A 55622-nucleotide genomic window follows, 5' to 3' on the forward strand; every position below is an offset into this window, starting at 1 on the left:
CGCCCACCACGCGGGCGCTCTTCACATGGCCCTTCTCGGGGCGCAGGCCCATGTCGCTCATCATGTAGAGGATGCGCCGCTGCACGGGCTTCAGGCCGTCCCGGGCGTCCGGGAGGGCGCGGGAGTAGATCACCGAATAGGCGTACTCCAGGAACGATGTCTCCATCTCCGTGGTGACGTCGATCTCGACGATGTTCTCGGTGAATGGTTCAAGGGTCTCAGAACCCCGGGTGGTGGTGCGTCGCGCCATGGATGTACGGAAAACCTCGTGGAAGTGTGCGGCGCGCCCTTTTGGCGCGACGACTACTCTAAGCCTATGGCGCGCGGGGCTGACAATGCTGGATATCCGGACTACTGGGAGGCCGATGTCGTCCTGAGGGACGGAGGCACCGGTCACATCCGGCCGATCGCCCCGTCCGACGCCGAAGCCGTGCAGGCGTTCCACCAGGCCCAGTCCCAGGCCTCCGTCTACCTGCGGTTCTTCAGCTACAAGGCCAAGCTCACGGGCCGGGAACTCAAACGCTTCACCGAAGTGGACCACCGGGACCGGGTGGCGCTGGTCATCACGATCGCCGGCGAGATCGTGGGAATCGCCCGTTACGACCGCCTCGAGGACCCGTCCGAGGCGGAGGTCGCGTTCAACATCTCCGACCGTCACCAGGGCCGGGGCCTCGGCTCCATCCTGCTGGAACACCTGGCCGCGGCCGCGCTGGAGAACGGGATCCGCCGTTTCAGCGCCGAGGTCCTGCCGGAGAACCGCAAGATGCTGGGTGTCTTCGCCGATGCGGGATACGAGGTGAAGCGGCAGTTCGAGAGCGGCGTGGTGCTGGTCGGCTTCGGCATCGACCCCACCGTGAAGTCGAGGGCCGTGATGGAGTCCCGGGAGCACCGGGCCGAGGCGCGCAGCGTGCAGGAGCTCCTGGCCCCCCGTTCTGTCGCCGTCATCGGGGCCAGCCGTCACTGGGGCAAACTCGGCTACGAACTCATGCACCACCTCCGGGAAGGCGGGTTCACGGGTGTGATCCACGCCGTCAATCCTTCCGCTCTCGAAGTGGGCGGCGGACTCAGCCATGGGACCATCGCGGAGGTCCCGGGGCCCGTGGACCTGGCGGTCATCGCCGTCCCGTACGAGGATGTCCTGCGCGTCGTGGACGAGTGTGGCGCCGCCGGCGTGCGCGGCGTCCTGGTGGTCACGGCCGGGTTCGCCGACGACGGCGAGCAAGGTCTCGCGCGGCAGATCGCCCTGGTGCGTCAGGCGAGGGCGTCCGGGATGCGGGTCATCGGCCCGGCCTCGCTGGGCGTGGTGAACACGGACCCGGCCGTCAGCCTGAACGCTTCCATGGCGCCGTCGCTTCCCGCCCCGGGCGGCCTGGGCCTCTTCAGCCAGTCGGCCGCCGTCGGGATCTCCCTCTACGCGACGGCGCAGCGGCGCGGCCTGGGGCTGTCCAGCTTCCTTTCCGCGGGAAACCGGGCTGACGTGTCCGGTAACGATGTCATGCAGTACTGGGAGGACGACCCCCGCACCCGGGCCGTGGGCCTCTTCCTGGAGTCCTTCGGCAACCCGCGCAAGTTCTCCCGGATCGCCAGGCGTCTGGCCCGCAGCAAACCCGTGATCGTGGCGAAGCCCGCCACGATCGGGCTGCGGCTGCCTCCCGGGCACGCGGTCCGGACTACGCAGGCGCCGCCCGCCGCCCTGGACGCCATGCTGCGGCAGGCGGGCGTGATCCGGGTGGAGACCATGGAGGAGCTCCTGGACGTGGCCCAGATCATCGAGGCCCAGCCGCTGCCGGCCGGAAGGCGGCTGGGCGTGGTGGCGAATTCCCTCAGCCTGTCCCGGATCGCCGCGGACACGGCTGAGGGGCATGGGCTGGTGGCCACCGGTGCCGTGGGGGACCTGGCCCTCGACGGCGGCCAGTCAGCCGCACTGGCGGTCGTCCGGAAGGAGGTCCGGGCCATGCTCGGCCGTCCTGATGTGGACAGCGTCCTGGTCTCGCTGCTCCCGGCCCTCGGGCTGGCGCAGGAGGCGCTGATCGCCGAACTGGCCGCCCTGTCGGCGACCTCGGCCAAGCCGCTGCTGACGGTCCTGCCGGGTAACGCGGACCCCGCACAGCGGGTGACCGGCATCCTCGGCGTGGACGGTGACCGGACGGGAGGCCTGCCGTGTTTCGAAAACCACGCCGCGGCGCTGAGCGCGCTCGCCGCCCTGGCCGAGTACGTCCTGTGGCGGTCCGAGGAGAACGGCGTCGTGGAGGAGCCGCCGTCCCTGACGTCTGCGGCGGAGCGTCGCCGCGCCGAGGAGCTGCTGGCGGCGTGGCTCCGCCCCGTGCACGATGAAGGACTGCTGGCGCTGGACCATGAGCAGATGGTGGAGCTGCTGAGCTGTTACGGCATCACGGTGCTCCCGTCACGGCCGTTCGGCACGGTGGCCGAAGCGCAAGCGGCGGCGGAAGAGCTCGGCTGGCCCGTGGCCCTGAAGACCCAGGACCCGATCCTGCGACACCGCCTGGACCTCGGCGGGGTGCGCCTGAACATCCAGGACGCCGAATCCCTGGAGCGCAACATCCACCAGATGCGGTACGTCCTGGCCGATTACGGCGCCGGGGAACTGGAGGTGCAGTCCATGGCCGGGGTCGGGCAGGCCTGCACGGTGCGTGCCATTGAGGACCCTCTCCTGGGACCCGTGGTTGCCTACGGCCTGGCCGGGGACGCCGTGAAGATCCTGGACGACTGGGCGTACCGGGTCCCGCCGCTCAGCCCGGTACAGGCACTGGACTTCGTTCACGCGCCGCGTGCCGCGGTGAAACTGGGCGGTTACGAGGGCCTGCCCGGCGTGGACACGCAGGCGCTCGCGGACCTGCTGCTGAGGGTTGCCGAATTGAAGGACCGGCACCCTGAGGTGGCACTGCTCGAATTCACCCCGGTCCTTGTGGGACGGCGGGGGCTGAACGTGCTCTCCGCCACCGTGCACATCGCTGACGCGCAGCAGCGCACCGACAGTGCCCGCCGGGCGCTGCGGAACTAGCGTCCGGCCTTGGGCGGGCGGGTCGCCACGATGCCCCGAGCCACCAGCAACGCGGCCCCGGAGGCTGCCACGATCGCAGTGGCGTAAGACCACCAGCCCACCGCCGTCAACCCGAGGGTGACGGCGAGGACTGCGACAGGAATGCTGAGCAGGAGCATGGCCAGGCCGTATCCGCGGCGTGACGAGATCTCCCCAGGATCAAGGTCAGGACTCATGCCCGTGAGTCTACCCACGGTTCGCTCCGCGCACGTCCCACCATAGAGATGTTGTGGACATCGATCTTCACCGGACCGGAACCGCCGTTCGCATGTGCCTTCCGGATCTGGGAAAATGGAGTCCATGAGCCAGCCCAGCACCGTGCCGAATGCCCGTGCCCTCACCGCGCTGAAGTCGGCGGTGGACAAGGCCGGGTTCTATCCGCGCCTGGTGTTCGACGTCGTCGAGGACGCCCTGGACGGCCGGGAGCCGCTCGAGCAGCTGGTGCACCTTGAGACCCATTTCGACCGTGCGGAGGTCCGCCGTCATGTGACCGCGCTGGTCCTGACCTCGGACGTCCTGGTGGTCGCCCACGTGGATGACCACCAGCTGGACGAGCAGGGCGAAACCGTGATGGCCCAGGTGTCCACCGAGACGGTTCCCCTGCATCAGATTCGCAGTGTCATCCTCGGCTTCGTGTACGCGCAGCCGCAGGAGTACAGCGGAAAGGAGCAGCCGCGTGAACTCACGCTCTCCATCGCGTGGTCCGGTGGCCGGCGTCTGGACCTCCTCCCCGCCTCGTGCGGCGACCCGCAGTGCGAAGCGGACCACGGACTCAACGGCACCAGCAGCGCGGAGGACATCGTGCTGCGGGTGAGCGCCGAGGCGGACGGTCCCAAGTCACTGAAGCAGGCCCGGCACTTCGCCCATGCCCTGCGCACCGGAAGTACCGGTTCGCGGGTCGGGGAGGCTCCCGAACCCCGTCCCGTCCTCGCCGAGCGCCATCCGGAACCGGCCAGAATGGCGGCGCCGCGCGCACGCGGCCGGCGTTTCGCCGCGCTCTCCGGCCGGTTCGGCGCGCGTTCGCACCGCCAATGACGGGTACGACGACGGCGCTGCCGCCTGTCCCGGGCTACGGCACCAGGAGCATCGCCGAACTTTTGCTCAGCGCGGCCTCGGCGGCCGGCGCGCAGGGCCTGGCCAATCCGCTGAACCTTCCCGCCGCTCCGCGCGTCTGCGTGGTCCTGGTGGACGGCATGGGCGCCCAGCTGCTCAAGCGCCACGCCGCACACGTGCCTTTCCTGCGCTCACTGCTGCAGGACCAGACGCAGAAGGGGCCCCGCCGCCTGGACGCGTCGTTCCCCAGCACCACGGCCAGTTCGCTGGCGAGCCTGGGCACCGGACTGCCGCCCGGCGCTCATGGCATGGTCGGCTATGACGTCCTGGACCCGGCTCAGGGCAAGGTGGTCAACCAGCTGGGCAATTGGGACGGCAGGGTCGACCCCTTGGCCTGGCAGCCGCACCCCACCGTGTTCGAGCGGGCGGCGGCCTCCGTCGCCGTGCACACGGTGAGCCTGCCGCGCTTCGAGACGTCCTCCATGACCATGGCGGCCCTGAGGGGCAGCCGCTTCCACGGCTCCGGCGGACTTGCCGGACGGATCGGCGCCGCCGTGGACGCTCTTCAGCAGCCCGGACTGGTGTACTTCTACATCAATGAGCTGGACAAGGCCGGACACCGGTACGGCGTCGACGCTCCGGAGTTCCTCAGCGCCCTCGAAGAGGTGGACTTCACGCTGCGGCAGCTCGCCGCCCGCCTTCCGCTGGGCACACTCATCCTGACCTCGGCCGACCACGGCATGATGGATGTGCCGCGCAGTGGACGGATCGACTATTCCTCGGACCCGGCCCTGGTGGAGGGCGTCCGGCACACGGCGGGGGAGCCGCGGATGCTCCACTTGCATGTGGAGGACGGAACAGATCCGGCAGGCGTCCTGGACGCCTGGCGGGACCGCTTCGGGGACAAGATCTGGCTGCTGGAGAAGGCACAGGCCGTCGAAGCGGGATACTTCGGACCCGTCTCAGAGTCCGTCCTGCCCCGGATCGGGGACGTCCTGGTGCTCGCTCGTGAGGAGGTCGCCTTCTTCGACCTGCGCCGGGTCCGGCCGGAAGCCATGGAGATGGTGGGGCAGCACGGCTCGCTCACCCGCGCCGAACGTGAGGTCCCGCTCCTGATCTGCGAAGCGACAGGGCCTCGGGCCGGAACCCCCAAGGGGAACAAGACACGACGCCGCTGAAGCCGGTCCCACGGCCCGGTCAGAAGGGAGTGCTGATGATCGTGTGGGTCAGAGCCCCGCTGGGGAGCAGGAACCACTCCAGCGTGCCGTGCGTCAGTCCGGTGTCGAGCTCGACGTAGTATCCGGTGACGTGTTGGCCGGGGCGCAGGACAAACGGGAAATGCAGCAGATAACTTTGATCGATGCAGTTAACGCGGACGGGATAGTAGGGCAGCTGGACATAGCTTCCGTCGGGCTTGCGTACCGCGAAGCTTGCGGAAACGAGGGTGGAACCGTGACCCTGGCTGTCGGCGGTGATGTCCACCATGACACCGAGGTAGCCACCGTTCCGCGAAGGGAACGGATTGCCGGTGGTGCATTTGATCCCAGGCTGGACGCTCGTGATGGTGACCGTGAGCGATGACTCCTGGACTTCGCCAGCGGGAGGGAGCACCCGGAACGGTTCGCCGATCTGCCGGATCACAGGCTGTGAATCCGTTGGACCGATCGATTCCGGGGAGGTGGGCATCGCCGAATCGGGCGCCGGTGAACCCGTCAGATTCGGAGCTGAAGAGGCGGGCTCCGAGGCGCTGGCAAGGCTTGGTGTCTGCGACGGGCCGGAGGCCGCCGTCCCCGGCGTCGCGGGCGGTCCGGAACAACCGCTCAAGGTCATCGCGAAACATGCGGAGACGATGGCGGCGATGGATCTGCCGCGAGACAGGCGGCCACGGACTGCCGGACGAGCAGCATTGAGAACCTCCACGGCAACCGAATTGACCGCCTTCATGATTCCTCCCACGGCTCTCGCCGTACGCAATCCTGGCGGTACAGTACACCTGGCCTCACCGTTGCACAAGAGACTGCGGCATCATCGTCACGGCGCCGGCAAGGCCGGGCCGCGGCGGGAAGTAGTGCCTAGCCGTCGCCCTTGGTACCGAAGACGATCTCGTCCCAGCTGGGAATGCTGCGGCGCTTGGCGGCGGGCTTCTCCACTGGCTTGTGCTCATGCTCAGAAGCCTGAGCCTCCCGGGCTTCCCTGGCCTCCCGCTCGGCGGTAGCCCGTTCGAAGTCGCGAGGGTCCTTGTGGAAGCTTGCTCCGCGCATCGCGGAACGCTGCCGGGGAATGGGCTTCTCCTGGGTATCCGAGTTGGCGAAGATCTCATCCGCCAGGCTCGGGCCCTCGGCGGGCGTGGGCGTGGGCGCGGGTGCCGGCGGGACGATCCGGATCTCCCGGGTGTGGGTGCTGATGCCGTCCTCGAGGGACAGGCCGTCCTCAGGCTCCTCACGCTCCGGAAGAGCCAGCTTCAGCCGGCGTGATTCCTCGGCCTCGGCCGTCTCCTCCCCGCCCGGGCGCGGGTGTGCGGCCGGGATGCCCTGGGTGAGCAGCAGGGCCAGGGCGTCGTCGCCCTCTTCGTCCACGCCCAGCCGCTGACCACGGCGGGAGTTCAGCAGATCCAGGAGTCCCTCGGCGTCGCGGACCGAGCGGTCCGCGTCCTCGGGGGCATCGGCTTCCACATCGAACGGGCTGTCCCGCACCGCGGACAGGCGACGGCTGCTCCAGGGATTGTCGGCATGAAGCTCCAAGGGCTCCAGTTCGCTCAGGTGCTGTGCCCAGCGGTTGGCGTTCTGAAGTGACCGGGTGATCGGGGAGTACGTCCAGCGGGCCGGGGGCTCTTCGCCGAGCCGTCCGGTGAACCCCTCCGGGAGATCGAAGTACGCCACCACCTCCCACTGGCCGTGCCCGGTCTTGTGCGAGTCCCAGTTCAGGCTCGCGATGGCGACCCCGAGCTGACGCAGGCGGTGCTCCACCATCTCGCCCAGGAAGGCGCGATCCTGGCCGAAGGCGCTGCGGTACCCCTCGCCGTCGTCCAGATGCCCGGGGACTTCGACGCCGCGGGCCTGCGCGGCGATGTGCTCGCGTTCGGCCAGCACAGGGCCTTCGTAGCGGCGGACGCTCGCCAGGGGGAGGCCGGACTCCTCGGCAACTTCCTCGGCCGTGGCGCCGGAACGGATCCGGGCCTGGATGTCCCGGGGACTGAGGGACGCCTTAGGAGCGTCTTTGGCGGAGGGCCGGGCGGCCGCGCGCGCGATGGCGCGCCGAAGCGCCTCGTCCAGGGGCAGACTGTACTGCTCCCCGTTGGAGTCGCTGAGCAAGAGGCGATCACCGTCGTCGTGAACTCCCAGCAGCCTCAGCTCCTGCATCCTGAAACCTCCACTGTGTGCTGTACCGTCATGCGAAACTCTGCCACCTCCGTCCCGGGATGAGGGTCAGCCGGGAGGGCGCGCCGCGAATTTTCCCTGTCGCGATTGGATTTGGAGCGGAATCTGAGCCAGAATCGGGCCCGTGTGCCCTGCCCGGGCACAAAACTGGAGCCTGTGACGTTGTGCAAGAGTTCCCGGCCGCCACCAGCGGAACCGGGCCACGTCAATCGATTCTCACGAGGGGGAATGACAACCATGGCCACCGACTACGACGCGCCTCGCAAGACCGAGGAGGACCGCGCCAACGAGTCGCTCGAGGTGCTTCAGACCACGCACCGTGCCGACGGCAAGTCGGCGGTGGTCGACGAGGATGAGGCCGATCTGGCGGATTCGTTCGAACTGCCCGGTGCCGACCTCTCCCATGAGGAGCTTCAGGTCACCGTGCTGCCGGAGCAGTCCGACGAGTTCACCTGTGCCTCCTGTTTCCTGGTCCGGCACCGTTCGCAGATCGCCCGGGAGAAGGACGGCCTGGCGTACTGCGTGGATTGCGAGGGCTGAGCCGCCCGGTTCAGGAGGCCAGTGCCGCCAGCAACTGCTGGGGCCGGCGGGTGGAGAAGAGCCAGTACGGGGTGCTGTCCTCCGGGTCCAGGACCTCGATCCGGACCACCGGGTCCACCCAGCCGCGCAGGCACAGATAGGCCAGGCCGTTCAGACGGGGGCCGCGTTCCTGGAACGCCTCGTCCCCGCTGAACGCCTGGGCCGCGCCCAGGAAGGAGCGCTCGATGACGGCCTTGCCGGCGCGGAGGTGGGTTTCCGTCACCTCGATCCGCGGGGTACTGGCGTAGAGCGCGAAGCCCTGCGCCAGGAAAAGCACCACGGCCGCGGCGATGCCGTAGCCCCAGCCGATGGGCGCCAGGACCAGGATCCCGGCGAGGGACAGAACCAGGACGATCATCCAGGCACCCAGCCCGGGCCACAGGCGCTCGGAATACAGGGGCTGGACCGGGGACGTACCGGAAGGCGCGGCGGAGCCGGGGCGGGATTCGGGCATGATCCAAGCTTGACACCTTTCCCTGGGCATTACCTATTCGGGCCGCGTACTAGCGCCCAGTACGCTCCCGCCCTTCGCTTCGCTCAGTGCGGGGCCCTCGCGTACTAGGCTTAGGCGGGTGACTGAAGCCCAACCGCACACTCTGGATGTTGAACTGCACATGCTCGACGACGGCCTGGAGCCGCCGTCGTACGCTCACCCCGGCGACGCCGGAGCCGATCTGCGGGCCCGCGTGGACGTCCGGCTGGAGCCGGGGGAGCGCCGCATGGTCCCGACCGGTGTGTCCATCGCGCTGCCGTTCGGCTACGCCGCTCTCATCCACCCGCGGTCCGGGCTGGCCACGAAGCACGGCCTGAGCATCGTGAACGCCCCCGGGACCGTGGACGCCGGTTACCGGGGCGAGATCGCTGTCACGCTGGTCAACCTGGACCGCGAGGAGGCGATCGAGCTTCGCCGCGGCGATAGAATCGCCCAGATGGTGATCCAGCGCGTGGAGCACGCGCGCTTCGTGCCCGTCCAGGAACTCCCGGACTCGGTCCGGGGCGCCGGCGGATTCGGATCCACCGGCGGTTTCGCCACCGCAACGGCCTGAAAGCACGTCAAGACCAAGCTGACGCCACGGCGTCCCACGAGGAGAACCCGCATGTTGTTCGGTAGGTCCCGCAAGACGGAACGCGAGTCCGAGGATGTCCTCGGCCCCCGGGAGATCGAGATCCAGGACCAGGACACCGAGGGCCGTGCCGAGAGCGGCCCCTTCGACGTGTCCGAGGTCGGCGACCGCGAGGGTTATGTGGACCTCGGCGCTGTGCTGATCTCGCCCCGCCCGGGGCTCGAGCTGCGCCTGGAGGTCGAAGAGACCTCACAGCGCGTGGTCGCAGTGACCCTTGACCTGGGCGATTCGTCCGTGCAGGTGCAGGCATTCGCCGCGCCGCGTTCGGAAGGCCTCTGGGACGAGATCCGCGAACAGATCGCAGAATCGGTCCGCAGCCAGGGCGGCCAGGCGGACCAGATGGACGGTTCGCTCGGCACTGAACTCATCGCGAGCGTCCCTGCCGAAGCTCCGGACGGAGGCCGGGGCTACCGCGTGGCCCGTTTCGTCGGCGTCGACGGGCCTCGCTGGTTCCTGCGTGGCGTCTTCAGTGGCCCGGCTGCCATCCAGCAGGACGCGGCCACGGAACTCGAGGAGCTGTTCCGCGCTCTCGTGGTGGTCCGCGGGGAGAGCCCGATGCCGCCGCGGGAGCTTCTCCCGCTCACGATGCCCACCATGCCGCAGGAGACCGCTGGGGAGCCCGGCGATCCACAGCAGGGGCTGCAGGCGCCGGAACGCGGCCCCGAGATCACCGAGATCGGCTGATACGTGCCCTCACCCAACATCCCGGGACACGGACCCGTGGCCCGGGTCCGCGGTGAGTGGATGGGCCGGATCTCCTCGATCACCCACGAGCCCCGCTCCGCTGTGCCGCGTTTCACGGCGAGGCTCGGCGAGGTCTCCGGGCCGGCGTTGCCGGTGCCTGAGGGCGGGCAGCCGCCGCTCGACATCAGACTTCTCTGGCTCGGCCGCCGGCGTGTCGGCGGGATCCAGCCCGGGTCCACCCTGAGGGTGTCCGGGATGCTCGCCTCCCGCAGCGGACTCGCCACCATCATCAACCCCGCGTACGAGATCATCTCCGCACCCCAGAGCTGACCCGCACATCGAAGGAGCCCACCCCATGAGCAGCCAGGAGCAGGACGCCCCCCGCCCGGACGCGGAGAGCCTGGCCCGGAGCGTCGCGGAGGCCGCGGGCCTTCACCGGCACGAAGACGGGCGGGTCAACCTGCTGAAGACCGCGGGAGGCTGGCAGGGTATCGCGGAGAGCATCCTGCCCGGTCTGGTGTTCCTGGTGGCATACACCGCGACGCAGTCGCTGCCCCTTGCGCTGGTGCTTTCGCTCGCGCCCAGCGTGGTGTTCGCCATCGTCCGGCTCGTGCAGCGGCAGAGGCTGACCATGGCGCTGGCGGGTGTGGTCGGTGTGGGCATCTCGGCCTGGCTGGCGCAGAGCACCGGCAACGCGTCCAACTACTATGTGCCGGGGTTCTTCACCAACGGGGCCTACCTGCTGGCGCTCGTGATCTCCATCCTGGTGAAGTGGCCCCTGGCCGGCCTCCTCTTCGGATTCCTCCGCAATGAGGGCGTGCATTGGCGTCAGGACACGGTCCGATACCGGCGCTACGCAGTGGCCACCTGGGTGATCATCGGCATCTTCGCATTGCGGCTGGCCGTCCAGCTGCCGCTGTACTTCCTGGGCGACGCCGGCCTTCCGGCACTGGGGACCACCCGGCTCATCATGGGCACGCCGCTCTACGTCCTCGGCCTCTGGCTGGCGTGGCTGCTCAGCCGCCCGGCGCCGGCCGGAGAGAGCGCCGACGGTTCAGGCGAGTGACAGGAAGAGCTTCTCCAGCTCTTCCGGATCACTCGCTCCTTCGGTTCCCGGATCCGCCATGCACTCCCTGAGCGCCGTCGAGATGACCAGGAAACCGGCCCGGTCCAGGGCCTTCGACACGGCGGAGAGCTGCTGAACCACGTCGCGGCACGCCGCGTCGCCTTCCACTGCCGCGATGACGGCGGCCAGCTGCCCGTGCGCGCGCCGGAGCCTGTTGACGACCTTCCGTTTGGCGTCCGGATCATGTGCGACGCCGGATCCGGCAGGGCTGTCCGTCATGCTTCCTCCTTCACGTGAACTTGACATCCAGGATACCCCCTCCAGTATCTTCGAAATACCCCCAGGAGTATTTTGAGAACGGAGAACCCATGTGCAGGGCAGTGAAGTGCGCGGTGTGCGGCAAGACGACGTGGTCCGGATGCGGCGAACATGTCGCCGCCGTCAAGTCTGGCGTCGCGGTCACCCAGTGGTGCGATGGACGGCATTCCGCGGCTGAGCGCGCGGAGGCTACCACCGGCCGTGGAGGCCTCTTCGCCCGGATTTTCGGGCGCTGAGCGATGGTGTCATCGGATGGCGCCGGAGCGCCCACGAAGTTCGTCATCGTCGGCGGGGTGGCCGCGGGCATGAGTGCCGCGGCGAGGGCGCGTCGGCTCGACGAACGCGCCGAGATCACGGTGCTGGAGCGCGGCGAGTACGTCTCCTTCGCCAATTGCGGGCTGCCCTACTACGTCGGAGGTGAGATCGCGGAGCGGGACCAGCTGGTGCTGCACACCCCGCTCACCCTGAAGGCGGCCTTGAACATCGACGTACGCCTCGGGCACGAGGTGACCGGACTCGACTCCGCGTCTCGGACCGTGACGGTCAAGAACGCGGAAGGCAGTCATGAGCTCGCCTATGACGCACTGATCCTCACGCCTGGTGCCACAGCGCTCCGGCCGTCGATCCCCGGTCTCGACTCGCCCAGGGTGCGCACGCTGCGGACCGTCGACGACGCCGTCGCGCACCGTGCGGCCGTCACCGGCGGCGCGGCGAAGGCCGTCATTCTCGGGGCCGGCTTCATCGGCGTCGAGGCGGCTGAGGCGCTCCGGCTGCAGGGCCTGGACGTGAGCCTGGTCGAACTCGCTCCTCACGTCCTGCCGCCGCTGGAGCGGGAGATGGCCGCTCCTGTGGCCGCCGAACTGTGCGGGATGGGCATCGGACTGCATGAGGGCGTCGTGGCCGAGGCGATCGAGCCAGGCACCACGCACGACACCGTCGTGCTGTCCGATGGCACTCGGCTCGACGCCGATCTCGTGGTGCTCTCCGTCGGAGTCCGGCCCGACACCGCGGTGTTCGAAGGGGCCGGCGTGGAGTGCGAGCGGGGCGCGATGATCGTGGACGAGCACGGCCGCACGAACCTTCCCGGCGTGTATGCCGCCGGGGACGCCGTGGTGCAGCAGGACCGCGCCAGCGGGCTCCGGCGCCCCGTCCCGCTGGCCGGCCCCGCGAATCGGGCGGGGCGGCTGATCGCGGATCACATTCTCCGGCCCGCACACGCACGTCCGATTCCGGCGCCGGTGGGCACCGCCATCGTGAGGGTGGGGAGTCTGACCGTCGCCATGACGGGCGGCAACGCCGTCTCCCTCGACCGGGCCGGCATCTCCTACCGGACGCTTCATCTGCATCCGGCGCATCACGCCTCCTATTTCCCCGGAGCCGCACAGATGTCCCTGGTGCTGCATGTGCGCGCCGAGGACGGTCTGCTGCTCGGCGCCCAGGGCGTGGGCACCGCCGGCGTCGACAAGAGGATCGACGTGCTCGCGACGGCGCTGCGCGCCGGATTCACCGTGGATGAGCTGATCGACCTGGATCTCGCCTACTCGCCCGTGTACGGGAGCGCCAAGGACCCGGTCAACCTTGCCGGGATGATCGGCCAGAACGTGGGTGAGGGGACTCTGCGGCTCCGGTACGCGCAGGACTGGGAAGCCCTGCGGAACGAGGTGTTGATCCTGGACGTCCGCAGTCCGGAAGAGTTCGCCGCCGGTCACTTCCCCGGGGCGGTCAACATCCCGCACACCGAGTTGCGGGACCGCCTGGACGAGGTCCGTTCGGCCGCGGGCGGCCGTGCGGTGCGGGCACTGTGCGGTTCGGGGGTCCGTTCCCACATCGCGCACCGTGTGCTCAGTCAGGCGGGCTTCGACTCGGCGTCGCTGTCCGGGGGCATGCTCACGGCGCGGGCCGTGCTGTCGTCAGAGCTGTTCGAGGCTGCCCGCTGACACAGCGGGCTACCGGGCCGGCGTCAGCCGTCGAAGCCGTCGTCCGCGGCGGGGGCCGGAGCGTCCTCGGTCGCGGTGCCGGGCATGTGGGCCGCGGACAGGAGTCCGCGCAGCTCATCCTCGGCGGCCAGAGTGGTGACGAAGAACAACTCGTCGCCGCCCTCGATGACGTCGTCCCGGCTCGGCGTGATCGGCGCCTGATCCCGCAGGATGGCCACGAGGCTCGCATCCTGCGGCCAGTCGATCGCGCCGACGGTGGCTCCGATGAATGCGGCGTCGTACGGCACGGTGAACTCGACCAGGGAGGACACCCCGGCCTGGAGGGTCAGGAGGCGGACCACGTCACCGATCTCCACGGCCTCCTCGACCAGGGCGGTCATGAGCTGCGGGGTGTTGACGGCCACGTCGACTCCCCAGGAGTCGTCGAACATCCAGCCGTTCTTCGGATTGTTCACCCGGCCCACCGTCCGGCTGACGCCGAACTCGGTCTTGGCCAGGAGGGAGACCACCAGGTTGACCTTGTCGTCACCCGAGGCGGAGACGACGACGTCGGCGTCGTTCAGGCGCGCTTCCTTCAGGACGCTCAGCTCGCAGGCGTCGCCGATCAGCCACTGCGCGCCGGGCAGGCCACTGCGGCCGATCACCTCCGGCTTGAGATCGATGAGCAGGACTTCGTGGCCGTGGCCCAGGAGTTCGCGGGCGATGGAACCGCCGACGCTTCCGGCTCCGACGATGACGACTTTCACTCTGCTTCCTTCACGGGTGCCTTGGACAGGATGCGGGTCACGGCGTCCAGCCGCTCCACGGGGACGATCGCATGCAGGGTGTCGCCCTCCTGGAACCGGGAGTCCGGCGTGATCATGACGCCTTCGCCGAAGCGCGTCAGATACGCCACGCGGATCTCCGTGGCAGCCTCCACCGTGGCCAGGGGGTGACCTTCCCAGCCGTGGTCCAGCGCCAGTTCGGTGAGCACCAGCCGGCCGGACGGCTCACGGAAGTCGCCGGTGATGGCCTGTTCGGGAAGGATACGACGGAGCACCTGATCGGCGCTCCAGCGGACCGCGGCGACCGTGGGGATGCCCAGGCGCTGGTAGATCTCGGCCCGGCCGGGATCGTAGATCCGGGCGACGACGTGGGGGACGTGGTACGTCTCGCGGGCTACGCGAGTGGCCAGGATGTTGGAATTGTCGCCGCTGGAGACCGCCGCGAAGGCGTAGGCGTCCTCGACGCCGGCGTGCTTGAGCGTGTCCCGGTCGAAGCCCACGCCGGTGACCTTCCGGCCCTGGAAACCACTGCGCAGGCGGCGGAAGGCCCGTTCGTCCTGGTCGATGATGGCCACGCTGTGGCCGGAATCCTCCAGGGTGTGGGCGAGGGTGGCCCCTACGCGCCCGCAGCCCATGATGACGAAGTGCGCCACGAACCAATTCCTTAATGTCTGCAGGATGCCCTGGAACGCATCCGGGGCGGATCACACACCAATCTATCCGGTGTGGGCCCGGAGCCGGGTATCGCACGGCCGTCGCGGGCGGAGCCGCCATGACACGGGGCGGCCGCGCAGACTACCGTAGTCAGGTGCTGTCACTTCTGAACGCGGTCAAGCGGGTGATCGTGGGCCGGCCGTTCCGCAACGACCGTCTGAGCCACACGCTCCTGCCCAAGCGCATCGCGCTGCCGATCTTCGCCTCGGACGCCCTGTCGTCCGTGGCCTACGCCCCGGACGAGATCCTCCTGACGCTGGCCCTGGCCGGCGTCTCCGCCGTCACCTTGTCGCCATGGGTCGGTCTCGCCGTCGCCGTCGTGATGCTCACGGTGGTCGCGTCCTACCGCCAGAACGTACACGCCTACCCGTCCGGCGGTGGCGACTATGAGATCGCCAACGTCAACCTCGGAAAGTTCGCAGGCCTGACCGTGGCGTCGGCGCTCCTGGTGGACTACGTGCTCACCGTCGCGGTGTCCATGTCCTCGGCGGCCAACTATCTGACCACCGCGGTCCCCGCGCTGCACGGCCAGCAGGCGCTCATCGCGACGGTCGGCGTCGTCGTGCTGGCGCTGGTCAACCTCCGCGGCATCAAGGAGGCCGGCACGGTCTTCGCCGTCCCCACCTACGTCTTCATGGCCTCCATCATCGGCATGTCCGTGGTCGGCGTCATCCAGGCCGTGACGGGGACCCTGGGCCGGGCAGAATCGGCCGGTTTCGAGATCATCCCGGAGGCGCACTTCGATCAGGGCCTGGTGGGCCTGGCGGGTGCTTTCCTTCTCCTGCGGGCGTTCTCCTCCGGCGCCGCCGCACTGACGGGTGTGGAGGCCATCAGCAACGGTGTGCCCAACTTCAAGAAGCCCAAGAGCAAGAACGCCGCCACCACGCTGCTCATGCTCGGCGTCATCGCCACCACCATGCTCGCGGGCATCCTCTTCCTGGCCAGCGCCACGGGCGTCCACATCGTCCAGGACCCGGCCACGGAGTTCCTGCTGAATGGCAAGCCCCTCCCGGACGGCTACATCCAGAACCCGGCCATCAGCCAGATCGCCCGGACCGTGTTCGGCGCGGGCTCCATCCCGTTCTACATCGTGGTGGCCGCCACGGGCGTCATCCTGGTGTTCGCCTCCAACACGGCCTTCAACGGCTTCCCGGTGCTCGGCTCGATTCTGGCCCAGGACGGCTATCTGCCGCGCCAGCTTCGCACCCGTGGCGACCGCCTGGCCTTCAGCAACGGCGTGCTCGCCCTGGCGGCTGGAGCGCTGGTCCTGATCATCTCGTTCAACGCCGACGTCACCAAGCTGATCCAGCTCTACATCGTGGGCGTGTTCATCTCGTTCACCGCCAGCCAGCTTGGCATGATCCGGCACTGGGGCCGCGAGCTGAAGAAGGTTCGTGACAAGGGCACCAAGATGCGCCTGATCAAGTCCCGGACCATCAACATGCTCGGTTTCGGCATGACCGCCCTGGTGCTCACCATCGTGCTGGTCACCAAGTTCGAGCAGGGCGCCTGGATCGCCTTGCTGGCCATGTTCGTGCTGTTCCTGATCATGTGGAGCATCCGCGCGCACTATGACAATGTGGCCAAGGAGCTGGCTGTGGATGAGGACTCCGCCCCACGCGCGCTCCCGTCCCGCGTCCACGCCGTGCTGCTCGTCTCGCACGTCCGCAAGCCCGTACTGCGCGCCCTGGCCTACGCCCGGGCGTCCAGGCCCTGGAAGCTGGACGCGGTCATCGTCGACATCGACCACGAAGAGACCGCCCACACCGTCTCCGACTGGGAGAAGCTGGACATCCCGGTCCCGCTGACGGTGCTGGAAAGCCCCTACCGTGAGACGGTCACCCCGATCCTCGAGTACGTGAAGACGATGCGCCGGGACTCGCCCCGTGACCTGATCGTGGTCTACATCCCCGAGTACGTGGTGGGCAAGTGGTGGGAGCAACTGGTGCACAACCAGACAGCCTTGATGATCAAGACCAGGCTCCACTTCGAACCGGGCGTCATGGTGGCGAGCGTGCCGTGGCAGCTCAAGTCCTCCAAGGAAGCACAGCAATTGCAGGAACTCCGGTGAAAGGCACCCCGCTGAACGACTCATCCCAGCTCCTCACCCTGACCCTCGGGCCGGTGGCTCACGGTGGTCACACCGTGGCGCGGCACGACTCCCGCGTCGTGTTCGTCCGTCATGGCCTGCCGGGTGAGGTGGTCACGGTGCGCCTGACCGAATCCGAGCCGTCGGCGCGGTTCTGGCGGGCCGACGTCGTCGACGTCCTGGAGGCGAGCCCCGATCGGCGTGAGCACCCATGGCCTGAAGCGGACGCGCTCCGCGCCGCGCGGCGCGGAGCAGCGCCCGTGGGCGGCGCCGAGTTCGGCCACGCGACGCTTCAAGCCCAGCGGCAGCTGAAGTCCGCGGTCCTGGGGGAACAGCTGCGGCGCCTCGCGGGCCTGGACCGGGAGACCGAGGTCGAAGGGGTCGACGACGACGGGCTGGGGCTGCACTGGCGCACCCGCATGGCGTTCGCGGTGACCCAGGACGGCCGCCTGGGTATGCACGCTCACCGTTCGGAGGAGGTCATCCCGGTCCGCTCGATGCCCCTGGCGACCGGTGCGATCGAAGATCTGGCGCTCTGGGACCTGCGCTGGGACGGCATCGCGCGGCTCGAAGTGGCGGCGCCCGCCAATGGCAGCGAACCGCTGGTCGTCCTGTGGCCCAGGGAGGGCCTGCCGGCGAAGGAGCGGGGCAAGGCCCTGAGCCGGGCGGTCGCCCAGCTGCCGGAGGGCGTGTCCGTCTCGTCGATGGATCCGGAGACCTCGCAACTCCTCCGCTGGCGCGGTCGCTCCTGGGTGAAGGAGAGCGTGGCCGGCTTCGAATACCGCGTGACGGGGGAGGGCTTCTGGCAGATCCACCGGAAGGCCCCGGAGACTCTCATGTCCGCGGCGATGGGCTTCCTGCAGGACGGCGGCTTCCTCCGGGAGGGCGCCTCCGTGGCAGACCTCTACGCCGGGGCCGGCCTGTTCACCGCCCCGCTCGCCTCCGCCGTCGGGCCCGCGGGCGCTGTCCTGTCGGTGGAAGGCTCGCCGGGAACCAGCCGCGACGCGCGGAAGAATCTTCACGGGCAACGGCAGGTGGAGATCGTGCAGGGCAAGGTGGAGCGGGTCCTTCGGGCCCGTCCACGCAGGCTCGACGCCCTGATCCTCGATCCGCCGCGCGCCGGAGCCGGCAAGACCGTGGTGCAGCAGCTGGTCCGCTCCGGGCCCGGGGGGATCGCCTACGTCTCCTGTGACCCGGCGTCCTTCGCCCGGGACATCGGCTTCTTCCAGGATTTGGGCTGGGAGATGCGGCAGCTGCGGGCCTTCGACCTGTACCCGAACACGCACCATCTGGAGACGGTCACGCTGCTGACTCCGAGCGCCTGAGCACGCCCTCCGGAGGAGCCGGGGAGCCGTTGCGAGCCCTCGGAGCCGGGTGTAGCTTGGCCGTGGGACGTCCATCGGCGGCCCCGGTTCCCTCGCGAAAGGCAAGCAGCATGGCTTCGACCCTGAACCCGTACATCAACTTCAAGGACACCGCGCGTCAGGCGATGGAGTTCTACCAGTCCGTTCTGGGCGGTGAACTCACCGTGAGCACCTTCGCCGATCTGCAGGCCTCGCAGGATCCCACGGACGCCGAGAAGGTCATGCACTCCCAGCTCAGCACGCCGGCCGGCTTCACCCTGATGGCCTCGGACACGCCGGCGCACATGGAGAGCCGGGCCAGTGGCGGTTTCGCCATCAGCCTCTCTGGCAACGACGACGCCGAGCTGCGTGGGTACTGGGACAAGCTGTCCGACGGTGGCCAGGTCACGGTGCCGCTGGAGAAGCAGATGTGGGGCGACTCCTTCGGGATGCTGGTGGACCGGTTCGGAATCGAGTGGATGGTGAACATCGCCGGGGCGTGATCGCCTGCGCAAACAGCGGATCACCTGCTGAATCGCTCGCTTAGGCATGCCTAACTAGCACCCGTTCTTGGACGCGACAAAGATGAAAGTGTTGCGAGAGGAGTCCTGCTATATGAGCACTGTGGACAGCTTCGGCGCGAAGGGCGTATTGAACGTCGCCGACGCCGATTATGAAATCTTCCGGCTGAACTCTGTGGAGGGCGCAGAGAGCCTTCCCTACAGCCTCAAGGTTCTCCTGGAGAACCTTCTTCGGACGGAGGACGGCGCCAACATCACGGCCGACCACGTTCGCGCCCTGGCCGGTTGGGACCCGACGGCCGAACCCGACACCGAGATCCAGTTCACGCCCGCTCGCGTGATCATGCAGGACTTCACCGGCGTTCCGTGCGTGGTGGACCTCGCCACGATGCGTGAGGCCGTCAAGGAGCTCGGCGGCGATCCCAAGCGTGTGAACCCGCTGGCCCCGGCCGAGATGGTCATCGACCACTCGGTGCAGATCGACGCCTTCGGCAACTCCGGCGCCCTGGAGCGCAACATGGAGATCGAGTACCAGCGCAATGGTGAGCGCTACCAGTTCCTCCGCTGGGGCCAGACGGCTTTCGACGACTTCAAGGTCGTCCCGCCGGGCACCGGCATCGTGCACCAGGTCAACATCGAGTACCTGGCCCGCACCATCATGACCCGCGAGGTCGACGGCGTGCTGCGTGCCTACCCGGACACCTGTGTGGGCACCGACTCCCACACCACCATGGTCAACGGCCTGGGTGTGCTCGGCTGGGGCGTCGGCGGCATCGAGGCCGAGGCCGCGATGCTCGGCCAGCCGGTCTCCATGCTGATCCCGCGCGTGGTGGGCTTCAAGCTCTCCGGTGAGATCCCCGCCGGCGTCACCGCCACCGACGTCGTGCTCACCATCACCGACATTCTGCGCAAGCACGGTGTGGTCGGCAAGTTCGTCGAGTTCTACGGCGAGGGCGTCGCCAGCGTGCCGCTGGCCAACCGCGCCACCATCGGCAACATGAGCCCGGAGTTCGGCTCCACGGCCGCCATGTTCCCGATCGACGACGTCACGCTCGACTACCTGCGCCTGACCGGCCGCAGCGAGGAGAACATCGCCCTGGTCGAGGCGTACACCAAGGAGCAGGGCCTCTGGCACGACCCGTCCCGCGAGCTCCGCTTCTCCGAGTTCCTCGAGCTGGACCTCGGTACCGTGGTGCCGTCCATCTCCGGCCCGAAGCGCCCGCAGGACCGCATCGAGCTGACGGACGCCAAGGAGCAGTTCCGCAAGGACATCCACAACTACGTCAGCATCACCGACGGCAGCGTGGACGAGTCCCTGGACGAGTCCTTCCCGGCCTCTGATTCGCCGTCGTTCACGCACGCCGACGCCCACGTCGAGGCGGACGCCGTGGTGGCCTCCGCGGCGAACGGCTCCAACGGACGCCCGTCCAAGCCGGTGCTGGTGGAGATGGCCGATGGCCGGAAGTTCGAGCTGGACCACGGTGCCGTGTCGATCGCCTCGATCACCTCCTGCACCAACACGTCCAACCCGTCCGTGATGCTGGCAGCCGCCCTGCTCGCACGCAATGCCGTGGACAAGGGCCTGGTGTCCAAGCCGTGGGTCAAGACCTCCGTGGCGCCGGGCTCCAAGGTGGTGACCGACTACTACGAGAAGTCCGGTCTGACCCCATACCTGGAGAAGCTCGGCTTCTACATCGTCGGTTACGGCTGCGCCACCTGCATCGGCAACTCCGGCCCGCTGGAGACCGAGATCTCCGAGGCCATCCAGGCCAACGACCTCTCCGTCACCGCGGTGCTTTCCGGCAACCGCAACTTCGAGGGCCGCATCAACCCGGACGTCAAGATGAACTACCTGGCCTCCCCGCCGCTGGTCATCGCCTACGCCCTGGCCGGTTCCATGGACTTCGACTTCGACGCCGATGCCCTGGGCACGGACAAGGACGGCAACGAGGTGTTCCTCAAGGACATCTGGCCGTCCCCGACGGAGGTCCAGGAAGTCATCGACTCCTCGATCGACAAGGACATGTTCACCAAGGGCTACGACGGAGTGTTCGACGGCGACGACCGCTGGCGCGCCATCGACACCCCTGAGGGCGACACCTTCGCCTGGGCGGACGCTTCCACCTACGTCCGGAAGCCCCCGTACTTCGAGGGCATGAAGGCCCAGCCGGATCCCGTCTCCGACATCGAGGGCGCCCGGGTGCTCCTGAAGCTCGGCGACTCCGTCACCACGGACCACATCTCCCCGGCCGGCTCCTTCAAGTCGGACACCCCGGCGGGCCAGTACCTGCTGGCCAACGGTGTGGAGCGCAAGGACTTCAACTCCTACGGTTCCCGTCGTGGCAACCACGAGGTGATGATCCGCGGCACCTTCGCGAACATCCGCATCAAGAACCAGCTGCTCGCGGACTTCAACGATGGTGCCGGCGTGGAGGGCGGGTTCACCCGTGACTTCACCCAGGCTGACGGCCCGCAGGCCTACGTCTACGACGCCGCGGAGAACTACCGCGCCGCCGGCACCCCGCTGGTGGTCCTGGGCGGCAAGGAGTACGGTTCCGGCTCCAGCCGTGACTGGGCCGCCAAGGGCACCGCGCTGCTGGGCGTCAAGGCCGTCATCACCGAGAGCTTCGAGCGCATCCACCGCTCGAACCTGATCGGCATGGGCGTGCTGCCGCTGCAGTTCCCGGCCGGCGAGAACGCCTCGACCCTTGGCCTCAGCGGCACGGAGACGTTCTCGATCTCCGGGGTCACCCAGCTGAACGAGGGTGTCACGCCGAAGACGCTGAAGGTCACCGCGACGGCGGAGGACGGCTCTGCGAAGTCCTTCGACGCGGTGCTCCGCATCGACACCCCCGGTGAGGCCGACTACTACCGGAACGGCGGCATCCTGCAGTACGTGCTGCGGCAAATCAGCGGTAGCTGAACATAGCGAAATAGAGCCCTGTCCTCGGGATGTCCCGGGGGCAGGGCTCTTTCGCTTGTGGGCGGAAGAGTTGCTTGAGTTCAGGATTGCATGAGATTCTCTCCAGAGTAACGCGGCTGCGGCCAGCGCCGGCAAAGATTCCATCGGGAAGCGCTAGGACAAATCAGAGATCCTGAAGCCGATCAACTCGGATACCAGAGGATCTAGTGATAAATGCGTTTCCGAGGACTGACGATGAAAATATTGCACGAATGCCCGTTACCCTTCGGCCCGGTGGGCACTTGTGGTCGCCACGCCGAGACCTCGCGGCTTTCGACACGGATCCTGCGCTACCGGGAAGTATCGGACAAGGTCAGTAGGGTGATTGGGTGACCGAGGCGATTGATTGGCCCACTATCAAGGACGACGTTTCCCGCGGAGGTCCACTGGCGATGCTCTTTCTCGGCTCCGCAAAGTGGATTCACCGCCGCGTTGATTCGCTGGTCCTCGGGCAAAGCGGTACGACCCGCCGTTCCGTTTCATTCGATGTGACTGCGCCAGCCGACCTGCCGGTTCCCCTGACAAATGCGCAGAAGCAAATCCTCGTTCCCCTAGCGCTCATCGAGAAGGGCGCTCTACGCAAGGTCACCGCCAAGGACCCGTCAGGTCATCCGTTGCCCATTCTCGGGGCCAAGGACAACTCAATGCTCTCGGCCGAGATGCTCCTCTTCATGCTCGACACCACCCCTGGAGGGTTGGCCGCGGGATATGACACGGATCTCTTCGACCTCCTGAAGGAGGTCGTGTCGTTCCAGCCAGGAACTGACAGCGATGAAGAAAGAAGACGCCTGGAAGCGGGGATTTTAGCGGCGGCAGAGGAAATGGGCTACCCAGACGACGTGTCGGAACTCATCGAGGAGATCGCCAAGGGCTTTCTGGACCATTTCCTGCTGGTCGCTGTACTCGACTCCGAGCTCGTCGGCCAGCGGGTGGTCCTCAAGTTCTCCTATGACCGCGACCTGCCTACTCCGTCACATTGGAACCGGATCGGAGTGATCGACTTCACCATGCCTGACGTGGGTCTCGCCCGGAGTCAGCATGTGGAATTCGAAGCCCCTGCCGGCCTTATCGTCAAACAACTCAAAGTTATCGAGACGTTCGCCGGCGAGCCTGTGAGGACCCCACTTGTCGACGCACCTGAGGATCCGCGGGCAAGCGCCCACGTCGCGTTCACACCCCTCCGCTCGACATCGGGTGCTTTTGTCCGGGTGAGGGTCGCTCCCGCAGGCGCAGGTATCCTCTCGTTCACCGTCGTTGCCGTCGTGGCCCTGGCCGCGTTTGCGCTGTTCGTGGCAGGGGAGAAGTTCTGGGGCTGGAAGGTCCTGGAGCCAAAAACCCTTCCGGCCCAAGCCGTATCGCTCATTCTCGTGGGCCCCGCCTTGTTCCTGTCCTGGATGGCACGGGCCCCGGAACACAGGACGCTTGCAACGCTGCTCCTGCCCCTACGGTTGATCCTGATGTTCTGCACCGCCGTTCTCATTGGGGCCGGCGTAGCCGTCGCCTTCCCGCTGGAGAAGTGGGCTAGGGATGCGGTGTGGACCTGTGTTCCCATCGCTGCCTGTGCGCTCATCGTGCTCCTCATCGTTTATATGACGAACGGACCTCGTAGAATCGCCAAAGCCTGGATCAGCCTCGGACGACACGCTCGAAGGGCAGGTGTCGCAGTCAAACTTCTGCCTCGGAAGGCCTGGCGATGTCTATCTAAGCTATGGTCGAACCCGTAGACTCTTCTCAACGAAGGAGGTTGAAATGGCGACAATCAAGGTCTCGAAGGGTCGAGACAAGAAGGCCCGGGTAAGTCGTGCGGATGCCGACATCCGTATCGACCTCGGGGGAGGCTCCATGATCAGTGACGACATTTCCCTCACCCCCGAGCAGGCTGATCGGGCTATGGAGACACTGTTCGAGCGGGTCAAGGACTCGTTCTCCAAGGACACCGCCTACAAGAACCTGCGCCAACTTGGCGCTTGAGATTTTCTAAGCAGGGACCACCTCGATGGTGGTCCCTGATTTAGGGTGTGTCTGATAAATAGGTTCGGGGTTGTCTGGGAGTCTTGGGGTGTGTCTCGTTTTCAGTTGCTCTCGGATGCTCAGTGGTCGTTGATCGAGTCGATGTTGCCGCGTCCGACGGGCCGGAAGGGCAGGCCGTTCTCGGATGCCCGGATGATGTTGGAAGGGATCATTTACCGGTACCGGTGTGGGATCGCGTGGCGTGATCTGCCGGAGGTGTTCGGGCCGTGGCAGACGGTGTGGACGTGGCATCATCGCATGGCAAGCGACGGGACGTGGGACCGGGTGCTGGGCAGGCTCACCACTGCCGCGGATGCTGCCGGTCTCATTGACTGGTCCTTGTCGGTGGATTCCACCGTCGCCCGGGCGCATCAACACGTGACGAACACCACCCGCACCACGGGGGGATGGATCGAATTACACGAATCTGCGCCTCGAGCCTGCTGATCACGGGATTGGCCGGTCCCGGGGTGGCTTATCGACGAAGATCCATCAGTTGGTCGATGGTAACGGGCTGCCGCGCCTCACGCTGATCACGCCCGGGCAAGCGGGCGATTCGCCGATGCTTCTGCCTCTGATGGAGCAGCTGCGCGTTGGCCGGGCCAAGGGGCGCCCACGCACCCGTCCGGACGCGCTCCGGGGCGATAAGGCCTATTCATCCCGGGCGATCCGAACCCACCTGCGTTGCCGCGGAATCAAGGCCGTCATCCCGGAACCGGATGATCAGAAAGGACACCGGAAACGGCGCGGACCACGCGGCGGACGCCCGGTTGGGCTGGACCGGGCCGACTACAAGAACCGCAACGTGATCGAACGCCGCTTCTGCAACGTCAAGCAATGGCGAGCCCTTGCCACCCGCTACGACAAGCACGCCATCATCTACCGAGCCGCCGTCCTCATCCAAGCCGCTATCGCCTGGACCCGACAATTATCAGACACGCCCTAAGCGCAGCAGTCCTCCTGCCTAAGTCATCGTTGACTTCAATTCAAGCCGTTCCTGATCCTGTGTGAGGCGAAACTCCTGCGCATCGGGATCCTCGATCCACTCGACCACATCTACTTCGTGAGCCTTCAATGCCTCCAGTACCTCGTGAGGCGTTGCTCGGAAGAACTCGCGCCGGCGGTTGACCCGGTTAATCCTGCGATCGTCAAAGTGGTGGTGCAGCCTGGTCTCCAGGGACACTGCATCCCTCGAGAAAATGATCGCGTGAACGTCGTACCGGAACGGCACAGAGGCGTTGCTGAGCTCACGGACCCGGTCCATAGGTTCGAGCCGTCTGGTCAGTCCGATCTTGACGATGCCTTCACCGAAGCTGCCGATGTTGGAGATGACGTAGACGTACCCAACTCGGATGTTGGCCGAACGTTCGCGGATGTCTGAAATCCGGGCCTGAGTATCCGTGATCAGAGCTTCGAAACGCAGGACGCCATCAGGATCAGAGCGGCGCTTCATCTCAGCCAGCATCTTCAAGTAGTGATCCAGCTCCTTGTCCAAACCGTCCAGAGCAAGCTCGTAGTCCACCTGAGCCTGGGTCTCTTCTTTCAGCCGTTCGCGGGCGGCCCGAGCTTCAGCGCGTTCGATGGCTTTAGCCGCGAGGTGGTTCCACACAAGAGCGGTCTCTTCATGTTTGAGATGGAAATACTCCTCAGAGATGCCGATGCCAAGAGCCATCGCAGCCCTCTGAAGCTTGAGATGAACCGCATTGATGCGATCTCCGGCCGTGTTGAGGCTTGCCCAGGACCGCATCGCCCGTGTCGCAGCCTCGCACTCGGCGTTGAAAATTCCCAGGAGCAACGTCGAGATGTCCTTGCGCAGTTCCCTCCACACCGGGTCATCGACACCAGCTTTCGTGTCGAAGAAGGCTGCCAGACCCGCGTGCGTGGATATTGCGCCACCGTCCCGAACAAGCTGCTTGGTCTGGGCGCGGAGATCTTTGAGAGCTTCGGCGATCTTCGACACTCCATCCGCGACGGTCGGGAAGTCTCTGAGGTTGATCTCCTCGAGGTACTTCTCAGCAACTATGTCGGATTGCTGGGCTCGGAGGTCTTCAATCTGACGCTCAAGCGAAGTCCGTTCTGCACCCAGTTGCTCGAGCGACTTCGTCGCAGAAGCGACCGTCTGCGCCGCTTGATGTTGGCGAGCGATCAGCTCGCTGAGCGTCTTTGCCGCACGCGCTTCTTCAGTGAATGGCAGCGGACCCATCTCGTCCAAGGCACTGAGGCGGGCAGTTCCCTTCCATTCTGCGCCGTCGAAGAAGCGGAGCACCTCTCGATCCTCAGTGGCGTGCCACCCTACCGCAAGCTTCTTCTTGCTGAACCAACTCATGACTGTCCCTTATGCAACGGCAACTTCCATTGATGATGCCCACAGCCTCCCGGTTGCATCTGCAACCGGGAGGCTCAAATTCAGAGGCCTCCGGTTTCCACTCTTCAGCGCGTCGCCGCAGCAGTGCCGTTCGTGCCCTCGGGGTCTTCAATCTCATGGGGCTGGGCCATGGCCTCCGCATTGCGCAGGCGCTCCTCAGCCTTGGTGGCGGATCGTTCCTCAATCTTGCCCTTGCCCCAGCTGTAACCCTTGTAGGCCAGTACTCCAATCACCGCCACACCGCCTACAACGGCCGCTAGCAATGCGTCTTCCTTGTGCGCCTCGGTGACGCCGTCGGCCTTGCCGTCGTAGTAGCCCTTGCCGTAGACACTGCTTCCCATGTGGATTCCCCTTGTTGTACGAGTGACGATGACTCAAGCCTAATCAGGAGCTCCGACAGATAGCTGCACGCTAGTCATTGACGGCCGATGCTTGGCCAGGACCGCCCCGTCTTGGACACGAATGTGTCGGAGGTGCCGGATATGATCCGGGCATGATCGAATTGAATGTCCTCGTGGAGGCAATCGCGGTTGATCTTGGCGACCCGGCGAATTGGGTGCCGCCAGTCGAATTCCCGGACTCGCTCGCGCTGTGCGCGCTGAACTCTTCGTACTCCTTGCGAGCGAGCACGGCCGCAGCGAACAATGTCCTCGACCAGTACCGGGCGCTGCGCCCCACTGCAAACACTGACAGTGGGCTGGACCTGATCGCTGCAATGGACGCGGCAGGCGGACCTGTTACCTTCGCTGCCGCCGTACTGGACAACAAGAGCAAGCTACCGGGAACGATGCGCGTGCGGCCCGAGGGCATCTATGAAGGTCTGACCAAGCTCGCGGCACTGAAGGCGCCGGTGACCACCGCGGAGCAGCTTCGAAATGCTGTGGCAGGCGACGATTCATCTGCAGAGAGGGCATGGCGCTCGGTCAAAGGCTTCGGCCCTCTGGCATGGTCGTACCTGATCATGAACGCGGGAGTCACTTCAGAAACGAAGCCGGACGTGATGGTCCAGCGCTATCTCAAGCGTGCGCTCGGTGGCGGCAAGAAGCTCACGGCAGCACGGACCCGCGAACTGCTCCAGCTCGCTGCGGCGGAGCTCTCGGTCACGCCCCGTGCATTGGACCGGGCGATCTGGAAGCACGAGAGCCCTTCGAGGTAGGAGCCATCCATGGCAGAAGTTGTTCTTCCCGCCGATCAAGTTTCGGCTGGACGCGACCTAACCAATAGAGAATGCCTGGTGATCGCGACCATGCTCAACAACCTGGCTCGGGCTGTTTCCGACATCACGAACCAGGCGGTTGGCTTGGGTCTGAGGGGCGGTTCTCGTGCCGAGGAAGATGTGAATGATCCAGCGAACAGCGCGTTTCCGGCCGGTGGTTCCTGCATCCGCCGTGCTCAGGAAGCCGTTGCATTCTCCTGTTTCACGGCGCAGGATCACCTGCGTGCCTTCGCCGCAGTTCTAACAGTGGGAAGCGGCGGACCGGCGATGTCGTTGGCCACGCTAGCCCGAGGCGCGATCGAAGCGTTCGGCAAAGCGCACTTCCTCCTCCAAACAGACACCGCTGAAGCGCTCGTGGTCAAGCAATTGCGTCTGGCCATTACTGAAGTTGAAGGTTCTGCGGCTCACAGCGAATTTCGTCGTGTCAGTGGAGAGCCAGTCGAAAAGGATGAGCACATCGCCGAACTTAAAGCGCTCCTCGGTGAACACGGCGTTGTGTACGACAAGAAGAAGCACTCGGAGCACAAAGTCTCGATCACGACTCTGGCAACGGCTGTGATCAACGACAGCACCCCCGATGCCAAGGGACGAGCTTCCTATTCACAGCTTTCGGCGGTTGCGCACGCTGAATCTCCCGGGACGGCCCAGTTCATTCACGTTTCCCCAAAGAACGAAGTCGGATACATTCGTCCTCGAACGGTAGTGCTCGAGTATGTTGGCCATCTGATTGCGACGAGCGACCTGGTGCTGGCGCAGATGCTCGGGTACTTCGCGTTGGAGGAAGAGCACCAAATCTGGTGGAAAAGCGTCCTCGAGGAAACATGGCAACTCTATTTTCGTCTTCGCCGTGAAGAAGAAACTGGGGGCAGCTGCGCCGATAGGTGACATTCGAGGTGTCTGGTCGTTTGGGAGTCGGGCTGGACGGATGGACTTATGCCGAAACTGTTTCCCAAATAACTGCGTAAGGACTTGGTGCGTGCCTGCGAGGCAGGGGACGAACGCTCGGGTAGCCAACGGTTCCGGAATCTACCCGGAGACCGTGGAGCACTTGCTGAGGGTCGAGCGCGCCATGCATGCGAGACGATCGCTTGCATGGCGTGCCCGTGGGTAAGGGCCGAGATCCAATGGTTGACCGGTCTCGCAGCTTGCGCAGGGTTCGACAAGAGCATTGCTAGTGGTGCGTATTCGCCCGTCCAAAGCAGCCGGAGTGTCCCCGGACGCACCGCGGCAAGAGCCGCTAATGAAGCAGGTCGACCGGTAGTTCCGAGCACGTCCAGGTGCTGCCGAAGCGGCAGTTGATGTTGACGTCTACAGTCAACTTGGTCGCTAAGCATAGGCGTTTGGTCGATCTTGAGCGTAGATACTGATTAGACGGCCCAGATTCGTGAAAGTCCATCCAAACTACCGCGTATTGGAAGCACCTATCAGTACGTGCTGCGCCAGATCTCGGCGGCCTGATCCGTTTCAGGATCCCGTCACAGGAAGACCCCGCCAGGCGCCATGCCTGTCGGGGTCTTCCGCCGTAGAAGCCCGTGTTGCCTTCGCCGCCCGCCTCTTGGCGGTAAAGTGGGAAGGCACACCGGCGGGAGAAGGAGAAGCCTTTGGGCATTTTGGAAGGTATCCGGGAACCGCGTGACCTGCAGCGACTGGACCGTGACGGGCTGACCGCCCTGGCGGAGGAGGTCCGTGAGTTCCTCATCGCGAACGTCTCGCAGACCGGAGGACACCTCGGCCCGAACCTGGGCGTGGTGGAACTGACCATCGCCCTGCACCGGGTCTTCGACTCACCGGTGGACTCCCTCATCTTCGACACGGGGCACCAGTCCTATGTGCACAAGCTCCTGACCGGCCGTCAGGACTTCTCCACCCTGCGCCAGCAAGGCGGCCTGTCCGGCTACCCGGACCGCGGCGAATCGGTGCACGACATCGTGGAGAGCTCCCACGCCTCCTCCTCCCTCTCCTGGGCGGACGGTATCTCGCGCGCCCGCACCCTGAACGGTGAGCATGACCGCTACACGGTCGCCGTGATCGGTGACGGCGCCCTCACCGGAGGCATGGCCTGGGAGGCCCTGAACAACATCGCGGCGGACAAGAGCCGCAAGGTCGTCGTCGTCGTCAATGACAACGGCCGCTCCTACGCGCCCACCGTGGGCGGCTTCGCCGACTATCTGGCCTCGCTGCGTCCGACCATCGACGCCTGGCGTGCCAAGCCCGCCTACGAAGGCGCCATGGCCCGCTGGAAGGAGCGCCTCCAGAACGGCGGGACCGTGGGGCAGTTCACGTACAAGAGCCTGCACGCCGCCAAGAAGGGCGTGAAGGACTGGTGGGCCCCACAGGGCATGTTCGAGGACCTCGGCCTGAAGTACATCGGCCCCGTGGACGGACATGACGAAGCGGCGCTGGAGGAGGCTTTCAAGCTGGCCCGCAACTTCGGCGGCCCGGTCCTGGTCCACACCATCACGGAGAAGGGCCACGGCTACGCGCCGGCCCGCGCGGACGAGGCGGACCAGTTCCATGCCGTCGGCGTGATCGACCCGGAGACCGGCCTTCCCATGAGCAATGGGGGAGCGCGGTCCTGGACCAGCGTGTTCGGTGAGGAGATCGCCCAGATCGCCGACGAGCGCCAGGACATCGTCGGCATCACCGGCGCCATGCTCATCCCGGTCGGGCTGAACGAGATGAAGAAGCGCCACCCGGAGCGCGTCATCGACGTCGGCATCGCCGAGCAGCACGCGGTCACCATGGCCGCCGGCCTGGCGTTCGGTGGCTTGCACCCCGTCGTCGCGGTCTATGCGACCTTCCTCAACCGTGCCTTCGACCAGCTCCTCATGGACGTGGCCCTGCACAAGGCGGGCGTGACCATCGTCCTGGACCGCGCCGGCGTCACCGGCCCCGACGGCCCCAGCCACCACGGCATGTGGGACATGGCGATGGTGCAGAGCGTTCCGGGCCTCCACCTGGCCGCGCCGCGCGATGCGAGCAGGTTGCGGGAGGAACTCCGCGAGGCGGTCGCCATCGAGGACGCCCCCAGTGTGGTGCGGTTCTCCAAGGGCGCGGTCGGCGCCGAGGTGGAGGCAGTGGAGCGGCTGAAGGACGGCGTGGACGTGCTGGCCCGCCGCCCCAAGGGCCAGGTGGAGAACGACGTCCTTCTGGTGTCCGTCGGTGCGCTGAGCGAGCTCGCTCTGGAGGTCTCCGAGCGGCTGTCCGCGCACGGCATCAGTTCCACGGTGGTGGACCCGCGCTGGGTGCTCCCGGTCCCGCAGTCCATCATCGCCCTTGCGGCGCGCCACCGCCTGGTGGTGTGCCTGGAGGACGGCGTCCGGGCCGGCGGTGTCGGCTCCCGGATCCGTCAGGAGATGCGTGCCGCCGGGGTGGACACGGCCCTCAATGAGGTCGGCCTGCCGGTGGAGTTCCTCTCCCACGGGACACGGGCTCAGGTGCTGGACCGTGTGGGGCTCACCGCACAGCAGGTGACGCACGACGTCGTCGCGCAGGTTCTCGGCACGAAGGTCCCCTTCGCACGTCCCCTCCCCGGCCAGCAGGCGCCCACCACGGGAAGCATCCCCGCGCTGTGAATGCCGTTTCGCGTGAGCCGGCCGATCTCGCACCCGGCGAGATGATCGTGGCCCGCAATCGGAAATGGGACGGGACCGCGCATTGGGTGGTGCCAGGCGCCTACCTCGGCGAGGATGAGTTCGGCTGGTGGGTCTACCAGGCCGCAGGGGCGTTCTGTTCCCGCCCGGGGGCGGCGTTCCACACCCGCAGCCACAACGCCCTGCTGATCCCTCGCGAGGGCGACTGGGTGGCCACGTTCTATGACGACACCCATCCTGGGGACGTCCGGCTCTACGTCGACATGGCGGTGGGCCACGAGTTCCGCCGGATCCGCCCGGCCGTGACCGAATTCCACATGGTCGACATGGATCTCGATGTGATCCTGCTGGCGGACGGCACGGCCTATGTGGACGACGAGGATGAATTCGCCGAGCGCCGTGTGAGCATGCACTACCCGGCGTGGCTCGTGGAGGCGACCGAAGGTGCCTGCCGGCGTGTGCTCACCGCCGTGCAGGCCGAACAGACGCCGTTCACCGGTGTGGCGGAGCGCTGGCTTGCGCGCGGTCTCGCCGCGACGGCGGCCGGCGTGTGGAGCGATGAATGGATCCCGGACCGTGGAGGAAACGATGACTGAACTGCTGCGCGCATACCGCCGTGACGAGGACGGTGTGCTCAGCTTCCGTGAGGCGTGGCACGAAGCCGAGGAGGGCGTCGTCGTGGTCAACCACGGCGTGGTCGGCCACCTGAGCAAGGACTCCGTGCAGTCCGTGAGCTCCGAGGCGGAGGCCGAGGCGCTCCTGGAGGCCTTCGCAGCCCAGTGCCTCGAGGACGGCTACGCGGAGATCCCCGAGGGGGAGCAGCACCGTGTGGTGGCGCAGTTCGCGCTCAAGAGCAAGGACGGAACGGACCGTGACCGGTCGCTGGAGCGCAGCGCCGTCGCGGCGCTGACGGGCCACTTCGCGTGGCGTGGGCTCGGCACCGTGCTGAGCAGCTCCATCGCGGACGGCAAGCTGAGCATCTTCCTGCTCTCCCCGGAGCCGGGCAAGGCCGTCAAGGCGATCACCGTCGTCGCCCGTGAAGAGAAGCTGGACCCCACCAAGCTCAGCGTCGCCGTCGCCACCCCGGAGGAGCCGGAGAACTTCCGCCGCCGGCACCCCGCCGGCCCCGGCACGCCCTTCAGCCTCTGAGGATGCGGGGTCACCCATCGCCTGCAAGCCGGGCTCGGCTGGGCGACCGGTGACCCCGTGTTTCTGGGTAGGCTGAGGTTCATGACTGAATACCGCCGACTGGGCACGTCCGGACTCGTCGTCTCCACTATCGGCCTGGGGTGCAACAACCTCGGCCGCCCCAACACCCCGACGTTCACGCAGGACGGCACGGATGAGGTCATCACGGCGGCGATCGACGCCGGGGTCACCCTCTTCGACGTCGCGGACACCTACGGGGCCACGCCGGGGCTGAGCGAGGAGATGCTCGGCAAGGCACTCCGGGGGCGCCGTGAGGACATCGTGCTCGCCACCAAGTTCGGCATGGACATGCAGGGCGTCAATGGTGCCGATCACGGGGCGCGGGGATCCCGGCGGTACATCATCCGTTCCGTGGAGGCCTCGCTCAAGCGTCTGGGCACCGAGTGGATCGACCTCTATCAGTTCCACACTCCAGACGATCTGACGCCCGTCGAGGAGACCTTGCGGGCGCTGGATGACCTGGTGACCTCCGGCAAGGTCCGGTACATCGGGCACTCCAACCGGGCCGGCTGGCAGATCGCGGAGGCGGAGTTCATGGCCCGCGCACTGGGTACCGAGCGCTTCATCTCCAGCCAGAACCATTACAACCTCATGGACCGCCGCGCGGAACTCGAGGTCCTCCCGGCCTCCCGGGCCTACGGCCTCGGTGTCCTGCCGTACTTCCCGCTCGCCAACGGCTTCCTCACCGGCAAATACGCCCCGGACCGGGTCCCGGAAGGGTCCCGCCTGAGCCACACGCGCAAGCACATGGTCAGCGGCGCCGACTGGGAGCAGATGGGCCGCTATTCGGCGTTCGCCCGGGAGCGGGGCCTGACCGAGGTGGAGGTGGCCTTCGCCTGGCTCCTGGCGCAGGACCCTGTGAGCAGCGTCATCGCCGGGGCCACGAAGGCGGAACAGATCCGGCAGAACGCGCAGGCCGTCACGGCCCGCCTCAGCGCGGAGGACCTGGCCGAACTCGATGGGATCTTCCCGAAGGTTCCCAAGGTCGCTCTGTTCTGATGCCGGCGGACGAGCCCTCGGTCAGCATCCTGCTGGACTGCGATACGGGGATCGACGACGCCGTGGCCCTCGCCTATCTCTGCAGCCGGCCCGAGGTCGAGCTGGTCGCGGTGAGCAGCACTCCGGGAAACGTCGACGCCACTCAGGTGGCCAGGAACAATCTCGCCTTGCTGGAGCTGTGCGGGCGGCCGGAGGTCCCGGTGGCCATCGGGGCGCGGGCGCCGCTGAGCCTTCCTCTGGTGACCACGCCCGAGACGCACGGGCTGCAGGGCATCGGGTACGCGGAACTCCCCGCCCCGTATCAGGGCATCGACCCACGCCACGCCGTCGACCTCTGGATCGATGCGGCGCGCGAACGCCCGGGAGAGCTGACCGCCCTGCTGACCGCGCCCTTGACCAACTTCGCACTGGCGCTGAGGGCCGAGCCGCGCCTGCCTGAGCTGCTCCGGGGCGTCGTGATCATGGGCGGGTCCTACTACTACCAGGGCAACACCACACCGACGGCGGAGTGGAACAGCCATGCCGACCCACACGCTGCGGCGGAAGTGTTCGCCGCGTTCTCCGGAATGCCCGAGGACAGACTTCCGGTGGTCTGCGCCCTTGAGATGACCGAACGGATCGAGATGCACCCTGAGCACCTCTCGGCTCTCGCACGCGAGGCAGCCTGTGAGGCGCCGGAACTCGCGCTCCCGGACCAGCCGGAAGGACTCCGCAGTACGGCATCGGTGCCGCTCATCCGGCACCTCAGCGACATGCTGCGCTTCTACTTCGAGTTCCACCGCGCCTATGGCCAGGGCTACGTGGCGCACATCCATGACTATTTCGCCGCCGGCGTGGCGGCGGGCCGGGTGCGGTACCGGACCCGCTTGGCGACGGTCCACGTGGAGACCGACTCGCCGCGACTGACCGGCACCACGGTGGCCGACTTCCGGGGGCTGTGGGCCGAACCTCACAATGCCCGGATCGTGACGGAAAACCACCCGGCGGAGGCCTTTGACGAACTGATCCGGTCCCTCGGAACCCGGGCGAGAGCGCAGGGCGGCTACGACCGCTGAGCGGACCGCCGCGCCCGGTGCACGCGGTACTCCCTCACCGTCAGGGCGATGATCAGCAGATCGAACACGGTCAGCCCGAACATGCTCCACGTGAAATGCCGGACCATCTCCGCGATCTGGTAGATGACGAACAGGACCAGGAAGGCGATCAGCCAGGGGTAGGCCCAGATCTTGTCGCGGAGCACGGCAAGTACCAGGACCACCTTCACCACGCCATGGGCCAGCAGATAGACCGCTGCGAACAGTGTCGCCGAGCTGTTCAACGACGACGCCGCGTGGACGAGCGCGTTGGCCAGCAGGTCGTGGGAGTCCTCAGCGAGTTCGTGCTGGGTGAGGATGCGGACCCATTCGATGATCTGGGCAGGCTTGATGAACAGCATGGCGACGCCGCCCACCAGTTCCAGCACGCCGTCGAGCCCTTTGAGGATCACGCCGATCTGGAAGAACCGGTCCAGAAGGCCGGCCTCCGGACGGGACGGCTGCATGCGGTGGCTCATGGAACCAGCCTATGCCGTGGTGCTCGGCCTGGCATGTGGAAAGGGGACGGCGCTCCGGCCGTGCGGCCAGGGCGCCGTCCCCTGCGAACCGCTCAGGCCGCGTGGAAGAGCTTCCCGTTCACGCGCTCCGAGGCGCCCACCCGGTCCAGGTACGGGGTGATGCCACCCAGGAACATCGGCCAGCCGGCACCGAGGATCATGCAGAGGTCGATGTCCTCCGGAGCCGCCACGACGCCCTCGGCGAGCATGAGACCGATCTCCTCGGCGAGGGCGTCCTCAGTCCGGCGGAGGACCTCCTCCGACGTCGAGGGGGAGCCGCCGAAGCTCAGAAGCGCCTGCGTTCCGGCCGGGATCTCCTGGCCGCCATCGGCGGTGGGGGCCCAGAGACCCTTGATGCCGTTGTCGATCAGTGCCTGCAGATTGGCGGAGACACGGAACCTGTCACCGAATGCCGCGTGAAGGGACTCTTGCACGTGCTGGGCCACCGGGAGACCCACCATGGCGCCCAGGGTGAACGGCGTCATGGGCAGGCCCATGGGCCGCAGGGCGTTGTCCGCCACGTCAGCCGGGGTGCCTTCGTCGAACGCGTCGGTGACCTCGCCCATGAGGCGCAGCAGGATGCGGTTGACCACGAAGGCGGCCGCGTCCTTGACCAGGACGGCCGTCTTCTTCAGGTTCTTCGCCAGGGCGAACGCGGTGGCCAGGGTCTCGTCCGAGGTCTTCGGCGCCTTGACGATCTCCAGCAGCGGCATGACGGCCACTGGGTTGAAGAAGTGGAAGCCCACCAGACGCTCCGGGTGCTTCAGGTCCCGAGCCATCTCGGTGACGGACAGGCTGGAGGTGTTGGTGGCCAGGATGCACTCGGGGGAGACGATGGCCTCCACCTCGGCGAACACCTGCTTCTTGACCGAAAGCTCCTCGAACACCGCCTCGATGACGAAGTCCGCGTCCACGAAAGCCGCCTTGTCCACGGAGCCGCTGATGAGGGACTTGGTCCGGTTGGCCGCGGCCTCGGCCATGCGGCCCTTCGCCTGGAGCTTGTCCACCTCGCCGTGGATGTAGGCGACGCCACGGTCCACCCGCTCCTGGTCGATGTCCGTCATCACCACGGGCACCTTGAGCTGCTTGGCGAACAGCAGGGCGAGCTGACCGGCCATGAGGCCGGCGCCCACCACGCCCACCTTGGTGACGGGGCGGGCCAGTTTGGCGTCCGGCGCGCCGGCCGGCCGCTTCCCGCGCTTCTGGACCAGGTCCAGGAAGGCATAGACGGTGGAGCGGAACTCACCGGTCTGCATGAGCCCGCCCAGCGCCTGGCATTCGGCGATGGCGGATTCGTTCTGGGTCTGCGTCCGGTTGGCCTCCAGCAGGTCCAGGACCGTGTCGGGCGCGGGGGAGGCATGGGAGGTCTTCTTGCCGATGAACGCCCGGCCGGCGACGACGGCGGCCTGCCAGCGGGCGGCGACCTCCGGATCGGTGGGGTCCACGGCGTTCGCCCTCTCCGGCGTGACTTCGCCCCGGAGCACCTGCGCGGCCCAGCTCAGGGACTGCTCCAGGAAGTCGGCCGAATCGAAGATCGCATCCGCCACACCGAGGCGGGCCGCGTCGGCCGCGGTGAGCGTCCGGTTGTTGTTGAGCGGGTTCTCGATCATGACCTTCACGGCGTTCTCCGGCCCGATCAGGCGCGGGAGTAGGTACACGCCGCCCCAGCCCGGGACCAGGCCCAGGAAGGCTTCGGGCAGGCCGAGGGCGCCGGCGGCCGCGCTCACCGTGCGGTAGTCGGACTGGAGCGCGATCTCCAGGCCGCCGCCCAGCGCCAGCCCGTTGATGAACGCGAAACTGGGCACGGGGAGTTCGCGCAGGATGCCGTAGACCTCGTGTCCGAGGCGTGCCATGGCAAGTCCGTCCTCCGGATCCTTGAGCGCGGAGACAGCCGACAGGTCCGCACCGGCCACCAGGAAGTACGGTTTGCCGGTCACGGCGACGGCCTGGATCTCGCCGCGGGCCGCGCGTTCCGACAGTGACTGCAGGGTGCGGCCGAGTTCCAACAGGGTGTTGGGGCCGAGCGTGGTCGGCTTGCGGTGGTCCAGGCCGTTGTCCAGGGTCACCAGTGCCAGCGTTCCGGCCCCGGGCAACGCGACGTCGCTGACGTACGAGTGGGTGACGGTCTCCGTGGGGAAGAGTTCCGCGAGTGCGGTGTAGTCGTCCAGGCTCATGCTGCTTCTCCTGCCGGTGCGCTGGTCTCGGTGCCGAATGCGGGGTGGTGCGGGTTCTCCCAGATGACCGTGCCGCCCATGCCGAGCCCGATGCACATGGTGGTGATCCCGTAGCGGACCGTGGGGTCCTGCTCGAACTGGCGCGCGAGCTGGGTCATGAGCCGCACGCCAGAGGAGGCGAGCGGGTGGCCGAGGGCGATCGCGCCGCCGTAGCGGTTCACGCGTGGATCATCGTCCGCGATGCCGAAGTGATCCAGGAAGCTCAGCACTTGCACGGCGAACGCCTCATTGATCTCGAAGAGCCCGATGTCCTCGATGCCCAGGCCGGCCTTGTCCAGGGCCTTGAGCGTGGATGGCACGGGGCCGTAGCCCATGATCTCCGGTTCCAGTCCGGCGAAGGCGAACGACACCATGCGCATGCGGACCGGAAGGCCCAGCTCCGCCGCGGTGTCCGCATCGGCCAGCAGGGCCGCCGTCGCGCCGTCGTTCAGTCCCGCCGCGTTGCCCGCGGTGACATGACCATGTGGGCGGAAGGGCGTGCGGAGGCCGGCCAGGTCCTCCACAGTGGTGCCGGGCCGGGGAGGCTCGTCCACGGTGTTCAGGGTCCAGCCCGCGCCGGGCTTCTTGCTGGCGACCGGGACCAGGGCAGCCTGGATGTCACCGGCGGCGTAGGCCTCGGCCACCTTCCGCTGGGACGCGGCGGCGTAGGCATCCGCGCGTTCCTTGGTGATGGCAGGGAAGCGGTCGTGGAGGTTCTCCGCCGTCTTGCCCATGTTCAGGGCGTCCGGGGAGACGATCCGTTCAGCCAGGAACCGGGGGTTCGGATCGAAGACGGCGCCGATCGGATGGTGGCCCATGTGCTCGACGCCGCCCGCGACCACCACGTCATACGCGCCGCTGGCGATGCCACCGGCGGTGGTGGTCACGGCGGTCATGGCACCGGCGCACATGCGGTCGATGGCGAAGCCGGGCACACTCTGGGGGAGCCCTGCCAGCAGTGCGGCGGAGCGCCCGATGGTCATGCCCTGGTCCCCGGTCTGTGTGGTGGCGGCGATGGCGACCTCATCCACGCGCTTCGCCGGTAGCTGCGGATTGCGACGCATCAGTTCCCGGATGCACTTGATCACCAGGTCGTCGGCCCGGGTGTCGGCATAGATGCCTTTTTCCCCGGCCTTTCCGAACGGGGTACGGACGCCGTCGACGAAGACGACGTCCCGGCCGAGCAGGCCCTTGCGGATGTGGCTCACGCTAGCTCCTCGTTGAGTCCGCGCCGGACCGGACAGGGTGTCCGGTGGCGTCAATCACATGTTACTAGCGAGTAACTTATTCCGGCAAGGAGCTCAGGACTCGGTGTTCCTGTGGGCCTTGAGGGGTTCGGGATCCACGAGCGCATCGACCAAGAGAGGCACCGTGAGGCTCCGCTGCCACGGCCGCGCCCCGAGCCCGGCGAGGGCGGCGTCCACGGCATCCGCGGTGAGCTCGGCCGGCGGACGCCAGATCAGACGCCGCAGATGATCCGGGGTGAGGAGGTTCTCCACCGGCATGGACCACTGTTCGGCCAGGGATCCCAGAGACGTCCGGGCGGTGGCCAGCCGGGCGGCGGCCAGAGGCTCCTTGTCCACCCAGGCCCGCGGCGGCGGCGGGGCGTTACTGGGCACGTGCAGCGGTGGGAGGTCTTCGGTGTCCCGTGCCGCCATGAGTGCCCGCAGCCAGCGCGGCGCTTCGCGCTGGGCGGCGCGGCCGTCGAAACCGCGCGTCGCGATCAGCTGTGGCACCGTCCCCGGCATGGCGCGTGCAGCGGCGATGATCGCCGAATCGGGCAGGAGCCGGCCGGGCGCCACGTCCCGCTTCTTGGCCAGGTCCTCGCGCTCCTGCCAGAGGGAACGGACCGCGGCCAGCTGGCGGCGGTCGCGGATCTGGTGCATCCCGGAGGTGCGGCGCCAGGGATCCGTCCTCGGCGGGGCGATCCCGGCATCCAGGATGGCCTGGAACTCCTCCTGCGCGAAGCCCAGCTTGCCCTGTTCCTCCAGGAGTTCCAGGAGCTCCTCCCGCAGCTCGATGAGGACTTCCACGTCCAGTGCGGCGTACGTGAGCCAGGGTTCGGGAAGGGGGCGGGTGGACCAGTCGGCGGCGGAGTGCTCCTTGGCCAGACGGAATCCCAGCAGCTGCTCGATGACGGCGGCCAGGCCCACCCGGGGCAGGCCCGCCAGCCGGGCCGCGAGTTCCGTGTCGAACAGAGCTGACGGCCACATGCCCAGCTCGTGGAGGCACGGAAGGTCCTGGGTGGAGGCGTGCAGGATCCATTCGACGTCCTGGAGCGCCTCCTGCAGGGGGGCGAGATCCTGGAACGGCTCCGGGTCGATGAGCCAGGTGCCGGCTCCTTCGCGGCGCAATTGCACCAGGAAGGCCCGCTGGCCGTAGCGGAATCCGGAGGCGCGTTCGGCGTCGACCGCCACGGGGCCGGAGCCGGCGGCCAGGGCGTCGGCGCAGCGCTGGAGGCCGGAATCGCTGGAAATGACGAAGGGCACGCCCTCGCGTGGGCTGTTGAGTTCGACGACGTCGGGGACCGTGAGATCCAAGGTGTCGGTGGCGGATGTGTCATCGGCCGGGACGCCGGCCGTGGTGAGTGTTCGTTTGTCGGTCATGGTCTTTCCAGTTTATCCGGACTTGCCGTACCGGCCTTGGATCAGCGCCGGCGCCCGGACAGCGAAGTCACGCCCTCGGGGAGGGCCGGCACGCCGGCGAAGGAACAGACCATGTCGGCCCAGGCTTCAAGATGATTGCGGACGCGGTGGTCGGCGGGGGTCCAGGACGCCCGGAGTTCGATGTCGATGGTGCTGCCGCGTTCGGCGAGCGTGCCGAATGAATCGGACAGGACCCGGGTGGCCGTGCCGCCGGCCGCGCGGTACTCCGCGCCGTGCTCCTGCAGCGCCTCCACGAGCCAGGTCCAGGCCACTCCGCCGAGCAGTTCATCGTTGCCGATCTCGGCGTCCATCTGAGCGCGGATGAACGTGACCACCCGGAAGTCGCCCCGCCACACCGCGGAGCCGGCTGGGTCATGCAGCAGGATGAACCGTCCGGTGGCCAGGTCGAGGCCGTCGATCCCGCTGCCGGGGATGGCGGGGATCTCGGCGCCCAGCGCGACGGCGAACGGGGCCAGGCGGGCCGGCGCCGGGATCTCCTCCAGGCGGAGCTCCGGGCGGCAGCGGGCGGACTTGAGGGAGGACAGTGCCCGGTGGAAGCCCGAAGGAAGCGGGGCATTGGCGTTCACGGGATGAGAATACTGCCGTGCGGGCGCGGCCCGGATGAGCCACGCCCGCAGGTGTCGGTTTTGGAATCCCGCCGTCCCCTGTTCAGGAGACCCGGCTGAGAAGTTCCTCGCGCAGGGCGGCGGCGAACGCGTCGACGTCGGCCTCGGTGGTGTCGAAGGAGCACATCCAGCGCACCTCGCGCCGCGCGGCGTCCCAGTCGTAGAACCGGAACTTCGCACGGACGGCGTCGGCCACGCCGTCGGGAAGGATCGCGAAGACGCCGTTGGACTGGGTCTCCTGCGTCAGCTCGACGCCCGGGAGGCCCTCGACTGCGGCGCGGAGCCGCTGCGCCATGGCGTTGGAGTGGCTCGCGGAGCGCAGCCAGAGATCACCCTCCAGGAGGGCGATGAACTGGGCGGAGATGAAGCGCATCTTGGAGGCCAGCTGCATGTTCATCTTGCGCAGGTAGATCAGGCCCGGAGCGGCCTCCGGGTTCAGCGCCACCACGATCTCGCCCAGCATGAGGCCGTTCTTGGTGCCGCCGAAGGAGAGGATGTCCACGCCGGCATCGCGGGTGAAGGTCCGCAGCGGCACGCCCAGGCTTGCGGCGGCGTTCGCCAGGCGGGAACCGTCCATGTGCAGCTTCATGCCCTTGGCGTGCACGTGGTCCGCGATGGCACGGACCTCCTCCGGCGTGTAGACCGTGCCGAGTTCGGTGCTCTGGGTGATGGAGACGGCCAGCGGCTGGGCGCGGTGCTCGTCGCCGTAGCCCCAGGCTTCACGGTCGATCAGCTCGGGGGTGAGCTTACCGTTGTCCGTCGGCACGGAGAGGAGCTTGATACCGCCGATGCGCTCCGGGGCGCCGTTCTCATCGACGTTGATGTGGGCCGTGGTGGCGCACACCACGGCGCCCCAGCGGGGGAGCAAGGACTGCAGGGCCACCACATTGGCGCCCGTGCCGTTGAAGACCGGGAAGTACTCGATCCCGGTGCCGAAGTGGCTCTCCAGCACCTCGCCCAGGCGCGCGGTGTACTGGTCCTCGCCGTAGGCGATCTGGTGGCCGTGGTTGGCCTGGGTGATGGCTTCCAGGACCTCCGGGTGGATGCCGGAGTAGTTGTCCGAGGCGAAGCCGCGGACGGCGGTGTCATGCAGGGGCGCGGTTGCCATGAGGATTGCGTGTTCCTGTTCTCGAAGAGGTGCCGGGCTCAGGCCCAGGCGGGGAGGATGAGGCGGGCGCCGTTGATCTCGGCGGCGTCCTGGCCGAAGAGGTCCAGGGCGGCCTGGGCCAGCTGGGCGACGTCCGTATAGCCCGGGAACTTCCGCTCCGGGGCCGCGGCGCGCTGGGCGTCGTCCACGAGGGACTTCACAGCCAGGACGACGGCGGCGCCGGTAGCCGGGGTGCCGTCACCGGAGGCGGTCAGGAAGGCATCGGCGACGGACTGCGTCCAGGCTTCGGCGGCGGCCTTGGCGGCCGCGTAGTTGGCTCCCTTGGCGGTGGGCCGCTCGGCGACGGTGGAGCCCACCATGGCGAAGCGTCCGGCGGCGGAGGCCTGGAGGGCCGGAAGGAAGGCGCGGCTGGTGTTCCGGAGCGTGAGGACGGCCTGCCGGTGCAGGAAGTCCCAGTCCTCGTCGCTCTGGTCCAGCATCGAGGAGCCGCCCCGCCAGCCGCCCACCAGGTGCAGGACGCCGTCCACGCCGCCGGCCTCGGAGGTGACCTCTGCGGCCAAGCGCTGAACGGCGTCGTAGTCTGTCAGGTCGCAGACGAGGGGCGTGACGATCCGCCCTGACGCCTGAGAGGAGGCCGCCGCGGCGGCCTGGATGCGTTCCGGCGTCGAACCGATCGTGTAGACGCGGTGGCCGGCCTTGGAAAACGCCGTAGCGGCAGCAACCCCGGAAGGGCTGCTGCCGCCTGCGACGACAACGGTGAGGTTGTTCATGGTGTCGAGTCTAGATCCCGCGGACTCAGGCCAGGGCCGTGGCGCCGGTGATGCCGGCGGTGGACTCGATCACGGTGCGCATCTTCTTCTCGAGGGCCTCGAAGAACATGGAGAGCGGGAATTCGTCGTCCATGACCTGGTCGGTGATCTCGCGGGGAGTGCCGTGCAGCGGCAGGGCGTCGGGGCCCTTGGCCCACACGGAGGCGGGGTGCGGGGTCACGGTGGCGGAGATCATCTGATAGGCGGCGATCCAGTGCGCCACCTTGGGACGGTCGATGGAGCGCCAGTAAAGCTCTTCGATCTGCTCGCCGAGGGCGACGACGACGTCGGCGACGTTGTCCCATTCGATGCTCATCTTGCCGTCGGTCCAGTGCAGCACGCGGTGCTGGTGCATCCACGCGAAGAGCAGCTGGCCGCCCAGGCCGTCGTAGTTGCGGACGCGGGAGCCGGTGATGGAGAAGCGGAAGATCCGGTCGAAGATGACCGCGTACTGCACGAGCTTGGCGTGCTTGCGGGCCTCGGGGCTGGCGTTCTCATCCTTCTCGACCAGGACGGACTCGCGGAAGGCGGTCAGGTCGCAGCGGAGCTCCTCGAGGGAGTAGAGGAAGAAGGGCATGCGCTGCTTGATCATGAACGGGTCGAAGGGCAGGTCGCCTCGCATGTGGGTGCGGTCGTGGATGAGGTCCCACATGATGAAGGCCTCCTGGGTCAGCTGCTGGTCCTCGATCAGCTCGGCGGCGTCCTCGGGGAGGTCCAGGGAGGTGATCTCGGCGGCGGCCTTCAGGACACGGCGGAAGCGGGCGGCCTCGCGGTCCTGGAAGATGGCGCCCCAGGTGAAGGCCGGGGTCTCACGCACGGCCACGGACTCCGGGAAGAGCACGGCGGAGTTGGTGTCGTAGCCGGCCGTGAAGTCGACGAAGCTCAGCGGGACGAAGAGCTTGTTGGAGTAGGCGCCGGCTTCCAGCTCGGAGATGAATTCGGGCCAGAGGACATCCACCAGCACGGCCTCCAGCAGGCGCTGGGTGCTGCCGTTCTGGGTGTACATGGGGAAGACCACCAGGTGCTGGAGGCCGTCGATACGGTGCTCCTGCGGCTGGAACGCCTGCAGGGAGTCGAGGAAGTCGGGTTCTTCGAAGCCGCCGTCCGCCCAGCGCTGCAGGTCCGCCTGCAGCAGGCGGAGGTACTCGGCGTCGTGCGGGAAATGCGGGGCCAGCTCGGCGACGGCGGCGATGACGACGGCGACCTTCTCGGCGGCGGCGGGGTGGTTCGCGGCGTCCTCGATGGCGCCGTTCTTGGACTGGAACGGCTGGACACCGCTCGCGGCCTCCTTGAGGCGAACCCAGGCGGGGTGCTCCGCGGTGACGCGGATTCCGGTCTCAACGGTGGTGGCGGTCATGGCCTGCTCCTTGTGCATCAGAGCCCTTGCGGGCGACATCCGTCTCCTGACGGGGATCGATGTGATCCCCGTCATGAACTCTGGTTTCAGATTACCCGTGAGCAATCATGTCTGATGCAAAAATCTCTCATGAATAAGAGACTCTTATGCTTGCTGGTCCTCCGCGGGCCGCAGACGCAAGGAGACGGAATTGATGCAGAAACGCTGGTCCGTGGGAGTGTCGTAACCCTCGCCCTCGAAGACGTGTCCCAGGTGGGAATCACACGCCGCGCACCGTACTTCGACGCGCTCCATTCCCAGGGTGCTGTCCTTCAGATAGCGCACGCGCCCCTCGGCCAGGGGCGCGAAGAAGGACGGCCAGCCGCAGTGGGAGTCGAACTTCTCCCGGCTGGTGAAGAGCTCGGCGCCGCAGGCGCGGCAGGCGTACACGCCCTCCTGATGGCTGTCCCAGTACTCGCCGGTGTAGGCCCGTTCGGTGCCTGCCTGGCGGAGGACGTGGTACTCCTCCTGGGAGAGCTCCTGCCGCCACTGCTCGTCGCTCTTGATGACGTCGCTGCCGCTGCCGGGTCGGTTCATGGTCAGACTCCTTCGATCGATACGGGTCCTGAGTGCTTAACGCTCAGGAGTCCCCGATGAATCCCGAGCCCGCGTAGAGGTGCAGGACGGGCAGGCCCAGGGCGTTCTGGGCCTTGCTCGCCAGATCGGTGTGGAAGGTGTCCAGCAGGGCGTGCGGGCGGGTGAACACGACAGCCTGTTCCGCCCCGATCTCCCGGACCGCGTCCACGAGGGCCTGCACGGAGGATCCCTCGTCCACCACGGATCCCTCGATGCCCGCGAAGAGACCTTCCAGCGACTTCAGGGACTCGGCCAGGACGGCTTCGGCGTCATGGCGCGCAGCGTCGGCGTCGGGAGCGGGGGTGGCGAACTCCTTGAACGCCTCCGCGAACTCCAGAAGTGAGAGGTGCTCCACGAAGTCCACCAGGAGGTGACGCTGCGTGTCCGCCTGCACCAGGAGCCGGGCCGAGTACTGGCCGCCGTCCAGCAGCTCGGAGAGCGTCGCGCGATCGGCGCCTGCCAGGGTGGTCTCCGTCAGAATGACGATGGGCTGAGTCATGGGACTAAGGGTAATGCTGTTGGAGCGATTTGAGCCTCCGCCATATGACAATAAGAACCATGGAGCAGCAGAACAGCACCGCACGTGGCCCGGGTTTCCTGAGGATCGCTGGCCTGGGCGCCGCGACCGCTCTGGCCTGCACGGCACTCCTTGGCGCGGGCAGCTCCGCCCTGGCCGCCTACTTCGCCCGCCGCATCATCACCCCGGACCGGATCAAGACGGAAGAGGATGAACTCCTGGCGGTGGTCCGGGGGCCGGAAGGTCTGGAAGGGATCTTCCGTGCGACACCGGAGACCACCGTGGACGGCGTCTACAGTTTCCACTTCAACGGGGGAGCCGGGCACGCCCGCATCGGGGCCATCACCTCCTACTCCCCCCTGGAGGGGACGGTGCAGCGGCGCATCGAGGCGGTGTACTCGGGTGACATCCACCACGTGCGCTGGGGCCGCTGGGGAGGCGCGACGTACTCTGACCCGGGGGGCCTGGGGCTGGAGTTCCAGGAGGTCACCCTCGAATCCGACATCGGCGCTTTCCCGGCCTGGCTGGTCCCGGCACCTGTGGAGCCGGACGGCGGACGCCGGAGCAGGCATGCCGCCGGTGCCGCGCAGCAGGTGTGGGCGGTCATGGTGCACGGGCGCGGTGCCACCAGGCTGGAAGGGCTGCGGGCTCTCCCCGTGGCGCAGGAACTGGGGCTGACCAGTCTCCTGATCTCCTACCGCAACGACGGCGAGGCCCCCATCGCGGACGCTGGCCGGTACGGACTGGGGTCCACCGAGTGGCGGGAAGCCGAAGCGGCGATCGCCTATGCGCTGGAGAACGGGGCCACGGACGTGGTGCTTTTCGGCTGGTCGATGGGAGGGGCGGTGTCGTTGCAGGCCGCCGATCTGAGCCGCAACCGGCACGCCATCCGGGCTCTTGTCCTGGACGCCCCGGTGATCGACTGGGTGGACGTCCTGGCCTTCCAGGCCCGGCTGAACAAGATCCCCGCAGGGGTGGGCCGTTACGGTCAGCTCATGCTGACCCACCCGCTCGGGCGCCGTCTCACCGGGCTTTCCGCGCCGGTGGATCTGAAGTCGATGGACTGGGTGAGCCGCGCCGTCGAACTCCGGACGCCGGCTCTGATCATGCACAGTCTCGACGACGACTTCGTTCCCCCCGGCCCGGCGGAGCGCCTGGCCGACCGCAATCCCGGGATGGTGGATTTCGTCCCGTTCCACAAAGCCCGGCACACCAAGGAGTGGAATGTGGACCGGGAGCGCTGGGAGGTCACGGTGCGCGACTGGCTGAGCTCGCAGCTGGAGGAACGCGCGACGCCGGGAGCCGCTCACTGAGGCGCCTCGGCTCAGGCTCTGATGGGCGCAGTCGCGGCGCCGGTCAGCCGGATGAGGTCCTCCGGCGCGAGTTCGACGTCGAGCCCTCGCCGCCCACCGGAGACCAGAACGGTCGCGTGCCGCAGTGCGGAGTCGTCCAGGACGGTGGGCGAGTGCTGGCGCTGTCCGAGGGGTGAGATGCCGCCGAGGACATATCCCGTGCGGCGCTGGGCGGCCGCCGGATCCGCCATCTGCGCTTTCTTGTGCCCGAGCGCGGCGGCGATCGCCTTGAGATCCAGGGTGCCGTCCACCGGCACGATCCCGACCGCCAGCCCGTCCGGCAACTGGACCATCAGCGTCTTGAAGACCCGTTCCGGGGCGAAGCCCAGAGCCTCCGCCGCCTCCATCCCGAAGTTCTGGTTCCGGGGGTCGTGCTCATAGGAGTGCAGGGTGAACGGAACCCCCGCCTCCTCGAGGGCGAGGGTGGCGGGGGTCCCGGTGGCGTGCTTCTTCTTGCCGGCCACGGATCAGGACGGTACGGCGGCGCTCGTCTGGGCGACGTATGCGCCGACCTTCCGCTTGATCCGGCCCAGCATGGCCGTCATGCCGCGCATCCGCAGCGGCGAGACGGCGCGGGTCAGGCCCAGCAGCTCCGGCATGTCGTCCGGGACCGCCAGGATCTCCGCGGCGGAGAGCCCGTTGAGCCCCTCGCGCAGCACACCCGCGAAGCCGCGGGTCGTGGGGGCCTCCGGTGGCGCCTGGAAGAACAGGTCGATCCTCGCCTCGGCGCCGCGGCCCTGCCCCTCGATGGTCAGGAACAGCGGGGACTGGCACTCGACGACCTGCTCCAGGAGCTCCGGGTGATCCGTGAGCCGTTCCGGCAGGGCGGGGAGCCCCTGGGAGAACTCCAGCAGCAGCTGCAGGCGGTCACGTTCACCGAGGGCCTGGAAGTCCTCGACGATCTCGGCCAGGGCGGTGGGAAGCTGGGTGGTCATGGGCAACAATTCTACGCGGTCTGAACTCTTGGACGGTTCCGGTCAGAAGCCCGCGGGGACCTCGCCACGCTCGGTGCCCTTGACGATCGGGACGCGCACGGCGTTGCCCCATTCGGTCCAGGAACCGTCGTAGTTGCGGACGTTCTCGAAGCCCAGCAGATACTTCAGGGCGAACCAGGTGTGGCTGGAACGCTCACCGATACGGCAGTAGGCGATCACCTCGTCGCCCTCGGACAGGCCGGCCTCGCCACGGTAGATGGAGTCCAGCTCGTCACGGCTGCGGAAGCTGCCGTCTTCGGCCGCGGCACGGGCCCACGGCACGGAGGCGGCGGTGGGGATGTGTCCGCCACGCAGGGCACCCTCCTCCGGGTACGCCGGCATGTGGGTGCGGGCTCCGCTGTACTCCTCGGGGGAACGGACATCGATGAGCGGCTTGCCGAGGTGGGCGAGCACGTCCTCCTTGTAGGCGCGGATGGGGGCGTCCTCGCGCTCGACGACGGGGTACTCGCCTGCTGCGGGTGCCGGTACCTCGGTGACGAGCTCGCGTCCTTCCGCGATCCACTTGTCGCGGCCGCCGTCCAGCAGACGGACATCCTCGTGGCCGAACAGGGTGAAGACCCAGAGGGCGTACGCGGCCCACCAGTTCGACTTGTCACCGTAGATCACCACGGTGCTGTCACGGGAGATGCCCTTGGACGCGGCCAGGGCGGCGAACGCGGCACCGTCCACATAGTCGCGGGTCACTTCGTCATTGAGGTCCGTGTGCCAGTCGATCTTCACGGCTCCCGGGACGTGGCCGGTCTCGTAGAGCAGGACGTCCTCATCGGATTCGACCACCACAAGGCGGCCGTCGCGCACGTCGCCGTCGGCGATGCGCTCGGCGAGCCACTCGGTGGAGACGAGACGCTCGGGGTGGGCATAGGCGGAGAACTTGGTGTTCTCCTCGGGGGCGATGCTCATGGGTCAGCCCTGCTTTCTTCTGGGACCGGGGACAGGCGCTCACCGTCAGGTGCGCCGCTGACTCCACCTTAACCACCTGGGCCGCGGGCGGGAGGTGAGTGTTCACATGGGGAAACACAGCGCCGTCGTGGTTGATTCCCTGATCTGGCGCCCGACGGCGGACGGCTGGGGTGCGCAGGCCCGGTATCCTAAGCTGGGCGGCCGGGGACCCTGCCGCGATGCCATGGAGGATACGGAACCCTTGCAGATCGAACAGTTGTCCACCCGCACCCCGTCGGTCTCCGCCGATGAGATCCTGGCGGGCTTCGCTCCCACCTATCGCTTCGGCGAGGTCTCCTTCGACAGCTACCGCCCGGACCCGGCGCACCCCAGCCAGGCGGACGCGGTGAAGGCCCTGCGGGAGTTCGCGGCGGGGATCGGCAATGGCGTCGGCGGCGGTTTTCTGGGCCGGCTCTTCGGAAAGAAGAAGAGCGAGCCGCGTGCCGGGATCTACCTGGACGGCGGATTCGGCGTGGGCAAGACCCACCTCCTGGCCTCCCTCTGGCATGCCGCCCCGGGGCCCAAGGCCTTCGGCACCTTCGTGGAGTACACCAATCTGGTGGGCGCGCTGTCCTTCCGCAAGACCGTGGAGGCGTTGAGCAGCTACAAGCTGGTGTGCATCGATGAGTTCGAACTCGACGACCCGGGCGACACCGTCCTGATGTCCCGTCTGATGCGGGAGCTCGCCGATGCCGGCGTCAAGCTCGCGGCGACGTCCAACACGCTTCCCGGTTCCCTGGGGGAGGGGCGGTTCGCAGCCGTCGACTTCCAGCGGGAGATCCAGGTGCTCGCCGATCAGTTCGAGGTCATCCGGGTGGACGGAGAGGACTTCCGGCACCGTGGCTTGCCCGCAGCACCGGAATCCGTCCGGTCTGGCGACCTCAACGCCCGGATGAAGGCCGAGTTCGACGGGAAAGTGGTGGCCGTGGACGACTTCGGTTCCCTCATCTCCCACCTGGCCGGCGTCCACCCGAGCCGCTACCGGGCCATGCTCGACGGTGTGGAAGCTGTGGTGTGGCGGGACGTCACCACCCTGACCGAACAGGCCGTGGCGCTGCGCTTCGTGGTCCTGGCCGACCGCCTCTATGACAAGGACGTCCCGATCCTGGCAAGCGGCGTCTCCTTCGACAAGCTCTTCACCCCGGAGATGATGACCGGTGGGTATCAGAAGAAGTACTTCCGCGCGGTCTCCCGCCTGACGGCTCTCGCGCGGGAGGCGCAGCAGCGCGAACCCGCCGTCTGAGGCGCGTCGGCCCCGGCCTCGGCCGACGGGACCCGGCCGACGAGCCCGGAAACGCCAAAGCGCCGGTGCCGCCTCTCGGCGGGACCGGCGCCCTGCTTGACATCATGTGGGGGCAAGGTACCCCTGGTGTGGACGGTTACTTTCCGCCAAGCCCTGCGACGAGGTTGGAAGCGCCGTCCTGGAGTGCGTTGACCTGGTCTTCGAACTTGCCACCGGTCTTGTCATCGATAAAGTCGCCGACCTTCTCGATGCCGCCCTTGATGGCCTCTTCGTTCCCCTGGATCAGCTCCTGGGCCTTGCCCTGCAGATCGTCAAATGCAGACACAGGCACCTCCTTTCCCTCGGCGGGGCCTTTTCACCCCGTTCGCTTCACGAGCATAGTGGAGCCGGGCAAAAAGAAAAAGACCACCCGAAGGTGGTCTTTCACGATATGGAGCGGACGACGAGATTCGAACTCGCGACATCCACCTTGGCAAGGTGGTGCTCTACCAGCTGAGCTACGTCCGCATGGAACACTTGCGTGTTCGTGGGCGATACTGGGATCGAACCAGTGACCTCTTCCGTGTCAGGGAAGCGCGCTACCGCTGCGCCAATCGCCCTTCAATGGCTACGGAGTACACCGTATCCAGCGAGCGGACGACGAGATTCGAACTCGCGACATCCACCTTGGCAAGGTGGTGCTCTACCAGCTGAGCTACGTCCGCATGGAACACTTGCGTGTTCGTGGGCGATACTGGGATCGAACCAGTGACCTCTTCCGTGTCAGGGAAGCGCGCTACCGCTGCGCCAATCGCCCCAGATGGTCCATTTCTGGAACCTGGGAATTTCACCGAGGTGGGTACGGGATTCGAACCCGTGTATACGGCTTTGCAGGCCGCTGCCTCGCCTCTCGGCCAACCCACCGTGCCGGAGGTTGAATCCTCCAGACAGTGCCGTGCGAGCGGACGACGAGATTCGAACTCGCGACATCCACCTTGGCAAGGTGGTGCTCTACCAGCTGAGCTACGTCCGCATGTTGTTCTCGGCCGTTCCCGTCTCCGGTGTCCGGCCGCTTTCCAACGAAGAAAAACTCTATAGGACGTGGGGGTGAATGACCAAATCCTGGGCGGCGCCGCGGGTCGGGAGGCCCGATTGGCGTTCCCGCGCTGGATGGGTTAGAGTTTCTACTCGTTGCGAAACACCCCGGGCGATTGGCGCAGTGGTAGCGCGCTTCGTTCACACCGAAGAGGTCACTGGTTCGAACCCAGTATCGCCCACCCGGTAAACCCCTGGCCGACCAGCAGAAATGCTGGACGGCCAGGGGTTTTTCGCGTCCCCGGCCGGCCCTCGCGGCGCCCGGCCGGAGAACTCTGTCAGCGCGCCGTGGGAAAGTGTTGGACATGACCGCACCACTTCTGGCCCGAGCCACAGACACCGGCCGCATGTACGCCCGGAGCACCGGGGGAGACCCCCAGGTCCCCTCCATCACCACCGTCATCTCCCAGCAGCCTCACGGCCTGGACGGCTGGTTCGGATACATGGGCGCGAACGCCCTGGCTCAGGACTCCGCTCTCGGCGCGGCGCTCGGCAATCCCTCCCGTATGCGCCAGGCCGTGCAGCGGGCTGCCAACGCCGCCGCGGACTACCGGGACGCCGCGGCCGAGCGTGGGGACCGTGTCCACGCCTACTGTGAACAGGTCGCGCTGCGCGCCCTGGACCGGGAACACGACGCCGAGGCGGCCCGCGATCTTCTCGCTCAGCATGGGGAGCGCGCCCATGCCGACCGTTTCGATGAATGGTGGGCGGCTTACGAGGTGCGTCCGCTGGCGCCGGAGATCACGGTGTGGAATCACGAGGTGGGGTACGCCGGCACGCTGGACCTGGTGGCGGAGATCAATGGCCGCACCTGCCTCATCGACTACAAGACGAAGGGGACCACGCGGGACGGCAGGGTCAAGGCCCTCGACGACAAGGTGGTCATGCAGCTCGTGGCCGGCATGAAGGCCGAGGAGAGCCTCCTGGAACCGGAGGCAGGGGAGTGGGAGGCCTGGAAGTACGGTGAGTCACCCCTGCTGATCGCCGTCGCCGTCGGTGAGACCGAGGTGCGGCCCCAGCGTGCGAACCCGGAGGTGCTCAAACATCACTGGTGGAAGTTCTGCGCCCTCAAGAGGGTCTGGCAGATCAATCAGGACCTCGGCGGTTCGGGCACCGCGCTGCTGCCTCTGTCCCCGCCCCGGGGCTGAGCCGTTCCGTAGAATGACACGGGCGGCGGATGCCTGAGCACCGCCGTCCACGACCATCCGTCAGCACTTTCCTTCTAGGAGCCCTTCCATGGCCGTTCTCGGCATCAGGACACTCGGCGATCCGGTCCTCCGGACCAGAGCCGAAGAGATCACGGAGATCACTCCGGCGGTCCACCAGCTGGTGGATGACATGCTCGAGACCATGGAGGACGTGCATGGCGCCGGACTCGCGGCCCCGCAGGTCGGCGTCTCGCAGCGGGTCTTCACCTACAACATCGACGGCGTGAAGGGCCACGTCATCAACCCGGTCCTGGTCAACAGTGAGGACCACCAGCCCGATGAGCAGGAGGGCTGTCTCTCGGTGCCCGGCATCGCGGCTCCGGTCCGCCGGTTCCGGCAGACCACCGTCCGCGGTGTCGACCGGGACGGGAATGCCGTGGAGTTCACGGCCGAGGGCATGCTGGCCCGGTGCTTCCAGCACGAAACCGACCACCTGGACGGGATCCTCTTCATCGACCGGCTCGAGGGCGAAGAACGCAGGAGGGCGCTGCGATCCCTGCGCACCGGTGCGTACACGGCGGCCGAGAAGCAGACGCAGGAGCGCAGGGCCTCCACGGTGGCATCCTCCTTCGGCCGGGCGCCGGGGCTCGACGCCGGCCAGGCGCGCGGATCCTTTGGGCAGGCACTGTGAAGGTGATCTTCGCGGGGACGCCCGACGTCGCGGTGCCCTCCCTGAACGCGCTCCTGGAGGCCGGCTTCGACGTCGTCGCCGTCCTCACCCGACCCGACGCGCCGCTCGGGCGCAAACGGGTCCTCACACCTTCCCCCGTGGCCCAGCGGGCCGGGGAACTCGGCCTGTCCCTCATCAAGGCCGCCCGGATCACCCCCGAGGTGGTCGAAGAGATCGCTGCGACCGGTGCCGAGGCCGGCGCCGTCGTCGCGTACGGCGGGCTGCTGCCCCGCGCTGCGCTCGACGCGCTCCCGCACGGCTGGATCAACCTCCATTTCTCCCTTCTGCCTGCCTGGCGCGGCGCTGCTCCGGTGCAGCACGCGATCATCAACGGCGATGACGTGCTGGGCGCCTCCACCTTCCTGCTTGAGGAGGGCCTGGACACCGGGCCGGTCTACGGCACCATGACGGAGGGCGCCCGTCCCGACGACACCAGCGGCGCCGTCCTGGAACGGATGGCCCACAGCGGTTCCGTGCTCCTGGCGCAGACCTTGACCGCCATCGCCTCCGGCCGCGCCGAGGCACGGCCCCAGGAGGGCGCACCCACGCTCGCCCCGAAGCTGAGCCTGGAGGACGGACGCCTGGACTGGACCCGGACCGCGGTCGCCCTGCACCGGCAGGCCCGGGGCGTGACCCCGGAACCCGGCGCGTGGACCACCCTGGACGGGCAACGGTTCAAGATCGGTGCGGTGGCCCTGCGCCCGGACGTCCACGATCTGGAGGCCGGCACGGTCCGGCTGGCCGGGAAGTCCGTCGTGGTGGGCACCGGAAGCCATGGACTGGAACTGCTGCAGGTGCAGCCGAGCGGCAAGAAGATGATGAACGCGGCCGATTGGGCCCGCGGCCAGGCGGATCTCGGAAAGGTGGCCTTCGCATGAGTCAGCACCAGGGGACTCCCCGTCCACGACGTGACGACGGCCGTCCCGGCCAGAGCGGTGGAGGAGTCCGCCGCAATGCCCAGGGACGGGAGCGGAACCGGGGCGGTGGCACCGGCCAGCGGCAGTTCAGCAGCTCCGCCCCGGCGCAGCGCTCCCGCCGCGCCGACCCCGCCCGGCTGGTCGCCTTCAACGTCCTGCGGGCCGTGTCCAGCGCCGACGCGTACGCCAATCTGGTCCTGCCGGGGCTCATCCGGGAACAACGCCTGGACCGCAGGGATGCCGCCTTCGCCACGGAGCTCGCCTACGGGACGCTTCGCGCGCAGGGCAGTTACGACGCCATCCTGGCCGAGTGTGTGGACCGGCCGCTGAGCAGTCTGGACCCTGCGGTCCTGGATTCCCTGCGCCTTGGTGCCCACCAGGTGCTGGGTATGCGGGTCGCGGCCCATGCGGCCCTGGATGAGAGCGTGAGCCTCACCCGCGCCGTGATCGGTGCCGGCCCGTCCGGGCTGGTCAACGCCGTGCTCCGTAAGGTGAGCGCCCACTCGCTCGACGAATGGCTGGACGAGTTGACCGCCCGGACGGGCGACGCAGTGGAACAGCAGGCGCTGCGCTACGCGCACCCCGCCTGGGTGGTGCGAGCCTTCCGCCAGGCGCTCGTCGGCCACGGCCGCCAGGCCTCCGAGATCGAGGAGCTCCTGTCCGCCGACAACGACGCTCCCGTGGTGAACCTCGTGGCGCTTCCCGCGTTGGCGGGTCCCGAGGACCTGGACGGCACCGGTGCCGAATCGGGCCCCCTCGTGGAGGACTCGTGGCTCTCGGCCGGCGGCGACCTGGCCCGGATCGACGCGGTCCGGCGGGGCGTGGTCCGTGTGCAGGACGTCGGATCCCAGCTGGTGGCCCGTGCCTTGGCCGCCGCCCCCGTCACGGGTGGCACCTCAGAGGGCGAGCAGTGGCTGGACCTCTGTGCGGGCCCAGGCGGCAAGGCGGCCCTCCTGGCGGCCCTGGCTGCCGGGCAGGGTGCGTCGCTCCTGGCGAACGAGGCTCAGGTGCACCGGGCGGAGCTGGTCCGAAAGGCCTTGGCTCCGGTGCCGTCGGACAGCTGGGAAGTGCGTGCGGGAGACGGGCGCGACGTCGGGCGCCTCACACCGGGGCGCTTCGACCGGGTCCTGGTGGACGTCCCCTGCAGCGGCCTCGGCGCGCTCCGCCGCCGCCCGGAGGCGCGGTGGCGCAAGACCCCGGCCGACGTCGCGGAACTCGGACCGCTCCAGCGTCAGCTTCTCGACTCCGCCCTCGACGCAACCCGTCCCGGTGGGGTGGTGGCGTACGTGACGTGCTCACCCCATCTGGCGGAGACCCGGATGGTGGTGGATGACGCCGTCCGCAAGCGCGCGGACGTGGAGGTCATCGAGGCCGGAAGCGTGATCGACTCGGTCGCCCTCCCGGAGACCCTGGCCGCGGCCCACGGAGACTATGTCCAGCTGTGGCCTCACCAGCACGGCACCGACGCCATGTTCCTGGCCCTCCTCCGCAAGACGCCCACCAGCCCGGCCACGCCGAACGACTAAGGAGCACCCATGCGCTGCTGCATCAACCCGAGCATCCTGTCCGCCGATTTCGTGAACCTCCAGGCGGAACTGGAGCGCATCTCCACCGCCGATGCCGTGCACGTGGACGTGATGGACAACCACTTCGTGCCGAACCTGACCCTCGGCCTGCCCATCGCCCAGCGGATCCAGGCCGTCAGCCCGATCCCCCTGGACGCCCACCTCATGATCGCCGACCCGGACCGCTGGGCTCCCGCGTACGCGGACTCCGGCCTGGCCTCCGTCACCTTCCACGCCGAGGCGGCGACCGCACCGGTGAAACTGGCCCGGGAGCTGCGGGCCCGGGGCGCCAAGGCGGGGCTCGCCCTGCGGCCCGCCACCCCGGTGGAGCCGTACCTTGACCTGCTGAGCGAATTCGACATGATCCTGGTCATGACGGTGGAACCGGGATTCGGCGGTCAGTCCTTCCTGGACGTCACCTTGCCGAAGATCCGCCGCACCCGCGAGGCGATCGACGGCAGCGGCGCCGCGGTGCAGCTGCAGGTGGACGGCGGCGTGACAGAGGAGACGATCGTCCGCGCCGCGGAGGCCGGCGCCAACGTATTCGTGGCCGGCAGCTCGGTCTACGGGGCCCCGGATCCTGCCCAGGCCATCGACCGTCTGCGGAACCGCGCGGCAGGAATTCTGAGCGCCAGGACGGCCTGACGAAATATTTCCGCGCGGCCGGCGGGAATGAACCGGAGCCGCGTGGACTTATGACACCATGGAAAGCGGTTCCTTCCATTCCGGGAGGTTCCGTCTGCTACAACTTGAATATTCGTGCTCCGGGGTCGGTGAAAGTCCGAACCGGCGGTGACAGTCCGCGACCCGTCCTGCCTCACGGCCTGACGGTTGAGCCGGTGGAATTCCGGTACCGACAGTTAAAGTCTGGATGGGAGAAGCACGAGCGCAAGCCACAGGACTCGTTCCTGTGCGTCCTTGTCGTCGCCCCCGGAGCCGCCGCGGTTCACTGGGAAAGGACAGAACTTGGATTACTTGCGGTGGCTCTTCGATGCACAGATTCCCGTCGCCGGGACGTCACTTCTGTTGCGCGAAGTCCTTGGAAACCTCTTCGGCCTGGCCAGCGCCCTGGGTGGCATGCGCCGCCGGGTCTGGGCCTGGCCCGTCGGCGTCGTCGGCAATCTCCTCCTGCTCACCGTCTTCCTGGGGAACGTGGTGGGCGCATCGGCCCCCGCCACGCTCTGGGGCCAGGCC

Annotated in this window: 56 protein-coding genes, 7 tRNA genes and 1 riboswitch (2 of these 64 only partly in view); of the genes, 33 read left to right on the plus strand and 30 right to left on the minus strand. The window is 67.6% G+C overall.

The genetic code is table 11. From position 1 onward, the window contains the following. Positions 1–250, minus strand: partial view of a DNA gyrase/topoisomerase IV subunit A gene (locus Q9R02_RS01570; RefSeq protein ID WP_305994882.1) — the 5' end (the start) only. Its footprint begins 2237 nt before the window's first position; only the first 250 of its 2487 coding nucleotides appear in the window; its start codon is at positions 248–250; its stop codon lies off the left edge, out of view. Positions 251–316: 66 nt separating this feature from the next. Between Q9R02_RS01570 and Q9R02_RS01575 the strand changes: the two genes are divergently transcribed. Further along, positions 317–3022 (plus strand): bifunctional acetate--CoA ligase family protein/GNAT family N-acetyltransferase, encoded by a 2706-nt coding sequence (locus Q9R02_RS01575; RefSeq protein ID WP_305994883.1) that lies wholly within the window; start codon positions 317–319, stop codon positions 3020–3022. Here the strand turns inward: Q9R02_RS01575 and Q9R02_RS01580 are convergent. Continuing rightward, entirely contained in the window at positions 3019–3237 is a 219-nt protein-coding gene (locus Q9R02_RS01580) for a hypothetical protein (protein WP_305994884.1), read from the minus strand. The genes Q9R02_RS01575 and Q9R02_RS01580 overlap by 4 nt on opposite strands. A 124-nt stretch (positions 3238–3361) precedes the next feature. Here Q9R02_RS01580 and Q9R02_RS01585 point away from each other — a divergent pair, with 124 nt between their 5' ends. Further along, positions 3362–4096 carry a DUF5998 family protein gene (locus Q9R02_RS01585; protein ID WP_305994885.1) on the plus strand — a complete coding sequence of 245 codons (735 nt, stop codon included), beginning with the start codon at positions 3362–3364 and terminating at the stop codon, positions 4094–4096. Then, positions 4093–5292, plus strand: coding sequence for an alkaline phosphatase family protein (locus tag Q9R02_RS01590; RefSeq protein WP_305994886.1), 1200 nt, complete (start codon positions 4093–4095; stop codon positions 5290–5292). Before Q9R02_RS01585 ends, Q9R02_RS01590 begins: the two co-directional genes overlap by 4 nt. Positions 5293–5311: 19 nt before the next feature. On the opposite strand, the gene Q9R02_RS01595 is transcribed toward Q9R02_RS01590, so the two are convergent. Beyond that, positions 5312–6058: a hypothetical protein gene (locus Q9R02_RS01595; protein WP_305994887.1), complete on the minus strand. Its 747-nt coding sequence runs from the start codon at positions 6056–6058 to the stop codon at positions 5312–5314. A gap of 128 nt (positions 6059–6186) precedes the next feature. Then, positions 6187–7473 (minus strand): septation protein SepH, encoded by a 1287-nt coding sequence (gene sepH / locus Q9R02_RS01600; protein WP_305994888.1) that lies wholly within the window; start codon positions 7471–7473, stop codon positions 6187–6189. Positions 7474–7728: 255 nt separating this feature from the next. Here sepH and Q9R02_RS01605 point away from each other — a divergent pair, with 255 nt between their 5' ends. Beyond that, positions 7729–8031 carry a DUF4193 domain-containing protein gene (locus Q9R02_RS01605; protein ID WP_305995310.1) on the plus strand — a complete coding sequence of 101 codons (303 nt, stop codon included), beginning with the start codon at positions 7729–7731 and terminating at the stop codon, positions 8029–8031. A gap of 10 nt (positions 8032–8041) precedes the next feature. On the opposite strand, the gene Q9R02_RS01610 is transcribed toward Q9R02_RS01605, so the two are convergent. Beyond that, positions 8042–8524 (minus strand): DUF3093 domain-containing protein, encoded by a 483-nt coding sequence (locus tag Q9R02_RS01610; RefSeq protein WP_305994889.1) that lies wholly within the window; start codon positions 8522–8524, stop codon positions 8042–8044. A 118-nt stretch (positions 8525–8642) separates the two neighbouring features. Here Q9R02_RS01610 and dut point away from each other — a divergent pair, with 118 nt between their 5' ends. Genes dut through Q9R02_RS01630 form a run of 4 tightly spaced genes read left to right on the plus strand, consistent with a single transcriptional unit; the run spans position 8643 to position 10944 of the window. Further along, the gene (gene dut, locus Q9R02_RS01615; RefSeq protein WP_305994890.1) at positions 8643–9116 is read left to right on the plus strand and encodes a dUTP diphosphatase; all 474 of its coding nucleotides are present in this window, start codon (positions 8643–8645) and stop codon (positions 9114–9116) included. A 51-nt stretch (positions 9117–9167) separates the two neighbouring features. Further along, positions 9168–9878, plus strand: coding sequence for a DUF3710 domain-containing protein (locus tag Q9R02_RS01620; protein WP_305994891.1), 711 nt, complete (start codon positions 9168–9170; stop codon positions 9876–9878). Between the two features lie 3 nt (positions 9879–9881). Further along, positions 9882–10208 carry a single stranded DNA-binding domain-containing protein gene (locus tag Q9R02_RS01625; RefSeq protein ID WP_305994892.1) on the plus strand — a complete coding sequence of 109 codons (327 nt, stop codon included), beginning with the start codon at positions 9882–9884 and terminating at the stop codon, positions 10206–10208. A 25-nt stretch (positions 10209–10233) separates the two neighbouring features. Further along, a complete protein-coding gene (locus Q9R02_RS01630) occupies positions 10234–10944 on the plus strand; it encodes a DUF3159 domain-containing protein (protein WP_305994893.1) in 711 nt (236 codons plus the stop codon). Here Q9R02_RS01630 and Q9R02_RS01635 read toward each other — a convergent pair. Beyond that, positions 10933–11223, minus strand: a complete 291-nt coding sequence (locus tag Q9R02_RS01635) for a metal-sensitive transcriptional regulator (protein ID WP_305994894.1) — start codon at positions 11221–11223, stop codon at positions 10933–10935. The genes Q9R02_RS01630 and Q9R02_RS01635 overlap by 12 nt on opposite strands. Positions 11224–11312: 89 nt before the next feature. On the opposite strand from Q9R02_RS01635, the gene Q9R02_RS16570 reads away from it, so the two are divergent. Beyond that, complete coding sequence (locus Q9R02_RS16570; protein WP_305994895.1) at positions 11313–11498, plus strand: DUF8730 family Cys-rich protein; 186 nt, start codon at positions 11313–11315, stop codon at positions 11496–11498. 3 nt (positions 11499–11501) lie between these two features. Next, entirely contained in the window at positions 11502–13199 is a 1698-nt protein-coding gene (locus Q9R02_RS01645; protein ID WP_305994896.1) for an FAD-dependent oxidoreductase, read from the plus strand. A 23-nt stretch (positions 13200–13222) separates the two neighbouring features. On the opposite strand, the gene Q9R02_RS01650 is transcribed toward Q9R02_RS01645, so the two are convergent. After that, positions 13223–13945: a potassium channel family protein gene (locus Q9R02_RS01650; RefSeq protein WP_305994897.1), complete on the minus strand. Its 723-nt coding sequence runs from the start codon at positions 13943–13945 to the stop codon at positions 13223–13225. Continuing rightward, on the minus strand, positions 13942–14616 hold the full coding sequence (locus tag Q9R02_RS01655; protein ID WP_305994898.1) for a potassium channel family protein: 675 nt from the start codon (positions 14614–14616) through the stop codon (positions 13942–13944). Before Q9R02_RS01655 ends, Q9R02_RS01650 begins: the two co-directional genes overlap by 4 nt. A gap of 155 nt (positions 14617–14771) precedes the next feature. Here Q9R02_RS01655 and Q9R02_RS01660 point away from each other — a divergent pair, with 155 nt between their 5' ends. The 7 genes from Q9R02_RS01660 (at position 14772) to Q9R02_RS01690 (ending at position 24548) form a co-directional block, all read left to right on the plus strand. Next, positions 14772–16748 (plus strand): APC family permease, encoded by a 1977-nt coding sequence (locus Q9R02_RS01660; protein ID WP_425279188.1) that lies wholly within the window; start codon positions 14772–14774, stop codon positions 16746–16748. Next, positions 16745–18091, plus strand: a complete 1347-nt coding sequence (locus Q9R02_RS01665; protein ID WP_305994900.1) for a class I SAM-dependent RNA methyltransferase — start codon at positions 16745–16747, stop codon at positions 18089–18091. Before Q9R02_RS01660 ends, Q9R02_RS01665 begins: the two co-directional genes overlap by 4 nt. A gap of 110 nt (positions 18092–18201) precedes the next feature. Further along, positions 18202–18612 (plus strand): VOC family protein, encoded by a 411-nt coding sequence (locus tag Q9R02_RS01670; protein WP_305994901.1) that lies wholly within the window; start codon positions 18202–18204, stop codon positions 18610–18612. A gap of 112 nt (positions 18613–18724) precedes the next feature. Then, positions 18725–21553 (plus strand): aconitate hydratase AcnA, encoded by a 2829-nt coding sequence (gene acnA / locus Q9R02_RS01675; RefSeq protein WP_305994902.1) that lies wholly within the window; start codon positions 18725–18727, stop codon positions 21551–21553. 368 nt (positions 21554–21921) lie between these two features. Further along, positions 21922–23316, plus strand: a complete 1395-nt coding sequence (locus tag Q9R02_RS01680; protein ID WP_305994903.1) for a Rossmann-fold NAD(P)-binding domain-containing protein — start codon at positions 21922–21924, stop codon at positions 23314–23316. A 25-nt stretch (positions 23317–23341) separates the two neighbouring features. Next, positions 23342–23563 carry a hypothetical protein gene (locus Q9R02_RS01685; RefSeq protein WP_305994904.1) on the plus strand — a complete coding sequence of 74 codons (222 nt, stop codon included), beginning with the start codon at positions 23342–23344 and terminating at the stop codon, positions 23561–23563. Between the two features lie 90 nt (positions 23564–23653). Beyond that, positions 23654–24548 (plus strand): IS5 family transposase gene (locus Q9R02_RS01690; RefSeq protein WP_305994905.1). Its coding sequence is split into 2 segments (ribosomal slippage): positions 23654–24010 and positions 24012–24548, totalling 894 coding nucleotides; the frame shifts between segments, so codons are not numbered across the junction. Between the two features lie 18 nt (positions 24549–24566). Here Q9R02_RS01690 and Q9R02_RS01695 read toward each other — a convergent pair. Then, entirely contained in the window at positions 24567–25928 is a 1362-nt protein-coding gene (locus tag Q9R02_RS01695) for an SNIPE associated domain-containing protein (protein ID WP_305994906.1), read from the minus strand. A gap of 104 nt (positions 25929–26032) precedes the next feature. Beyond that, positions 26033–26308 (minus strand): hypothetical protein, encoded by a 276-nt coding sequence (locus Q9R02_RS01700; RefSeq protein ID WP_305994907.1) that lies wholly within the window; start codon positions 26306–26308, stop codon positions 26033–26035. Between the two features lie 152 nt (positions 26309–26460). On the opposite strand from Q9R02_RS01700, the gene Q9R02_RS01705 reads away from it, so the two are divergent. From Q9R02_RS01705 to Q9R02_RS01735, 7 genes are all read left to right on the plus strand, one after another. After that, entirely contained in the window at positions 26461–27123 is a 663-nt protein-coding gene (locus Q9R02_RS01705; RefSeq protein ID WP_305994908.1) for a DUF8548 family protein, read from the plus strand. Positions 27124–27132: 9 nt separating this feature from the next. Continuing rightward, a complete protein-coding gene (locus tag Q9R02_RS01710; protein ID WP_305994909.1) occupies positions 27133–28068 on the plus strand; it encodes a hypothetical protein in 936 nt (311 codons plus the stop codon). A gap of 716 nt (positions 28069–28784) precedes the next feature. After that, a complete protein-coding gene (gene dxs / locus Q9R02_RS01715) occupies positions 28785–30758 on the plus strand; it encodes a 1-deoxy-D-xylulose-5-phosphate synthase (protein ID WP_305994910.1) in 1974 nt (657 codons plus the stop codon). Beyond that, positions 30755–31372: a DUF402 domain-containing protein gene (locus tag Q9R02_RS01720; RefSeq protein WP_425279189.1), complete on the plus strand. Its 618-nt coding sequence runs from the start codon at positions 30755–30757 to the stop codon at positions 31370–31372. Before dxs ends, Q9R02_RS01720 begins: the two co-directional genes overlap by 4 nt. Then, positions 31365–31925 (plus strand): hypothetical protein, encoded by a 561-nt coding sequence (locus tag Q9R02_RS01725; protein ID WP_305994911.1) that lies wholly within the window; start codon positions 31365–31367, stop codon positions 31923–31925. The genes Q9R02_RS01720 and Q9R02_RS01725 overlap by 8 nt, the downstream gene beginning before the upstream one ends. A gap of 81 nt (positions 31926–32006) precedes the next feature. After that, positions 32007–32984 carry an aldo/keto reductase gene (locus Q9R02_RS01730; protein WP_305994912.1) on the plus strand — a complete coding sequence of 326 codons (978 nt, stop codon included), beginning with the start codon at positions 32007–32009 and terminating at the stop codon, positions 32982–32984. Further along, positions 32984–34039 (plus strand): nucleoside hydrolase, encoded by a 1056-nt coding sequence (locus tag Q9R02_RS01735; RefSeq protein WP_305994913.1) that lies wholly within the window; start codon positions 32984–32986, stop codon positions 34037–34039. The genes Q9R02_RS01730 and Q9R02_RS01735 overlap by 1 nt, the downstream gene beginning before the upstream one ends. Here Q9R02_RS01735 and Q9R02_RS01740 read toward each other — a convergent pair. From Q9R02_RS01740 to Q9R02_RS01785, 10 genes are all read right to left on the minus strand, one after another. Beyond that, complete coding sequence (locus Q9R02_RS01740) at positions 34027–34536, minus strand: DUF2127 domain-containing protein (protein ID WP_305994914.1); 510 nt, start codon at positions 34534–34536, stop codon at positions 34027–34029. The two genes, Q9R02_RS01735 and Q9R02_RS01740, sit on opposite strands and share 13 nt — an antisense overlap. 92 nt (positions 34537–34628) lie before the next feature. Then, complete coding sequence (locus tag Q9R02_RS01745) at positions 34629–36749, minus strand: 3-hydroxyacyl-CoA dehydrogenase NAD-binding domain-containing protein (RefSeq protein ID WP_305994915.1); 2121 nt, start codon at positions 36747–36749, stop codon at positions 34629–34631. Next, a complete protein-coding gene (locus tag Q9R02_RS01750; protein WP_305994916.1) occupies positions 36746–37996 on the minus strand; it encodes a thiolase family protein in 1251 nt (416 codons plus the stop codon). The genes Q9R02_RS01745 and Q9R02_RS01750 overlap by 4 nt, the downstream gene beginning before the upstream one ends. Positions 37997–38089: 93 nt before the next feature. Next, the gene (locus tag Q9R02_RS01755; protein ID WP_305994917.1) at positions 38090–39394 is read right to left on the minus strand and encodes an HRDC domain-containing protein; all 1305 of its coding nucleotides are present in this window, start codon (positions 39392–39394) and stop codon (positions 38090–38092) included. A gap of 41 nt (positions 39395–39435) precedes the next feature. Then, complete coding sequence (locus Q9R02_RS01760) at positions 39436–40020, minus strand: DUF3000 domain-containing protein (RefSeq protein ID WP_305994918.1); 585 nt, start codon at positions 40018–40020, stop codon at positions 39436–39438. A gap of 82 nt (positions 40021–40102) precedes the next feature. After that, positions 40103–41167, minus strand: coding sequence for a threonine aldolase family protein (locus Q9R02_RS01765; RefSeq protein ID WP_305994919.1), 1065 nt, complete (start codon positions 41165–41167; stop codon positions 40103–40105). A 38-nt stretch (positions 41168–41205) separates the two neighbouring features. Next, entirely contained in the window at positions 41206–41937 is a 732-nt protein-coding gene (locus Q9R02_RS01770) for an SDR family NAD(P)-dependent oxidoreductase (protein ID WP_305994920.1), read from the minus strand. A gap of 25 nt (positions 41938–41962) precedes the next feature. Next, positions 41963–43333, minus strand: coding sequence for a DUF6421 family protein (locus tag Q9R02_RS01775; RefSeq protein ID WP_305994921.1), 1371 nt, complete (start codon positions 43331–43333; stop codon positions 41963–41965). 144 nt (positions 43334–43477) lie between these two features. Further along, entirely contained in the window at positions 43478–43909 is a 432-nt protein-coding gene (gene msrB / locus Q9R02_RS01780) for a peptide-methionine (R)-S-oxide reductase MsrB (protein WP_305994922.1), read from the minus strand. 43 nt (positions 43910–43952) lie between these two features. Then, the gene (locus Q9R02_RS01785; protein WP_305994923.1) at positions 43953–44447 is read right to left on the minus strand and encodes a hypothetical protein; all 495 of its coding nucleotides are present in this window, start codon (positions 44445–44447) and stop codon (positions 43953–43955) included. Positions 44448–44506: 59 nt separating this feature from the next. Between Q9R02_RS01785 and Q9R02_RS01790 the strand changes: the two genes are divergently transcribed. Next, the gene (locus Q9R02_RS01790; protein WP_305994924.1) at positions 44507–45778 is read left to right on the plus strand and encodes an alpha/beta hydrolase family protein; all 1272 of its coding nucleotides are present in this window, start codon (positions 44507–44509) and stop codon (positions 45776–45778) included. An 11-nt stretch (positions 45779–45789) separates the two neighbouring features. On the opposite strand, the gene ybaK is transcribed toward Q9R02_RS01790, so the two are convergent. Genes ybaK through Q9R02_RS01805 form a run of 3 tightly spaced genes read right to left on the minus strand, consistent with a single transcriptional unit; the run spans position 45790 to position 47712 of the window. Continuing rightward, positions 45790–46281 carry a Cys-tRNA(Pro) deacylase gene (gene ybaK, locus Q9R02_RS01795; RefSeq protein ID WP_305994925.1) on the minus strand — a complete coding sequence of 164 codons (492 nt, stop codon included), beginning with the start codon at positions 46279–46281 and terminating at the stop codon, positions 45790–45792. Between the two features lie 3 nt (positions 46282–46284). Further along, a complete protein-coding gene (locus Q9R02_RS01800; RefSeq protein WP_305994926.1) occupies positions 46285–46752 on the minus strand; it encodes a SufE family protein in 468 nt (155 codons plus the stop codon). Between the two features lie 42 nt (positions 46753–46794). Further along, entirely contained in the window at positions 46795–47712 is a 918-nt protein-coding gene (locus Q9R02_RS01805; RefSeq protein ID WP_305994927.1) for a sulfurtransferase, read from the minus strand. A gap of 223 nt (positions 47713–47935) precedes the next feature. On the opposite strand from Q9R02_RS01805, the gene zapE reads away from it, so the two are divergent. Further along, entirely contained in the window at positions 47936–48994 is a 1059-nt protein-coding gene (zapE, locus tag Q9R02_RS01810) for a cell division protein ZapE (protein WP_305995312.1), read from the plus strand. 136 nt (positions 48995–49130) lie between these two features. On the opposite strand, the gene Q9R02_RS01815 is transcribed toward zapE, so the two are convergent. The 7 genes from Q9R02_RS01815 to Q9R02_RS01845 all read right to left on the minus strand — a co-directional run bounded on the left by Q9R02_RS01815 (position 49131) and on the right by Q9R02_RS01845 (position 50006). Next, entirely contained in the window at positions 49131–49325 is a 195-nt protein-coding gene (locus Q9R02_RS01815) for an antitoxin (protein ID WP_425279190.1), read from the minus strand. 100 nt (positions 49326–49425) lie between these two features. Beyond that, positions 49426–49501: transfer RNA gene (locus Q9R02_RS01820), tRNA-Gly, on the minus strand. Between the two features lie 20 nt (positions 49502–49521). Beyond that, positions 49522–49593: transfer RNA gene (locus tag Q9R02_RS01825), tRNA-Val, on the minus strand. Between the two features lie 32 nt (positions 49594–49625). Further along, a tRNA-Gly gene (locus Q9R02_RS01830) sits at positions 49626–49698 on the minus strand. Positions 49699–49718: 20 nt separating this feature from the next. Continuing rightward, positions 49719–49790 (minus strand) — tRNA-Val (locus tag Q9R02_RS01835). Between the two features lie 36 nt (positions 49791–49826). After that, positions 49827–49897, minus strand: a tRNA-Cys gene (locus Q9R02_RS01840). 36 nt (positions 49898–49933) lie between these two features. Next, positions 49934–50006, minus strand: a tRNA-Gly gene (locus Q9R02_RS01845). 172 nt (positions 50007–50178) lie between these two features. Between Q9R02_RS01845 and Q9R02_RS01850 the strand changes: the two genes are divergently transcribed. From Q9R02_RS01850 to pnuC, 7 genes are all read left to right on the plus strand, one after another. Next, positions 50179–50250: transfer RNA gene (locus Q9R02_RS01850), tRNA-Val, on the plus strand. Positions 50251–50373: 123 nt separating this feature from the next. After that, positions 50374–51216, plus strand: coding sequence for a PD-(D/E)XK nuclease family protein (locus Q9R02_RS01855; protein ID WP_305994929.1), 843 nt, complete (start codon positions 50374–50376; stop codon positions 51214–51216). 88 nt (positions 51217–51304) lie between these two features. Next, complete coding sequence (gene def, locus Q9R02_RS01860) at positions 51305–51907, plus strand: peptide deformylase (protein ID WP_305994930.1); 603 nt, start codon at positions 51305–51307, stop codon at positions 51905–51907. Continuing rightward, positions 51904–52824 (plus strand): methionyl-tRNA formyltransferase, encoded by a 921-nt coding sequence (fmt, locus tag Q9R02_RS01865; RefSeq protein ID WP_305994931.1) that lies wholly within the window; start codon positions 51904–51906, stop codon positions 52822–52824. Before def ends, fmt begins: the two co-directional genes overlap by 4 nt. Further along, positions 52821–54389 (plus strand): RsmB/NOP family class I SAM-dependent RNA methyltransferase, encoded by a 1569-nt coding sequence (locus tag Q9R02_RS01870; protein ID WP_305994932.1) that lies wholly within the window; start codon positions 52821–52823, stop codon positions 54387–54389. Before fmt ends, Q9R02_RS01870 begins: the two co-directional genes overlap by 4 nt. A gap of 9 nt (positions 54390–54398) precedes the next feature. Further along, positions 54399–55073 carry a ribulose-phosphate 3-epimerase gene (gene rpe, locus Q9R02_RS01875; protein WP_305994933.1) on the plus strand — a complete coding sequence of 225 codons (675 nt, stop codon included), beginning with the start codon at positions 54399–54401 and terminating at the stop codon, positions 55071–55073. 110 nt (positions 55074–55183) lie between these two features. Continuing rightward, positions 55184–55316, plus strand: a riboswitch (FMN riboswitch). 78 nt (positions 55317–55394) lie between these two features. Further along, on the plus strand, positions 55395–55622 hold the 5' portion of the coding sequence (gene pnuC / locus Q9R02_RS01880) for a nicotinamide riboside transporter PnuC (protein ID WP_305994934.1). The gene runs 474 nt beyond the window's last position; 228 of the gene's 702 nt are visible here — the first part of the coding sequence; it begins with the start codon at positions 55395–55397; its stop codon lies off the right edge, out of view.

This window comes from Arthrobacter horti, assembly GCF_030731045.1.
Classification (GTDB): domain Bacteria; phylum Actinomycetota; class Actinomycetes; order Actinomycetales; family Micrococcaceae; genus Arthrobacter_E; species Arthrobacter_E nanjingensis.

Bases quoted from the DNA above. Each gene is read 5' to 3' on its own strand.
- Q9R02_RS01590 (WP_305994886.1), top strand. From the start codon at position 4,093: ATGACGGGTACGACGACGGCGCTGCCGCCTGTCCCGGGCTACGGCACC.
- zapE (WP_305995312.1), top strand. From the start codon at position 47,936: ATGGAGGATACGGAACCCTTGCAGATCGAACAGTTGTCCACCCGCACC.
- Q9R02_RS01585 (WP_305994885.1), top strand. From the start codon at position 3,362: ATGAGCCAGCCCAGCACCGTGCCGAATGCCCGTGCCCTCACCGCGCTG.
- Q9R02_RS01575 (WP_305994883.1), top strand. From the start codon at position 317: ATGGCGCGCGGGGCTGACAATGCTGGATATCCGGACTACTGGGAGGCC.
- Q9R02_RS01870 (WP_305994932.1), top strand. From the start codon at position 52,821: ATGAGTCAGCACCAGGGGACTCCCCGTCCACGACGTGACGACGGCCGT.
- Q9R02_RS01685 (WP_305994904.1), top strand. From the start codon at position 23,342: ATGGCGACAATCAAGGTCTCGAAGGGTCGAGACAAGAAGGCCCGGGTA.
- Q9R02_RS01770 (WP_305994920.1), bottom strand. From the start codon at position 41,937: ATGAACAACCTCACCGTTGTCGTCGCAGGCGGCAGCAGCCCTTCCGGG.
- Q9R02_RS01580 (WP_305994884.1), bottom strand. From the start codon at position 3,237: ATGAGTCCTGACCTTGATCCTGGGGAGATCTCGTCACGCCGCGGATAC.
- Q9R02_RS01730 (WP_305994912.1), top strand. From the start codon at position 32,007: ATGACTGAATACCGCCGACTGGGCACGTCCGGACTCGTCGTCTCCACT.
- Q9R02_RS01700 (WP_305994907.1), bottom strand. From the start codon at position 26,308: ATGGGAAGCAGTGTCTACGGCAAGGGCTACTACGACGGCAAGGCCGAC.
- Q9R02_RS01855 (WP_305994929.1), top strand. From the start codon at position 50,374: ATGACCGCACCACTTCTGGCCCGAGCCACAGACACCGGCCGCATGTAC.
- Q9R02_RS01735 (WP_305994913.1), top strand. From the start codon at position 32,984: ATGCCGGCGGACGAGCCCTCGGTCAGCATCCTGCTGGACTGCGATACG.
- Q9R02_RS01765 (WP_305994919.1), bottom strand. From the start codon at position 41,167: ATGGCAACCGCGCCCCTGCATGACACCGCCGTCCGCGGCTTCGCCTCG.
- sepH (WP_305994888.1), bottom strand. From the start codon at position 7,473: ATGCAGGAGCTGAGGCTGCTGGGAGTTCACGACGACGGTGATCGCCTC.
- Q9R02_RS01710 (WP_305994909.1), top strand. From the start codon at position 27,133: ATGGCAGAAGTTGTTCTTCCCGCCGATCAAGTTTCGGCTGGACGCGAC.
- def (WP_305994930.1), top strand. From the start codon at position 51,305: ATGGCCGTTCTCGGCATCAGGACACTCGGCGATCCGGTCCTCCGGACC.
- msrB (WP_305994922.1), bottom strand. From the start codon at position 43,909: ATGAACCGACCCGGCAGCGGCAGCGACGTCATCAAGAGCGACGAGCAG.
- Q9R02_RS01635 (WP_305994894.1), bottom strand. From the start codon at position 11,223: ATGACGGACAGCCCTGCCGGATCCGGCGTCGCACATGATCCGGACGCC.
- Q9R02_RS01605 (WP_305995310.1), top strand. From the start codon at position 7,729: ATGGCCACCGACTACGACGCGCCTCGCAAGACCGAGGAGGACCGCGCC.
- Q9R02_RS01800 (WP_305994926.1), bottom strand. From the start codon at position 46,752: ATGACCACCCAGCTTCCCACCGCCCTGGCCGAGATCGTCGAGGACTTC.
- Q9R02_RS01670 (WP_305994901.1), top strand. From the start codon at position 18,202: ATGGCTTCGACCCTGAACCCGTACATCAACTTCAAGGACACCGCGCGT.
- Q9R02_RS01630 (WP_305994893.1), top strand. From the start codon at position 10,234: ATGAGCAGCCAGGAGCAGGACGCCCCCCGCCCGGACGCGGAGAGCCTG.
- Q9R02_RS01725 (WP_305994911.1), top strand. From the start codon at position 31,365: ATGACTGAACTGCTGCGCGCATACCGCCGTGACGAGGACGGTGTGCTC.
- Q9R02_RS16570 (WP_305994895.1), top strand. From the start codon at position 11,313: ATGTGCAGGGCAGTGAAGTGCGCGGTGTGCGGCAAGACGACGTGGTCC.
- Q9R02_RS01805 (WP_305994927.1), bottom strand. From the start codon at position 47,712: ATGAGCATCGCCCCCGAGGAGAACACCAAGTTCTCCGCCTATGCCCAC.
- Q9R02_RS01595 (WP_305994887.1), bottom strand. From the start codon at position 6,058: ATGAAGGCGGTCAATTCGGTTGCCGTGGAGGTTCTCAATGCTGCTCGT.
- Q9R02_RS01740 (WP_305994914.1), bottom strand. From the start codon at position 34,536: ATGAGCCACCGCATGCAGCCGTCCCGTCCGGAGGCCGGCCTTCTGGAC.
- Q9R02_RS01645 (WP_305994896.1), top strand. From the start codon at position 11,502: ATGGTGTCATCGGATGGCGCCGGAGCGCCCACGAAGTTCGTCATCGTC.
- Q9R02_RS01785 (WP_305994923.1), bottom strand. From the start codon at position 44,447: ATGACTCAGCCCATCGTCATTCTGACGGAGACCACCCTGGCAGGCGCC.
- Q9R02_RS01745 (WP_305994915.1), bottom strand. From the start codon at position 36,749: ATGAGCCTGGACGACTACACCGCACTCGCGGAACTCTTCCCCACGGAG.
- Q9R02_RS01790 (WP_305994924.1), top strand. From the start codon at position 44,507: ATGGAGCAGCAGAACAGCACCGCACGTGGCCCGGGTTTCCTGAGGATC.
- Q9R02_RS01755 (WP_305994917.1), bottom strand. From the start codon at position 39,394: ATGACCGACAAACGAACACTCACCACGGCCGGCGTCCCGGCCGATGAC.
- rpe (WP_305994933.1), top strand. From the start codon at position 54,399: ATGCGCTGCTGCATCAACCCGAGCATCCTGTCCGCCGATTTCGTGAAC.
- Q9R02_RS01610 (WP_305994889.1), bottom strand. From the start codon at position 8,524: ATGCCCGAATCCCGCCCCGGCTCCGCCGCGCCTTCCGGTACGTCCCCG.
- Q9R02_RS01620 (WP_305994891.1), top strand. From the start codon at position 9,168: ATGTTGTTCGGTAGGTCCCGCAAGACGGAACGCGAGTCCGAGGATGTC.
- acnA (WP_305994902.1), top strand. From the start codon at position 18,725: ATGAGCACTGTGGACAGCTTCGGCGCGAAGGGCGTATTGAACGTCGCC.
- Q9R02_RS01695 (WP_305994906.1), bottom strand. From the start codon at position 25,928: ATGAGTTGGTTCAGCAAGAAGAAGCTTGCGGTAGGGTGGCACGCCACT.
- Q9R02_RS01775 (WP_305994921.1), bottom strand. From the start codon at position 43,333: ATGACCGCCACCACCGTTGAGACCGGAATCCGCGTCACCGCGGAGCAC.
- Q9R02_RS01705 (WP_305994908.1), top strand. From the start codon at position 26,461: ATGATCGAATTGAATGTCCTCGTGGAGGCAATCGCGGTTGATCTTGGC.